The 47,718-nt window shown below is 70.3% G+C and carries 40 protein-coding genes, 1 pseudogene and 1 riboswitch (1 of these 42 only partly in view); of the genes and pseudogenes, 16 read left to right on the forward strand and 25 right to left on the reverse strand.

Annotation, left to right across the window (positions count from 1 at the left end):
- Positions 1-335 carry the 5' end (the start) of a putative protein N(5)-glutamine methyltransferase gene (locus H4281_RS17955; RefSeq protein ID WP_182892063.1) on the reverse strand. 418 nt of this gene lie to the left of the window's left edge, so the window shows 335 of its 753 coding nt (coding positions 1-335); the start codon lies at positions 333-335; the stop codon falls past the left edge of the window.
- Positions 336-404: 69 nt separating this feature from the next.
- The gene (locus H4281_RS17960; RefSeq protein ID WP_199841133.1) at positions 405-890 is read right to left on the reverse strand and encodes a universal stress protein; all 486 of its coding nucleotides are present in this window, start codon (positions 888-890) and stop codon (positions 405-407) included.
- Between the two features lie 210 nt (positions 891-1,100).
- Here H4281_RS17960 and H4281_RS17965 point away from each other — a divergent pair, with 210 nt between their 5' ends.
- On the forward strand, positions 1,101-3,173 hold the full coding sequence (locus H4281_RS17965; RefSeq protein WP_182892064.1) for an AMP-binding protein: 2,073 nt from the start codon (positions 1,101-1,103) through the stop codon (positions 3,171-3,173).
- A 41-nt stretch (positions 3,174-3,214) separates the two neighbouring features.
- On the opposite strand, the gene H4281_RS17970 is transcribed toward H4281_RS17965, so the two are convergent.
- Positions 3,215-4,099: a LysR family transcriptional regulator ArgP gene (locus H4281_RS17970; RefSeq protein ID WP_182892065.1), complete on the reverse strand. Its 885-nt coding sequence runs from the start codon at positions 4,097-4,099 to the stop codon at positions 3,215-3,217.
- 106 nt (positions 4,100-4,205) lie between these two features.
- Between H4281_RS17970 and H4281_RS17975 the strand changes: the two genes are divergently transcribed.
- The 5 genes from H4281_RS17975 (at position 4,206) to H4281_RS17995 (ending at position 9,051) form a co-directional block, all read left to right on the forward strand.
- A complete protein-coding gene (locus H4281_RS17975; protein ID WP_220507435.1) occupies positions 4,206-4,775 on the forward strand; it encodes a LysE/ArgO family amino acid transporter in 570 nt (189 codons plus the stop codon).
- 70 nt (positions 4,776-4,845) lie between these two features.
- Complete coding sequence (locus H4281_RS17980; protein WP_182892067.1) at positions 4,846-5,301, forward strand: MarR family winged helix-turn-helix transcriptional regulator; 456 nt, start codon at positions 4,846-4,848, stop codon at positions 5,299-5,301.
- Positions 5,298-6,095 carry an ABC transporter ATP-binding protein gene (locus H4281_RS17985; protein ID WP_182892068.1) on the forward strand — a complete coding sequence of 266 codons (798 nt, stop codon included), beginning with the start codon at positions 5,298-5,300 and terminating at the stop codon, positions 6,093-6,095. Before H4281_RS17980 ends, H4281_RS17985 begins: the two co-directional genes overlap by 4 nt.
- Positions 6,055-6,876 (forward strand): ABC transporter permease, encoded by an 822-nt coding sequence (locus tag H4281_RS17990; RefSeq protein WP_182892069.1) that lies wholly within the window; start codon positions 6,055-6,057, stop codon positions 6,874-6,876. The genes H4281_RS17985 and H4281_RS17990 overlap by 41 nt, the downstream gene beginning before the upstream one ends.
- A 45-nt stretch (positions 6,877-6,921) precedes the next feature.
- On the forward strand, positions 6,922-9,051 hold the full coding sequence (locus H4281_RS17995) for a transglycosylase domain-containing protein (RefSeq protein ID WP_182892070.1): 2,130 nt from the start codon (positions 6,922-6,924) through the stop codon (positions 9,049-9,051).
- A 66-nt stretch (positions 9,052-9,117) separates the two neighbouring features.
- Here H4281_RS17995 and H4281_RS18000 read toward each other — a convergent pair whose 3' ends face one another.
- Positions 9,118-9,693 carry a hypothetical protein gene (locus tag H4281_RS18000; protein ID WP_182892071.1) on the reverse strand — a complete coding sequence of 192 codons (576 nt, stop codon included), beginning with the start codon at positions 9,691-9,693 and terminating at the stop codon, positions 9,118-9,120.
- Entirely contained in the window at positions 9,690-10,025 is a 336-nt protein-coding gene (locus H4281_RS18005; protein WP_182892072.1) for a hypothetical protein, read from the reverse strand. Before H4281_RS18005 ends, H4281_RS18000 begins: the two co-directional genes overlap by 4 nt.
- Positions 10,026-10,299: 274 nt before the next feature.
- On the opposite strand from H4281_RS18005, the gene H4281_RS18010 reads away from it, so the two are divergent.
- Complete coding sequence (locus tag H4281_RS18010) at positions 10,300-11,913, forward strand: AMP-binding protein (protein WP_182892134.1); 1,614 nt, start codon at positions 10,300-10,302, stop codon at positions 11,911-11,913.
- A gap of 77 nt (positions 11,914-11,990) precedes the next feature.
- Here the strand turns inward: H4281_RS18010 and H4281_RS18015 are convergent, their stop codons facing one another.
- The 4 genes from H4281_RS18015 to H4281_RS18030 all read right to left on the reverse strand — a co-directional run bounded on the left by H4281_RS18015 (position 11,991) and on the right by H4281_RS18030 (position 15,185).
- Positions 11,991-12,398, reverse strand: a complete 408-nt coding sequence (locus H4281_RS18015) for an ATP-binding protein (protein WP_182892073.1) — start codon at positions 12,396-12,398, stop codon at positions 11,991-11,993.
- A 2-nt stretch (positions 12,399-12,400) separates the two neighbouring features.
- The gene (locus H4281_RS18020) at positions 12,401-12,775 is read right to left on the reverse strand and encodes an STAS domain-containing protein (RefSeq protein ID WP_067587041.1); all 375 of its coding nucleotides are present in this window, start codon (positions 12,773-12,775) and stop codon (positions 12,401-12,403) included.
- 254 nt (positions 12,776-13,029) lie between these two features.
- A complete protein-coding gene (locus tag H4281_RS18025) occupies positions 13,030-14,622 on the reverse strand; it encodes an FMN-binding glutamate synthase family protein (protein ID WP_304504548.1) in 1,593 nt (530 codons plus the stop codon).
- Between the two features lie 41 nt (positions 14,623-14,663).
- The gene (locus tag H4281_RS18030; protein WP_182892074.1) at positions 14,664-15,185 is read right to left on the reverse strand and encodes a DUF6790 family protein; all 522 of its coding nucleotides are present in this window, start codon (positions 15,183-15,185) and stop codon (positions 14,664-14,666) included.
- A gap of 59 nt (positions 15,186-15,244) precedes the next feature.
- Here H4281_RS18030 and H4281_RS18035 point away from each other — a divergent pair, with 59 nt between their 5' ends.
- Positions 15,245-15,658: a MarR family winged helix-turn-helix transcriptional regulator gene (locus H4281_RS18035; RefSeq protein WP_182892075.1), complete on the forward strand. Its 414-nt coding sequence runs from the start codon at positions 15,245-15,247 to the stop codon at positions 15,656-15,658.
- A 68-nt stretch (positions 15,659-15,726) separates the two neighbouring features.
- Here the strand turns inward: H4281_RS18035 and metH are convergent, their stop codons facing one another.
- The 10 genes and pseudogenes from metH to H4281_RS18085 all read right to left on the reverse strand — a co-directional run bounded on the left by metH (position 15,727) and on the right by H4281_RS18085 (position 28,229).
- Complete coding sequence (gene metH, locus H4281_RS18040; protein WP_182892076.1) at positions 15,727-19,332, reverse strand: methionine synthase; 3,606 nt, start codon at positions 19,330-19,332, stop codon at positions 15,727-15,729.
- Positions 19,333-19,349: 17 nt separating this feature from the next.
- A riboswitch (S-adenosyl-L-homocysteine riboswitch) is annotated at positions 19,350-19,426 on the reverse strand.
- A 44-nt stretch (positions 19,427-19,470) separates the two neighbouring features.
- Positions 19,471-20,073, reverse strand: coding sequence for a maleylpyruvate isomerase N-terminal domain-containing protein (locus tag H4281_RS18045; RefSeq protein WP_182892077.1), 603 nt, complete (start codon positions 20,071-20,073; stop codon positions 19,471-19,473).
- A gap of 4 nt (positions 20,074-20,077) precedes the next feature.
- A complete protein-coding gene (locus H4281_RS18050) occupies positions 20,078-21,448 on the reverse strand; it encodes a carboxylesterase/lipase family protein (RefSeq protein WP_237598931.1) in 1,371 nt (456 codons plus the stop codon).
- Positions 21,449-21,651: 203 nt separating this feature from the next.
- A pseudogene (locus H4281_RS18055) lies at positions 21,652-22,509 on the reverse strand (lysylphosphatidylglycerol synthase domain-containing protein); the annotation flags it as partial.
- Positions 22,461-23,477 carry a glycosyltransferase family 4 protein gene (locus H4281_RS18060; RefSeq protein WP_182892079.1) on the reverse strand — a complete coding sequence of 339 codons (1,017 nt, stop codon included), beginning with the start codon at positions 23,475-23,477 and terminating at the stop codon, positions 22,461-22,463. The pseudogene H4281_RS18055 and the gene H4281_RS18060, both read right to left, overlap by 49 nt.
- 47 nt (positions 23,478-23,524) lie before the next feature.
- Complete coding sequence (locus tag H4281_RS18065) at positions 23,525-24,364, reverse strand: aldo/keto reductase (RefSeq protein WP_182892080.1); 840 nt, start codon at positions 24,362-24,364, stop codon at positions 23,525-23,527.
- Between the two features lie 43 nt (positions 24,365-24,407).
- The gene (locus H4281_RS18070; protein WP_182892081.1) at positions 24,408-24,743 is read right to left on the reverse strand and encodes an STAS domain-containing protein; all 336 of its coding nucleotides are present in this window, start codon (positions 24,741-24,743) and stop codon (positions 24,408-24,410) included.
- 494 nt (positions 24,744-25,237) lie between these two features.
- Complete coding sequence (locus H4281_RS18075) at positions 25,238-25,651, reverse strand: SsgA family sporulation/cell division regulator (protein ID WP_037818751.1); 414 nt, start codon at positions 25,649-25,651, stop codon at positions 25,238-25,240.
- Positions 25,652-26,352: 701 nt separating this feature from the next.
- Positions 26,353-27,225, reverse strand: coding sequence for an alpha/beta fold hydrolase (locus H4281_RS18080; protein WP_182892082.1), 873 nt, complete (start codon positions 27,223-27,225; stop codon positions 26,353-26,355).
- 47 nt (positions 27,226-27,272) lie between these two features.
- Positions 27,273-28,229 (reverse strand): LysR family transcriptional regulator, encoded by a 957-nt coding sequence (locus H4281_RS18085; RefSeq protein ID WP_182892083.1) that lies wholly within the window; start codon positions 28,227-28,229, stop codon positions 27,273-27,275.
- Between the two features lie 118 nt (positions 28,230-28,347).
- On the opposite strand from H4281_RS18085, the gene H4281_RS18090 reads away from it, so the two are divergent.
- Together H4281_RS18090 and H4281_RS18095 are read left to right on the forward strand one after the other, a co-directional pair.
- Positions 28,348-29,217, forward strand: a complete 870-nt coding sequence (locus tag H4281_RS18090) for an alpha/beta fold hydrolase (RefSeq protein WP_182892084.1) — start codon at positions 28,348-28,350, stop codon at positions 29,215-29,217.
- The gene (locus tag H4281_RS18095) at positions 29,214-30,602 is read left to right on the forward strand and encodes an MFS transporter (protein ID WP_182892085.1); all 1,389 of its coding nucleotides are present in this window, start codon (positions 29,214-29,216) and stop codon (positions 30,600-30,602) included. Before H4281_RS18090 ends, H4281_RS18095 begins: the two co-directional genes overlap by 4 nt.
- Positions 30,603-30,615: 13 nt before the next feature.
- Here H4281_RS18095 and H4281_RS18100 read toward each other — a convergent pair whose 3' ends face one another.
- Positions 30,616-31,530: a LysR family transcriptional regulator gene (locus H4281_RS18100; protein WP_182892086.1), complete on the reverse strand. Its 915-nt coding sequence runs from the start codon at positions 31,528-31,530 to the stop codon at positions 30,616-30,618.
- A 109-nt stretch (positions 31,531-31,639) separates the two neighbouring features.
- Between H4281_RS18100 and H4281_RS18105 the strand changes: the two genes are divergently transcribed.
- From H4281_RS18105 to H4281_RS18125, 5 genes are read left to right on the forward strand one after another with little or no spacing between them, the layout of a single operon-like run.
- A complete protein-coding gene (locus tag H4281_RS18105) occupies positions 31,640-32,392 on the forward strand; it encodes an alpha/beta fold hydrolase (protein ID WP_182892087.1) in 753 nt (250 codons plus the stop codon).
- A 30-nt stretch (positions 32,393-32,422) separates the two neighbouring features.
- Positions 32,423-33,223, forward strand: a complete 801-nt coding sequence (locus H4281_RS18110; RefSeq protein WP_182892088.1) for an SDR family NAD(P)-dependent oxidoreductase — start codon at positions 32,423-32,425, stop codon at positions 33,221-33,223.
- Entirely contained in the window at positions 33,220-34,065 is an 846-nt protein-coding gene (locus tag H4281_RS18115) for a sugar phosphate isomerase/epimerase family protein (protein ID WP_182892089.1), read from the forward strand. Before H4281_RS18110 ends, H4281_RS18115 begins: the two co-directional genes overlap by 4 nt.
- Before the next feature lie 32 nt (positions 34,066-34,097).
- Positions 34,098-35,384 carry an MFS transporter gene (locus H4281_RS18120; RefSeq protein ID WP_182892090.1) on the forward strand — a complete coding sequence of 429 codons (1,287 nt, stop codon included), beginning with the start codon at positions 34,098-34,100 and terminating at the stop codon, positions 35,382-35,384.
- Entirely contained in the window at positions 35,365-35,985 is a 621-nt protein-coding gene (locus H4281_RS18125; protein ID WP_182892091.1) for a nuclear transport factor 2 family protein, read from the forward strand. The genes H4281_RS18120 and H4281_RS18125 overlap by 20 nt, the downstream gene beginning before the upstream one ends.
- A 150-nt stretch (positions 35,986-36,135) precedes the next feature.
- Here the strand turns inward: H4281_RS18125 and H4281_RS18130 are convergent, their stop codons facing one another.
- The 4 genes from H4281_RS18130 to H4281_RS18145 are packed head-to-tail and all read right to left on the reverse strand — an operon-like array spanning position 36,136 to position 41,079.
- Entirely contained in the window at positions 36,136-37,539 is a 1,404-nt protein-coding gene (locus tag H4281_RS18130) for an L-fucose/L-arabinose isomerase family protein (protein WP_182892092.1), read from the reverse strand.
- Positions 37,540-37,542: 3 nt separating this feature from the next.
- Positions 37,543-38,544, reverse strand: a complete 1,002-nt coding sequence (locus H4281_RS18135) for a substrate-binding domain-containing protein (RefSeq protein WP_182892093.1) — start codon at positions 38,542-38,544, stop codon at positions 37,543-37,545.
- A gap of 22 nt (positions 38,545-38,566) precedes the next feature.
- Complete coding sequence (locus H4281_RS18140; protein WP_182892094.1) at positions 38,567-39,556, reverse strand: ABC transporter permease; 990 nt, start codon at positions 39,554-39,556, stop codon at positions 38,567-38,569.
- The gene (locus H4281_RS18145; RefSeq protein ID WP_182892095.1) at positions 39,553-41,079 is read right to left on the reverse strand and encodes a sugar ABC transporter ATP-binding protein; all 1,527 of its coding nucleotides are present in this window, start codon (positions 41,077-41,079) and stop codon (positions 39,553-39,555) included. The genes H4281_RS18140 and H4281_RS18145 overlap by 4 nt, the downstream gene beginning before the upstream one ends.
- 442 nt (positions 41,080-41,521) lie before the next feature.
- On the opposite strand from H4281_RS18145, the gene H4281_RS18150 reads away from it, so the two are divergent.
- Positions 41,522-46,984, forward strand: coding sequence for an ATP-binding protein (locus H4281_RS18150; RefSeq protein WP_182892096.1), 5,463 nt, complete (start codon positions 41,522-41,524; stop codon positions 46,982-46,984).
- 43 nt (positions 46,985-47,027) lie between these two features.
- Here the strand turns inward: H4281_RS18150 and H4281_RS18155 are convergent.
- Positions 47,028-47,718: OB-fold nucleic acid binding domain-containing protein (locus H4281_RS18155; RefSeq protein ID WP_376771888.1), on the reverse strand; the 691-nt coding region annotated here is incomplete at its 5' end.

Genomic DNA, 47,718 nt, shown 5'->3' on the forward strand with positions numbered 1-47,718 from the left:
AGTTCGATTCCGGGCGCCTCGGCCGCGACCGCTGCGCCCAGCGCCCCGGATCCGCAGCACAGATCGAGCACCACTGACTGCTCGTGCGCGAACCCGATGGCCAGCCGCACGAGCAACTCCGTGCGGTGCCGGGGCACGAAGACGCCCGGCGCGACGGCGAACCGGCGGCCGGCGAACTCCGCCCAGCCGAGGATGTACTCCAGCGGTTCCCCGGCGACCCTCCGCTCGACCATCCCGGCCACGTCGCCCGATTGGCCCAGCAGAAGGCGGGCCTCGTCCTCAGCGAAGACACACCCCGCGCCCCGCAAGCGCGCGACGACCTCGACGAACTCCACTGCGCCTCCACCCCTGCCGAGCCTCGTGAGTGCTGCTGCCGGTTAACCGGCGTTGCCGCTCACGAGGCCCTACGGCACCACGACGACCGGCCAGGTCGCGGCGCGCACCAGCCGGTTGCCGACCGAGCCGACGAGCCGGTGCCCGCCCTGTTCGGAGGCGCCGACCACGACCATGTCCGCGTTGACCTCCTGCGCGGCCTGCCGCAGTTCGGGGAACGTCTCGCCGCGCCGGACCACGAACGTGACCGGCACCTGCAAGTCGGCCGCCCGGTCGCGCAGTTCCGCGCGCAGTTGCTCGATCTCTTCCTCGAAGGTCTGCTGCTGCACGTCGACGACCGCGGCCGCGGCGAGGCCGGTCCACACCGTCGGCGCTGCCACGTACACCACGACCAGCCGCGCGCGCTGCCTCCGGGCGAGGCCGCCGCCGTAGGCCGTCGCCCGCAGCCCGGTCGGCGAAGTGTCCGCGCCGACCAGGATCACGCGCGGTCCGTCGGTGCCCCGTTCGTACGGGCCCGGGTCCCAGCTGGGTCCGTATTCCTCGACCAGTTGCTCCACCCGGCCCATTATGTCCGGGACGCCGGGACCCGCCGGGTCGCGTCCGTCACCGGCGGGGAAGGCCTGGAAAGAAAATTCCCATCCAGTTGGATTGCCCTCCGTTCGGAGTACCCCGGGCGCGCTTCGGCTGGTAGCGTCCCCGCAACCTGAACACACGCGTCCGGGAAGGACCGGGGAGCCCACACGCGTGCGGCGGCGAGGCGGATCGCGATGCGAGACGATGTAGTCGAGGCGAGTGCGGTGGTCGGGCACTCGCCCGAACAGGTGTGGCAGATCGTCGGCAGTCCCGAGCTGTACCCGAGGTTCGTCCCGGCGATCAGCTGGTGCGAGGTGACCGTGCCCGCGGTGCGCGGCCGAGGGCCGCACTGCCTGATCCGGCTGGCCCCGGACCGGCACACCATGGTCGAGGGCACGATTCACGCGGCGGTGTACCGCCCTGGCGAGCACGTCGTCTGGTGCGGGCTGCCGGACGAGCGGACCTGGGTGTCGGTCGAGCTGCGGCCGGTCCCGCGCGGCGGCACCGAGATCGTGCTGCGGATGATGCTCCCCTCGCTGCCCCAGGAGCACACCGACCTCCTCGCCCGCGGCACGGTGAAAGGCCTGCTCAAGCAGCTGGCGAAGCGGATCGGGCAGCAGCTGTCCGGGCTTCCGGGCGACCCGCCGGAGCAGGAGCCCGCCACCGCCCTGCGCACGGCGAACACGCTGGTCCGCGCGGGAGTGCTGGCCGCGGGACGGCCGGACAGGATGGTCAAGCAGCTCAGCTCGTTCGCCCGCTGGGGCGCGACCCTGGCCGGCGGATACCTCGCCGCGACCGCGCGCGGGGCCGACGACGTCGCGGTCCACGACGAGCGCAACACACGCACGTTCGGCGAGATCGACGAGCGCAGCAACCAGCTGGCCAACGCGCTGGCCGCGCTCGACGTGGAGGCCGGTTCGCGGGTCGCGCTGATGTGCCGCAACCACGCAGCGATGATCGAGGCGTTCGTCGGCTGCAGCAAGCTCGGCGCCGACGTCGTCCTGCTCAACACCGGGCTCTCCCCCGCCGCCGTCGAGGAGGTGCTCACGCAGCACCCGCCCGCCGCGGTGCTGGCCGACGACGAGTTCGCGCCGATCATCGCGTCGGTGCCCGGCGAATTCCCGCGCGTGAGCACCTGGGACGACGCCGAACAGGGCTACCGCACGCTCGACGAACTGCTCCAGGACGCCCCGACGACCCGGCCGAAGCCGAGCGAACGCGAGGGCCGGATCGTCGTGCTGACGTCGGGCACCACCGGGGCCCCGAAGGGCGCGCGCCGTCCGACGCCGAAGGGCGTGAGCACGTCGGCGACCGTTTTGTCGCGAATCCCGTTGCGGGCCAGGGACAAGATCGCGGTGGCCGCCCCGCTGTTCCACAGCTGGGGGCTGGCCGCGATGCAGCTCGGCATGGCGCTGCGCGCGGAACTGTCGCTGATCCGCCGGTTCGACGCGGAGCAGACGCTGCGCACGATCGCCGAGCACCGCTGCGACGCGCTGTTCGCGGTCCCGATCATGCTGCAGCGGATCCTCGACCTGCCCGAACGCGTGCGCAACCGGTACGACCTGTCGTCGCTGCGGATCGTGGCGAGCAGCGGGTCGGCGATGCCGGGCGCGTTCGTGACGTCGTTCATGGACACCTTCGGCGACGTCCTCTACAACTTCTACGGCTCCACCGAGGTGTCCTGGGCGAGCATCGCCGACCCGGCCGACCTGCGCGCCGCGCCGACGTCCGCGGGCCGCTGCCCGCCCGGCACCCAGGTCGCGATCCTGGACGACGAGCGCCGCCCGGTCCCGCCCGGCGACGAAGGCCAGATCTTCGTCGGCAACGACATGCTGTTCGACGGCTACACCAACGGTTCCAGCGTCCCCCGCGCCCACGACCTGATGGCCACCGGCGACGTCGGCTACCAGGACGCGTCCGGACGCCTGTTCGTCACCGGCCGGGCCGACGAGATGATCGTCTCCGGCGGCGAGAACGTGTTCCCGCGCCCGGTCGAGGAAGCCTTGGCCGCACTGCCGGGCGTGTCGGACGCGGCCGTGGTCGGCGTCCCGGACGACGAGTTCGGCCAGCGGCTGGCCGCGTACGTCGTGCTCCGCCGCGGCGCCCGCATGCACGCCGAGGACGTCCGGCACTACATCCACCAGCGGCTCGCGCGGTTCGCTGTGCCGCGCGATGTGTACTTCGTGCCGGAGCTTCCGCGGAACGCGACCGGGAAGATCGTGAAGCGGCTTCTCAACGACGATCTTTGGCCGATCGCGCAAGGCTGAGCCTCGTGAGTGGCGATGCCGGTGCTAACCGGCATCGCCACTCACGAGCCCAACGCGCGCCCGGCCGCCCTCGCCACCGCCTCCGCCACCGCGGCCAGCGACGGCGAGTCCAGCTTCCACTGCTGCCAGTACAACGCGACGTCCACCGCCCGGTCCGGCACGAGATCCACCAGTTCTCTCCCGGACAGCTGCAGTTCCGGCACCATCCCCCAGCCCAGTCCGGCTTCCACCGCGTCCACGAAGGACACCGACGCCGGGATGTAGTGCCGGACCCGGCTCGGCTGCTCGCGCCGGGTCAGGCGGCGCAGGAACTGGTCCTGCAGATCGTCTTTCCGGTCGAACACCACCACCGGCGCGGCGGGCAGTCGCTCCGCGGGCGAGCCGCCGTCCAGCCAGCGGCGCACGAACTCCGCCGACGCCACCGCCCGGTACCGCATCGTGCCGAGGCGGCTGACGGTGCAGCCCTGCACCGGCTGCGGCGTCGCGGTGATCGCGGCCATCACCAATCCTTCGCGCAGCAGGGCGGCCGTGTGGTCCTGGTCGTCGCTGCGCAGGTCGAACGAGACCGGCGGTTCGGCGGGGACCTCCTCGAGCGCGGACAGGAACCAGGTGGCCAGCGAGTCCGCGTTGACCGCGATCGGCAGCGTCGTCGGCTGGCCGGGCCCGCCGAGGCCCAGTTCCGCGCGGGTGTCGGATTCGAGCCGGGTCAGCTGCCGCGCGAACCGCACCAGCACCTCGCCGGATTCGGTGAGCCGCACGGGTTTCGAGCGCAGCACGAGCACCCGGCCGATCCGCTGCTCAAGCGCCTTCACCCGCTGGCTCACCGCGGGCGGCGTCACGTGCAGGACCGCGGCGGCCCGGTCGAACGACTGCTCGTCCACCACCGCGAGCAAGGTGCGGACCTGGTCGAGCGGAAGATCGGACATCACGAACGCTTATCTTAGTTCAGAATCTTTACCTGGAATAATCCGTGCGCCCGCTTCTACCGTCGGCGGGGTGATCGCAGCACTCAGCGCCGGGTTCGGCACCGGCATGTCCCTCATCGTCGCCATCGGCGCGCAGAACGCTTTCGTGCTCCGCCAAGGATTGCGCGGCGGTCTCGTCGGGCCGGTGATCCTCGTCTGCACGCTGTCCGACGCGGTCCTCATCGCCGCCGGGGTGAGCGGGATCGGGGCGGTGCTGCAGCGATGGCCGTCGGCGGTCGAGGCGATCGCGATCGTCGGCGGGCTCTTCCTTGTGGGGTACGGGATCCTCGCCGCGCGCCGCGCTTTCCGGCCGGGCACGCTGACCGTCTCCCCCGCGGACCTGTCCTCGCCGAAGCGCGTCCTCCTCACCTGCCTCGCGCTGACCTGGCTCAACCCGCACGTCTATCTCGACACGGTTCTCCTCCTCGGCTCCGTCGCGGCCGGACACGGCGACAGCCGCTGGCTGTTCGGCATCGGCGCGGCAGTCGCGAGCGCGGTCTGGTTCAGCACGCTCGGGCTCGGCGCGCGAAGGCTGTCCGACGTGTTCGCGCGCCCCGCGGCCTGGCGGATCCTGGACGGCGTGATCGCCGCGACCATGATCGCGCTCGGCATCGCACTGCTTCTCCACCGGGGATAACTCAGCAGGCTTCCGGCGAACGCGACATTTAGCGTTGCTAATAGCTCTGAGTTAGAGCTAACTTCGAAGCATGCCGTCACCCCGGATCGATCTCGCCGAACGCGTTCTCGCCGCAGTGCTGGGCGTACGCCGCGTCGTGCGCCGCCGGGTGCGGGCCGAACTGCCCGGACCGCACCTGCCGGGTTCGCAGGTGGAACTGCTGCGCGTCGTGCACCGGAACCCGGGCATCGGCGTCGCGGCGGCGGCCCGGGAACTCAGCCTGGCCGGGAATTCGGTGAGCACGCTCGTGAACGTGCTCACCGAGGCGGGCCTGCTGCGGCGCGAGGTCGATCCGGCCGACCGCCGGGCCGCGCGGCTGCAGCTCACCGACGCGGCCCGGGACCGGATGGCGGCCTGGCGGCGCACCCGCATCGGGCTGGTTTCCGCCGCGCTCACTCAACTGTCCGATGAGGACACTTCGGCGATCGTCGCCGCGTTGCCCGCACTCGAACGGCTCACCGAAGCGCTCAAGGAGGACACGGCATGAGCGAACCGGCGATCCGCTGCACCAATGTGCGGCACTCCTTCGGCGACACCGTCGCGGTCGACGGCGTGGATCTCGCCATCGAGCCCGGCGAGGTCTTCGGTCTGCTCGGCCCGAACGGAGCCGGGAAAACCACCACGATCCGGATGATCACGACGCTTCTGCCGGTCGCGCCGGACCGCATCGCCGTCTTCGGGCTCGACGTCGCCCGCCGCCGGATGGCCGTCCGCAGGCTGATCGGCTATGTCCCCCAACAGCTTTCCGCCGACGGCGCGCTCACCGGCCGCGAGAACGTGTCGCTGTTCGCCCGGCTCTTCGACGTACCGCGAGCCCAGCGCGCCGCCCAGGTGCGCGAGGCGCTGGGACTGGTCGGACTGGAGAACGACGCGGACCGCCCGGCGGGCCGCTACTCCGGCGGCATGATCCGCCGGCTGGAACTGGCGCAGGCGCTGGTCAGCTCGCCGCGGCTGCTGATCCTCGACGAGCCGACCATCGGCCTCGACCCGGTGGCGCGTTCGGCGGTCTGGGAGCGGATTTCCGGGATCCGCGCCAAAACCGGGATGACCGTGCTCGTCACGACCCATTACATGGACGAGGCCGAGCAGTACTGCGACCGCGTCGCGCTGATGCACACCGGCAAGATCCGCGCGCTCGGCACCCCGGCCGACCTCGAAGCCGGGCTCGGCCCGGAGTCCACATTGGACGACGTGTTCCGGACCGTCACCGGGAACGCGCTCGACGCAGGAGGGATCCGCGATGTCCGTGCCGCTCGCCGCACCGCCCGCCGTCTCGGCTGACCCCGGCCCGCTGGGGCAGTTGCGCGTGCTGTTCTCCCGGATCGGCGCGATGTGCCTGGTGGAACTGCAGAAACTCCGCCGGGACCAGACCGAACTGCTCACCCGGGCGATCCAGCCCGCGCTGTGGCTGCTCATCTTCGGCGAAACGTTCACCCGGCTGCGCGCGATCCCCACCGGTTCGGTGCCCTACCTCGATTATCTCGCGCCCGGCATTCTGGCCCAGTCCGCGTTGTTCATCTCCATCTTCTACGGCATCCAGATCATCTGGGAGCGCGACGCGGGCGTCCTCGCGAAGCTGCTCGTCACGCCCACCCCGCGCGCCGCGCTGGTGGCGGGCAAGGCTTTCGCAGCCGGGGTACGCGCCCTCGTGCAGGCGTTCATCGTGGTGATCCTCGCCGCGCTGCTCGGCGTGGGCCTGACCGCGAACCCGTTGCGGCTGCTGGGCGCCGCGGTGGCCGTTGTGCTCGGTTCGGCCTTTTTCTGCTGTCTTTCCATCGTTATCGCCGGTTTGGTGCTTTCCCGCGAACGGCTGATGGGCATCGGCCAGGCGATCACCATGCCGCTGTTTTTCGGGTCCAACGCGCTCTATCCGGTGAATCTGATGCCGTCCTGGCTCAAGGCGCTGAGCCATGCGAACCCGCTCAGTTATCAAGTCGATGCCTTGCGGGGATTATTGATCGGCACCCCGGAGAACCTGTGGGCCGACTTCGGCGTCTTAGTGGGTGCGACCGCGCTGGCGATCGCGGTCGCTTCGGCTCTGCTGGGAAGGTTGGCTCGATGAAACACCCTCGTCCGCACACCGGTTTCTCACCGGCACAGGCATAGGTTGGGAACCGTGTCTCGTCGCAGGGGGATAGCCCCGTTCCTCGGATTGTGCGTGCTGGCCGGGATTCTCGTCGCGGGCACGCTCGCCCCGGTCGCGATCGGCGCGGGCGTGCTGTCCAACCAGGTCAGCGATTCGGTCGACGCCATCTCCGCCGATCTGGTGCACGCGGAGCCGCCGCTCGTCACCACGGTGACCGACCGGTTCGGCGGAACGATCGCGACTTTGTACTCGCAGTACCGCATTCCGGTCACCGCGGCGCAGATCTCCCCGGCGATGAAAGCCGCGATCGTCGACATCGAAGACCGCCGGTTCTACAGCGAGGGCGGCGTCGACCCGCAGGGCATGCTGCGCGCCGCGGTGCACAACAGTTCCGGCGGGAACCTGCAAGGCGCGTCCACGCTCACCCAGCAATACGTGAAGAACTACCTCGTGAACGTCGTGGACCGCAACGACAAGGCAGCGCAGCAACGGGATCAGGAGGATTCGCTGGCGCGCAAGCTGCGCGAGGCGAAGATGGCCGTGCAGCTGAGCCAGACCGTGTCCAAGGACGACATCCTCGCCGACTACCTGAACGTGGTCGAATACACCGGCACGGTGTACGGGGTCGGCGCCGCCGCACAGGCGTATTTCGGGACGACCGCGGACAAACTGACCGTGCCGCAGGCCGCACTGCTCGCCGGAATGGTGAACAACCCCAACATCTACAACCCGTACACGCATCCGGACAAGGCGCTCCAACGGCGCAATCTGGTGATCGATTCGATGGTGTCCGCGCGCTCGATCCCGGCGTCCTACGGGGCGACCGCGAAGGCGACCCCGCTGGGCCTCAGCGGACCGCGGCCGCAAGCACCGTCGAGCACGTGCCTCGGCGCGGCTCCCGACGCCGGGTTCTTCTGCGCGTACGCGGTGCGCTACCTGGTGCAGTCCGGCCTCACCGCCGACCAGATCGACACCGGCGGATACACCGTGAAGACCACCATGGACCCGCACGTGAGCCAGGTGACGAAGGACGCGGTGAACGCGAACGTGCCGACCACGCAGGACGGCGTCGCCAACACGTTCGCGGTCGTGCAGCCCGGCGGCGACGGGCACCAGGTGCTCGCGATGGTCTCGAACCGCAACTACGGCACCGATCCCGACCAGGGCGAGACGTCCACGAACATCGTGGCCGACGCGAGCAACAAGTTCGGCGCGGGCTCGTCGTTCAAGATCTTCACCTCGGCCGCGGCGATGGTCGCCGGGAAGGCCGGCCTGAACACGCCGCTGCCGAACCCGTTCAGCGATTGCTTCAACCCGCCCAACATGAACCGGTACACGCACTGCTATCCGGTGAGCAACGACGGCACGAGCTACCCGAACCCGATCTCGCTGGCCGCCGGGCTGGCGACGTCGCCGAACGTCGCGTTCGTCGGCCTTGAGGCGCAAGTGGGCATGCCCGCGGTGCTGGACATGGCGCGGAAACTGGGCCTGCGCAACACCATGGCGACCAACGACGCGGGCAGCAAGCCGATCACCGACCCGTCCGACCCGCGGTCGAAGAACCCGCAGTACAACGAACCGCAGTCGCAGTACTTCCAGAACCTGCTGTCCTTCACGCTGGGCAACAGCCCGGTGAGCCCGCTGGAGATGGCGAACGTCTCGGCCACCCTGATGAGCGGCGGGATGTGGTGCCCGCCCGACCCGATCCTGTCCGTCACCGACCGCCACGGCCAGCCGGTCGCACTGCACCAGCAGGCCTGCGAACAGGTGATCCCGCCCGGCGTCGCGAACACGCTGGAAGCGGGCTTGAGCCAGGACACCACGATCGGCACGTCCGCCCGCGCGGCCCAGTCGGCGGGCTGGACCCACCCGGACATCGGGAAGACCGGGACCACGCAGCAAAGCGAATCCGTCGCGTTCGTCGGCGGAGTCGACCACTACGCCGTGTCCTCCATGGTCTTCGCCGACGGCCCCCACCCGCAGGAAATCTGCCCCGGCACCCCCGTCCACCTGGGCGACTGCGGCCACGGAGCGTTCGGCGGAACGGTCGCCGCGCCGCCGTACTTCGCCGCGATGAACCAGTTGCTGGCGGGGCAGCCGGATGTGCCGATTCCTCCGCCGGACCCGGCATATCTGGACGCTCACGCCTGAGCGGCGTTGTGCGCGCGCTGCGAGGGAAACCTCGCCGCCGCGAACCGGCGAGTGATCGCGGGGCGACTAACTGACCTTTGGGTCTGCATTCCCAGGAATCTCTTCAGCGCGATGCGTTCCCCCAGCGGGGCGCACCTCGTCAGCACGAGCACGGAGCATTCTTGCCAGCGACGCGCGAGCCTGCAATGTCCTTGGGTCGTCAGGGCCTAGAACACGCACCATGTCGGCAAGCAACGCCTCCCAATCGGCGATCTTCTGCGCGACATTGCCTGAAGTCCCGGATTCCGACTGGATCCTTTGCTGGGCCAGCGCCAGTCTCGCCTCCTCCGAAGGTTGCAGTGCCTCCACAAGCAGCGACGCCAAGCGACCTGCCTGGTGGGTCTCCGACGAGATGACATCCAGAAGCCGCTGCGCCTCCGCAGCTACGGCCGGGTTGTCGGAACTGGGAATGCTGCTCGCGCTCTCGGGTGCCCGTATTGCGGTTCGGTCGTCCGCGCCGGGAAGCTCAAGGACGTCGCCAACAACCATCTGCGCTATAGCTGTCACGACAGCAGGCGAGGTCCGGCGGAGATTTCTGTCCGTGACGAGGCGCAGCTGGGCCGCCGCGATCTCTTCTTCGGTCACATGGTGCAGTCGGCTCATAGCTCCTCGCCTCCTTCCACATCACGAATCAGTCTATCGAGCGCGTGGTGGTGGAACACGTCAAGCAGCTGGTTGTCGTCGTGGGTGGCCAGGCCGGATCTCCCCAGCTTCGCCAGCAGCTTGAGACCGGCCGCTCGCTTCCGGACCGAGTCGTCCAGCGCGAGTTCCGCGGCCCAAGTGAAGCGCCGCCACCACTCCTCGCGCCGCGCCGCGTCTTCACGCTGCTTCGTGGCCCGGTCGTTCGCGCGGGCTCCCATCCGCGCACCGGCAAAGGCTCCGGTGACGGTGAGCAGCCCAAGGGCAATGGTCACCACCAGCTGCGACCCTGACATCGCCCTCCCTCGAGGCTGGGTCTACCGAGCGCCCGAGCCTACTCAGTGGTGAGCCGTTCCGTTCGCGTCGATTCGTCAAGACCAGACGAGCGAGTGATTCGCTTCGCGACTGCGGGAGCGGTATTCGGAGCCTCCAGGCTGCCCCGGCAACCCCTCCCCGGCTGCGCTCCGTGCCCCCGCGAGCGCCGTCCGATGTTGCGTCTTCCTGACGGTCGTAAAACGTATTACAGTAGCTGGACGCGTGAATGGCCGTCGTCTGAATTGGGGGCACGTGGTGCAGCTCCAGCCGAGTGCGCATGTCGACACGTTCTGCCGGGACCACCTCCCGCCGTTCGAGCAGTGGCCGCGGTTGTGGTTCGACCTCCCCGAACTGCGCTACCCCGACCGGCTCAACGCGGCCACTCGCCTGCTCGACGACACGATCGCGCGCTGGGGAACCGACCGTCCCGCGCTGCTCTCGCCGACCGAATCCTGGTCCTACGGCGACCTGCTGGCCCGCGCCAACCAGATCGCCCACGAGCTCACCGCGCAGGGCGTCGTGCCCGGGAACCGCGTGCTGCTTCGCGGGCCGAACACCCCGTGGCTCGCCGCGTGCTGGCTGGGCGTGCTGAAGGCGGGCGCGGTGGCCGTCGCCACCATGCCGATGCTGCGGGCGCACGAGCTGTCGAAGATCATCGAGGCGAGCACGCCCGTCATCGCACTCTGCGACCACCGGTATCCCGAGGAACTGCAGTCTTTCGACCTCCCCCTCGTGCCCTACGGCGGCGACAGTCCGGACGACCTCGCCGTCCGCTGCGCTGCCCGTCCCGAGACCTTCGAGGACGTCGACACCGCCGCGGACGACGTCGCTCTCCTCGCCTTCACCTCCGGCACCACCGGCCGCCCCAAGGCGACCATGCACTTCCACCGCGACCTCCTCGCCATCGCCGACACGTTCTCCCGGCACCTGGTCAAATCCCAGGAAACCGATCTGTTCTGCGGCACTCCCCCGCTGGCGTTCACGTTCGGCCTCGGCGGCCTGCTGGTCTTCCCGCTGCACGCCGGCGCCGCGACGCTGCTCATCGAACGCGCCACCCCGGCCGAACTCGCCGACCTCGTGGCCGAGCATCACGTGACCGTCCTGTTCACCGCGCCCACCGCGTACCGCGCGATCCTGGCGTCCGACCGCCGCCGGTTGCTGTCCGGCTTGCGCCGCGCGGTGTCCGCGGGCGAAGCGCTGCCCGCATCCGTCGCGACCGACTTCCACGAGGCCACCGGCCACTGGCTCATCGACGGCATCGGCAGCACCGAAATGCTGCACGTCTTCATCTCCGCCGCCGACGAGGACGCCCGCCCGGGCGCGACCGGACGCGTCGTCCCCGGCTACCGCGCACAGATCGTCGACGACGACGGCCACCCGGTCCCCGACGGCACCCCCGGCCGCCTGGCCGTCCAAGGCCCGACCGGCTGCCGCTACCTCGCCGACGACCGGCAGACCGTCTTCGTCGAGGACGGCTGGAACCTCACCGGCGACACCTACGTCCGCGACTCCGACGGCTACTTCCACTATCGCGCCCGCAGCGACGACATGATCGTCTCGTCCGGTTACAACATCGCCGGGCCCGAGGTGGAAGAGGTGCTGCTGCGCCACCCGGATGTGCTGGAATGCGCGGTCGTCGCCGCCCCGGACGACGCGCGCGGCTCGATCGTCGCCGCTTACGTCGTCCTCAACGAGGGCGTCCCCGGCGACGAGGCGAAGGTCAAGGAACTGCAGGACTTCGCGAAATCCCTTGCCGCGCCGTACAAATACCCGCGGCGGGTGGAGTTCATCCCGGACCTGCCGCGCAATCCGAACGGGAAGGTCCAGCGGTACCTGCTGCGCCGCCGCGCCGCCGAACCGGTGAGCTGACCCGAACTTCCCGGCAGCCAGCCGCTGCGTCGCCGGCGCCGACAGCACTCCAAACCGGACTGTCGCGCCTCAGCCCGTCAGAGCTTCCAGCCCAGCGTGACCACCGTGCCGTCCGCGCCGGTCCGCACGTCCGCCCGGTCCGCCGTGGCCTGCACCAGCAGCAATCCGCGTCCGCGCACCGAAACCGGGTCGTCCTCGGCCTCGTCCGGCGGACGCCACTCGCCGTGGTCGGCGATCACGACCTCGACGCTGTCCGGCCGGCACACCGCGTCGAGGTCCACCAGCCCCGGTTCCCCCGGGTACGCGTGATCCGCGACGTTCGCCAGCGCCTCGTACCCGGCCAGCACGATGTCGTGCGCGCGATCGTCCGGGATGCCGGACTCCAGCGCCCAAGCCAGCAGCCGGTGCCGCAGCGCGCGCAGCGCCCCCGGCTCCGCCACGATCCCGTGACAGCTCAGTGCGCGGGTGTCCTCCTGCACGTCCATCGTCAGCCGCCCGCTCCGGCGACCCCGGCCAGCGCCTGGTCGACCGAGGGGAACAGCGCGATCCACTCGTCGAGGCCGGTGGTCGTGAACGGCCGCGAGGTGATCGAGGAGGTGCTCACGACCCGCAGCGCGCCCGCGTCGAGCTTGCGATGCGCGCCCGCCAGCACCTGCAGCCCGGACGAGCTGAGGAAATCGACCGCGCGCAGGTCGACCACCAGCACGCCGGGCTCGCGTTCGAGCACCCCGCCCACGAACTCGCCCAGTTCCGGCGCGGTGACCAGATCGATCTCGCCGCCCACGGTCACCACCGCGGCCGGTCCCCGCCACCGGACGGACACCTCGAGGTCGCCCGCGTCCTGCCCGTCTCCCGAAGCCACGATCACCGATCGTGCCCGATCGGACGGCGAATCGCCAGTGGACCACCGGACGGCGGCACCGCGCGCCCTCCGCCCGGCCGCGCGCCCGCTCCGCCATCGGCGGGTCCAGCGAGGGCCAGTCGCGGAGAACGGCACGTCAGACCGCGGCGCTACGGAACTCGCCGCCCGATGCCGAGGTCCGTGAAGGACTCCTTGAGGGAATCAGATTCCGCCAAGGGGCCCTTCACGGACAGCCGCCGAAGCGAAGCACCCGTTCAAGCGAACCGATCCGGATCAGCCGCCGCCCATTCCTCCGCCCACTCGCGAGGCGGCTCCGCCAGCAACTGACCGGGCTCCAGCCAGTCGTACCACTCCGCGTACGACAGCACCGTCCGCGCGTCCACCCGGCGGCGCAGCAACCGCGGCGACAACTCCGCCGGGTCCGAGACCCCCATCGCCGCCATGATGCGCATCGCCGAAGCGATTGTCGCCTCCTGATACCGGCGCACCCGCTCGGTCTTGTCCCCCACGTCCAGCGCCCGGCCCCGGCGCGGATCCTGCGTCGCCACCCCGACCGGGCACTTGTTCGTGTGGCACCGCTGCGACTGGATGCATCCCACCGCGAACATCATCGCCCGCGCGGCGTTCGTGTAGTCCGCGCCCTGGATCAGCCGCTTCACCACGTCCGCGCCGGTCGCGACTTTCCCGCTCGCCCCGAGCCGGATCCGGTCCCGCAGCCCGGTCCCGACGAGTGCGTTGTGGACAGTGTGCAAACCCTCGGTGAGCGGCGTGCCAAGGTGATCCGCGAACTCCAGCGGGGCGGCGCCGGTGCCGCCTTCCGCGCCGTCGACCACGATGAAGTCCGGTGTGACCCCTTCGGCCAGCATCGCCTTGCACACCGCCAGCACCTGCACCCGCGAACCGACGCACAGTTTGAATCCGGTCGGCTTCCCGCCGGCCAGCTCGCGCATCCGGGCGATGAACCGAACCAGTTCGCGGGGAGTCGAGAACACTCGGTGATACGGCGGCGAAACCACCGTTTCTCCCCTGGGAACCTCGCGCACCCGGGCGATTTCCGCGTTCACCTTCGTGCCCGGCAGCACTCCGCCCATCCCGGGCTTGGCACCTTGCGAAAGTTTCAACGAAACGCATTTCACCGCGTCGTGCGCGGCTTTGCCGGCGAAGGTCGAAGGATCGAAATCCCCCTCCGGGGTTCGGCAGCCGAAGTAGCCGGTGCCGATTTCCCAGATCAGGTCGCCGCCGCCCCGTAAGTGGTATTCCGAGAGCCCGCCCTCGCCGGTGTCGTGCGCGAACCCGCCGCGAGCGGCACCGTGGTTCAGCGCGAGGATCGCGTTGCTGGACAAGGACCCAAAGCTCATCGCCGACACGTTCAGCAACGCCATCTCGTACGGCTTCGCACAGTCCGGCCCGCCGACCCGGACTCGCGGCGCGTGGTCCGGAACCGGCACCGGCGCGAGTGACGGGACGAGGAATTCGTATCCCTCGGCGTACACGTCGCGCTCGGTGCCGAATGGTTCTTCCGCGGCCGTGCCTTTGGCCCGCTGGTAGACAATGGACCTGATGTCCCGGTCGTACGGACGGCCGTCGAAGTTGCGTTCCACAAAGTACTGCTGCATTTCCGGCCGGAGGCTTTCGAGCAAGAACCGCAGATGTCCGAGCACCGGGTAGTTCCGCAGTACCGAATGCCGCCGCTGAGTCACGTCGTACACCCCAGTCGCCGCGAGCACCAGCAGCGGCGCCGCCAGGAACCACCACCACGGCGAAGCCGCGCTGAGCACTGCCGCCCCGGCCGCGAGCACGACCAGCCCGGCGACGAGTCCGAATCGGACCACACTGAGTCTCGCCACGGCGTCGAAACTAAACCCAGCGGCCAGGACGTGCAGGTCGGCTAGACAAGCGCGGGCTCCTCGACAGCCGCGGCCAGCCGCTTCGAACGAACAGCGAGGACGATCAGCACCGCCGGGAACAGCAGGTCGCAGACCAGGACGCCGCCGGTGTTGCCCGGCGCGTGGTCGCCGTTGGCGAACCACTGGCACACGTGGCCGATCAGCGCGCCCCACAGGAACATCCCGGCGCCGAGTCCGACAGTGATGCGCTCACGGGCGGTGGCCGACGCCGAGGCGGCGCGGAAGCCCATCACCGCGAGCCCGAGGTTGGCGAACGCGATCTCGAACTGGAACGGCGAGCGGGTGAAGCCGATCACGTCGGCCATCACGCCCGGCGCGCCGAGGAAGGCGAAGACCATCCACAGGCTGCCGCAGCCGAGCGCGGCGACCGCCCACCACCGCTGCCAGATTTCGAGCCTGGCCTGCGGCCAAGGGCTCTCCCGGGTGCGGATCAGCGCACCGGCGACCGCGATCAGCGGCCAGATGAGGGGGAACAGGGTCTGAGCGGCGTAAGGGATCTCCATGCCGATGAGTCTTGCATAGTTAATATTAACCCGTCAACACTCCTGGTAGGCTCGCTCCCGTGGACGACGGACTTGCCGAAGCGCTTCATCGAGTGGTGTTCCTGCTGGGCGAAGCCGCGCGGAAACGCGCGGACGATTCAGCCGGGCTGACCTACAGCCAGCTCCGCCTGCTGGGCACAGTGGAAGACATCGAACCCGCGACACAGCATCAGCTCGCGCAGGCGATGTCGGTGTCCGACCCGGCGATCAGCCGCGCGCTGCGCCCGCTGGAAACAGCCGGGTTCGTCCAGGTGCGCCAGGACCCCGACCACGCGCGACGACGGCTGGTCACGCTCACCGACGCGGGCCGGAGAGCCTTCCACGACACCGGGAAACCGCTCCGGGACGAACTGCGCGAGGCGTTGCTGAAGTCGGGTTTCCCGTACGAGCAGTACCTGCGCGACACCGAGCGGCTCGCCGAACTGCTGTCCTGAACCGGTTCCCCCAGCCGCCATCCAGCCGGCCGCCGCTTTCGTTGTCCCGGCGTCGCACGAGAACCGGCTCAGTAAGCCAGATTGGGCCGCAGCCAACGCTCCACTTCGGACAGTTCCTCGCCGCGCCGGGCCGCGTAGTCCTCCATCTGGTCGCGGCCGAGGCGGCCGACCGTGAAGTACCGCGATTCCGGATGCGCGAAGATCAGCCCGCTCACCGCGGCGGCCGGGGTCATCGCGTACGACTCGGTCAGCCCGATCCCCAGTTCCTCGGCGCCCAGCAGCGTGAACAGGTCCTTCTTCTCGCTGTGGTCCGGGCTCGCCGGGTAGCCGAGCGCCGGGCGGATGCCGCGGAAGCGTTCGGCGTGCAGGTCCGCCAGGTCCGGCTGGACGTCCGGCTCGAACCAGCGGCGGCGGGCCTCCAGGTGCAGGTACTCGGCGAACGCCTCGGCGAGCCGGTCGGCCAGCGCCTTCACCATGATCGCCCGGTAGTCGTCGTGTTCGGCCTCGTAGCGGGCGGCGAGGTCTTCCGCGCCGTGGATCCCGACGGCGAATCCGCCCAGGTGGTCGCCGAACCCGGCGGGGGCGATGTAGTCGGCGAGGCACCGGTTCGCGCGGCCGTCCGGCTTCTGCGTCTGCTGGCGCAGCATCGGGAACTTCCAGTCCGAGTACTCGCCGTCGAGCAGGATGTCGTCGCCCTCGGAGTGCGCGGGCCAGAACGCGTACGCGCCGCGCGCGGTGAACGAGCCGTTCTCGATGATCTCGTCCAGCAGCTGGTTCGCGTCGTCGAACAGCTCGCGCGCGACCGGCTGGTCGAGGATCGCCGGGTACTTGCCCTTGAGTTCCCAGGCCAGGAACAGGAACTGCCAGTCGATCATCTCGCGCAGTTCGGGAATCGACGGCTCGACCACCCGCACCCCGGTGAACTCCGGCGTCGGGATCTCGTCGAACGACACCTTCTCGGCGTTCGCCCGGGCCTGTTCGACGGTGAGCATCGGCGTCGCGTGCCGGTTCTCGTGCTGGACGCGCAGCCGCTGCTGCTCCGCGCGGTTGGCAGTGTCCAGCGCGTCCGCGCGGTCGGTGTCGAGCAGGTCGGACACCACGCCGACCACCCGCGACGCGTCGAGCACGTGCACCGTCGTGTGGTCGTACGCCGGGGCGATCTTGACCGCGGTGTGCTGCTTCGACGTGGTCGCGCCGCCGATCAGCAGCGGCAGCTTGAGCCCGCGCCGCTGCATTTCCTGCGCGACCGACACCATCTCGTCCAGCGACGGCGTGATCAGCCCGGACAGCCCGACGACGTCCGCGTGCTCGGCCACCGCGGTGTCGAGGATCTGCGCCGCGGGCACCATCACGCCGAGGTCGATCACCTCGTAGTTGTTGCAGCCCAGCACGACGCCGACGATGTTCTTGCCGATGTCGTGCACGTCGCCCTTCACCGTGGCGAGCACGACCTTGCCCTGGCCGCGGGTGGTCTCGAAGCGGCCCTCGGCCTGCATTTTGGCCTTCTCCGCCTCCATGTACGGCTCGAGGTAGGCCACCGAACGCTTCATCACCCGCGCGCTCTTCACGACCTGCGGCAGGAACATCTTCCCCGAGCCGAACAGGTCGCCGACGATCTTCATGCCGTCCATCAGCGGGCCCTCGATGACCTCGAGCGGCCGGTCGAACTCCTGCCGGGCCTCCTCGGTGTCGTCCTCGATGAAGTCCACGATGCCGTGCACCAGCGCGTGCGAAAGCCGTTCCGCCACCGGGTTTTCCCGCCAGGACAGGTCGACGACGCGCTTGGTGCCGCTGCCCTTGACCGTCTCGGCGAACTCCACGAGCCGGTCGGTGGCGTCCGCGCGGCGGTCGAACAGGACGTCCTCGACCAGCTCCAGCAGGTCCTTCGGGATGTCCTCGTAGACCGCGAGCTGGCCGGCGTTGACGATGCCCATGTCGAGCCCGGCGCGCACGGCGTGGAACAGGAACGCCGAGTGCATCGCCTCGCGCACGACGTTGTTGCCGCGGAAGGAGAACGACAGGTTCGAGATGCCGCCGGAGGTGTGCGCGCCCGGACAGCGCTCCTTGATCAGCGGCAGCGCCTCGATGAACGCCTTCGCGTAGCCGTTGTGCTCGCTGATGCCGGTGGCGACGGCGAGCACGTTCGGGTCGAAAATGATGTCCTCGCCCGCGAAACCGGCCTCGCGGGTGAGCAGATCGTAGGCGCGGGAACAGATTTCGACCTTGCGCTCGACCGTGTCGGCCTGGCCCTTCTCGTCGAAGGCCATCACCACGACGCCGGCGCCGTAGTCGTGGATGCGCCGGGCCTGCTCCAGGAACGGGCCCTCGCCCTCCTTGAGGCTGATCGAGTTGACCACGCCCTTGCCCTGCACGCAGCGGAGCCCGGCCTCCAGCACGCTCCAGCGCGAACTGTCGATCATCACCGGGATGCGCGCGACCTCGGGCTCGGTGGCGATCAGGTTGAGGAAGGTCGTCATCTCCTGCTCGGATTCGAGCAGGTCGGCGTCGAAGTTGACGTCGAGCAGGTTCGCGCCGCCGCGGACCTGCTCCAGCGCGACGTCCACCGCAGCCTGGTGGTCGCCCGCCTCGATGAGCCGGCGGAACTTCGCCGAGCCGGTGACGTTGGTGCGCTCGCCGATCATCACGAACCCGGTGTCCGCGCCGATCTTGAACGGTTCGAGGCCGGAGAACCGCGTGCTCGCCTCGGGTGCGGGCACCGGCCGCGGCGGGAGGCCCTTGACGGCCTCGGCGATCTTGGCGATGTGCGCGGGCGAGGTGCCGCAGCAGCCGCCCACGATGTTGACCATCCCGGCCCCGGCGAACTCGCCGAGCATGCCGCCGGTCTCCTCGGGCGTCTGGTCGTAGCCGCCGAACGCGTTGGGCAGGCCCGCGTTCGGGTGGCAGGCGGTGTAGGTGTCGGCGAGTTTCGCCAGTTCCTCCACGTGCGGGCGCATTTCGGCGGCGCCGAGCGAGCAGTTGACGCCGACGACCATCGGGCGCGCGTGCGCGACGGAGGTCCAGAACGCCTCGACGGTCTGGCCGGACAGGGTGCGCCCGGACAGGTCGACGATGGTCACCGAAATCCACAGCGGAAGGTGCGGCGCGACCTCGCGGGCCGCGGTGATCGCGGCCTTGCAGTTGAGGGTGTCGAAGATCGTCTCGATCAGCAGCAGGTCGACGCCGCCGTCGGCGAGCGCCTTGATCTGCTCGGCGTACGAGGCTTTGACCTCTTCGTAGGTGACCGCGCGGAACGCCGGGTCCTCGACGCGCGGCGACAGCGACAGCGTGACGTTGAGCGGGCCGATCGACCCGGCCACGTACCGGTCGCCGAACTCGTCCGCGGCCTGGCGCGCGAGTTCGGCGGCGCGCAGGTTCATCTCGCGCACGCGGTCCTGGAGGCCGTAGTCGGCCTGGCCGATGCTGGTGGCGGTGAACGTGTTGGTGGTGGTGATGTCCGCGCCCGCGGCGAGGTACTGGCGGTGCACGTCGAGCACGACGTCCGGCCGCGTGAGATTCAGCAGGTCCGGGTCGCCGGTGACGTCCTTCTCGTGGCCCTCGAGCCAGTCCGCCCGGTAGTCCTCGGGAGCGAGACCGGCCCCCTGCAGCATCGTGCCCCAGGCCCCGTCGAGCACGACGACGCGCTGGTCGAGCAGGTTCCGCAGGTTCTGGGTCATCGCCACCTCCGCATGAGTCCACGGAGGCGCCCTTGGATGGTGGTACCGGCCGAGCGTGGCGGACCACCGGTCCGTTGCAGCGCCTCTCGACCTGGTGGTCAAGACTACCGGATGTGACCACCCCGCGGGCAGGCGTGTTCACTCCTCGGGAATCGAGCCGTCCTCGAGCGGGCTGCCCCGCCACTTCCAGCCGGTCCGCCGGGACCGTCCGGGCAGGTCGATCCGCCCGGCGCACCAGCGCAGCGCGTCCCAAGCGTCGGGAATCGGCTCCTGCTCGGGGAAAAGCCGCGCGACGACGCGGGCGCAGGTGTCGCGCGGCGGGTCGATGGCGGTGCCCAGGCCCTGCGCGATGTCGTCGCCGTGCAGCAGCAGTTCCACGCAGCCCATCGCGGCGAAACCGGCGGGATCCGAACGGCCGGTCGGGTGGTAGGCGCGTTCGCCGGGGCGGCTGCTCCGGACCGCGGCGGCGAGCAAACGCCCGCCGGTGAGGGCGAATTCGAGCAGTTCGGCCGGGGACGCGTCGGCGTCGGTTTTGGCGAGGAAGCGCACGTAGCGGTCGGCCGGGCGGCTCACGACCTGCGCGGCGTAGGACAGGAGCGTGTCGCCGAGGTGTTCCGCGGTGTAACGGCAATCCCACTCGAGATCGCCCGCCGGACGCGTCCAGTCGCCGCCCGTGACGGGCTCGAGGGCGGCGGATACGCAGGCGATGGCTTCGTCAAGATCTTCGGCGCGCACGATCATCCGGTCAGCGTAGAGAAGCCCAGAACCCGCAGTGGTGATCTTGGGCGAATCCGGTCAACGGCTGCGCGCCGCCCGGCCGGTACGCGACCGCCTGCCCGGTGGGGCCGCCGCGGACGAACGCCGTCCAGTCGTCCGCCATCCGGTCGGCGAGCCGCTGCTGCGCCGGGGTGAATGTCGTTGGCTGCTCGGCGAAATCGAACAGGTAGGGCAGTTCCGCGGTGTGCGTGGCCCCGAGCGGGAACGGCGCCCGCAGCGCGGCCGCCGCCGGGGAGGTCGGGTCGTTGAACTCGTACCTCGACACGGACGGGAGCGAACTGCCCAGCTTCGCGGCCGGGCAGGCGAACGCCCAGTCCGTGACAGCCGCCGCGTAAGCAAGGGAAGCGTTGCCGCTGAACGCGTCCACCGGGTATTCGCGCGCGACCGCGTCGGCGTGGGGGAAGACGTTCGCAAGCGCTTGCGGGTAGCCGTGCCGCGTGACTTCGCGACCGGCCGCGGCCTGCTCGGCGAGGAAATACGTGAACTCGTCGTGCGTCGTGCCCAGCATGACCGGCACCGGGGTCGCGGGAACCTTGCCGGGCAGCACCGAACCGCCGGTGACCGGGCCCGGCATCTCGATGCCCGCGATCGAGCCGTACGCCGGGGCGGTCAGGAGTTTCTTGACCGGCAACGCCCGCAAGCATTCCGCGGCGGTCCGGCGATCGGTGCAGCCGCGCGCGGCGGCGTACTCGACGCTCTTGTGTTCGGCGGCCGACAGCGTCGCCTGCGCCTGGCACGGTCCACTTTGGATGATCGCGGCGCGGAACAGCCCGCGCGAGCCGGGGGCGACGAGGTGGTCGCACACCGACATCCCGCCCGCGGACTCCCCCGCGATCGTCACCTGGTCCGGGTCGCCGCCGAAGGACGCGATGTTGTCGCGCACCCACAGCAGCGCCTGCTGCTGGTCGAGGAAGCCGTAGTTGCCCGGTTCCGGGCCCAGCGACGGGTCGGCGAGGAAGCCGAGCGCGCCGAGCCGGTAGTTGAGCGTGACGACCACCGTGTCGCCGCGGTCGACCAGCCGGGCGGCGCCGTAGCGGTCGCCGCCGCCGCTCAGGAACGCGCCGCCGTGCAGCCACACCAGGACCGGCCGTCCGGTCTCGCCGACCGGCGGCGTCCAGACATTCAGGTAAAGACAGTCTTCGCTGGTCAGGGCTCCGTCGGCGGCCTGCGGACAGCGGGGCCCTGGTTTCGTGGCGTCGCGTTCCCCCGGCCAGGGCTCGACCGGGGCGGGCGGCTGCCAGCGCCGCTCGCCGACGGGTGCGGCCGCGTACGGGATGCCTTGGAATACCCGGTGATCGGGAGCGACGCTGCCGCGGACGGCGCCGGCCGCGGTGTGCACGACGTCGCCTGCCTTGCTGATCGCCGCGACCGAAGAAGCGCAGGCCGACGCGGCCAGAACGGGGACGACGGCCAGCGCCGCGAGCCACCGTCGCCGAATCCCCCGAAAAGCCGCCGCCACCGGCCGGACGATACCGGCCTGCCGTCCGGGCCCGGCCGCCGGATCATCCGGCGGAGCGCGAGAACCGCCCCGCCGGGCAGCGTCGAGACCAGACCGAGCACGCCGTAGCCGACCGCGACCGTCACGCCCTGCTCCGCGCCCAGTCCGGCAGCGGCGAACGAAACCGCCGCGGCGCCCTCGCGCGGGCCGAATCCGCCGACGTTCAGCGGCATCCCCATCGCCAGCAACGCGAGCACCAGCAGCGGCAGCAGGGCGCTCAACGGCGCGGTCGCGCCAGCCGCGCGGGCGGCGACCACGAACAACGTCAGATGCCCGGCCACCGCCAGCAGGGACCAGCCAGTGACGCCGGGCCACGCTTCGAGCACGCCGGTCCGGATGTCGGCCGCCCACACGTGCCTGAGCCGTTGCCGCATCGCCACCGCGACCACGGCCAGCGCCACGATCACGATCCCCAGGCAGATCAGCACCTGCCGCGGCAGCAGCTCCGGCCGGAAGACCACTACGGCCAGCCCGGCGACCACCACCACGGTCTGACCGGCGGCGCGTTCGAGCACGACCGCTCGAACGCCGCGGCCGACGTCGCCGGATCGTCGGCCGTGCTGGACTGCTCGGTGGACGTCGCCGAGCACGCCGGCGGGGAGGACGCCGTTGAGGAATTGCGCGCCGTAGTAGTCGCCGACAGCTTCACGGAACGGCAGGCGCAGGCCGAGCCGAGCGGCGACCAGCCGCCAGCGCGCGGCGCTCGCGAGCGTGGTCACGACGCCGATGACCAGGGCTGTCGCGATCGGTCCCGGGCCCAGCGCGCGCAGGCCGCCGGCGAACGCGCCGGTGCCGAGCCGCCACCACAGCGCGGCGATGAGCGCGGCCCCGGCCAGCAGTCGCAGCCACCGCATCAACCCACCGCCAAGATTCCGCTCAACCGGGCCGCCGCGTCGGCCCATCCCTCCAGTGTGCGCGCTCGCCCGACAGCCGCAGCACGGAGTCGTTTCCGCAGCTCAGGACTGTCACGCCAGCTTCGGAGCGCTGTTGCCAAGGCTGCTTCGTCGCCGGGCGGGACGAGGAGGCCGGGCCGCTCGCCGTCCGGCGCACGGCCGAGAGCGCCGGGCACGCCGCCGACGTCCGAGGCGAGCACCGGAATGCCGCGAGCGAGCGCCTCGGTGACGACCATGCCGTACGTCTCGGCGTGCGAGGGCAGGACCAGCAGGTCGGCTCGGTGGTAGGCGGCTTCCAGGTCTGCTCCGCCGAGCGGGCCGGTGAAGCGGGCACGCGGGTGGGTCAAGCTGCCGGCGTAGGCCGGGTTTCGAGTGCGAGAGCCGACCAGGTCCACCTTCAGTCCGTCCACTTCGGACAGTGCGTTCAGGAGGATGTCCTGTCCCTTGCGCGGCGTCACCGCGGCGACACAGATCAGCTGGGACACCCCGTCGGTCCCGGCGGCCCGCGGCGCCGGATCGGTCCCGGGCGGTGCGATGCGGACGGTGGCGAGGCCGTGCCGCTGCTCGACGGCGCGTGCGGCGGCCGGGCTGGTGACGACGACCTGGTCCGCCAGCTGGAGCGTCTTCCGTTCGCGGGCGTCGAGGTCAGCCGCGCGCTGCGGGTCGAGGCCGGTCTCGTCAGCCAGCGGGAGGTGCACGAGGACGACCAGGCCGAGCCGGTCCGCGTGCGGGGCCAGAACGTCTGGCACTCCGCAGGCGACCAGGCCGTCGAGCAGCACTTTCGCACCATCGGGGAGCTCGCCGAGAACCTGGTCGAGCCGGCTTTTCGCGCCCTCGTCCGGGTCCGGCCAGGTGCCGGCTGCCGGCCGCAGTGCGGCCGGCAGGTGCTCGGCCATGCGGCGGTCGTAAGTGTTGCCGCCGCTGGGCACGCTGCGGTCGTCGACGTCGCCGGGCACCACGAAACAGGACAGTCGCACGCTGCCTCCCTTCTCACCGGAGACAACGGGCGACTGGGCGATCTGGTTCAGCCTTCGAAGGTGTCCGGGTCGAAGCCGGTCCGGCGGCCCTCGTCGAGGCCGCTGAGGACGTCGAGGTCGCTGTCGCTGAGGGAGAAGTCGAAGATGTCGATGTTCTCCCGCATCCGCTTCGGAGACGACGACTTCGGGAACACGACGTTGCCGAGCTGCACGTGCCAGCGCAGCACGATCTGCGCCGGGGTCTTGCCGTGTTTCTCGGCGAGTTCGGCCAGCAGCGGGTCTTCGAGAACCTCGCCCTGGGCCAGCGGGCTCCACGCCTCGGTCACGATGCCGTGCGCCTCGTGGTAGGCGCGCAATTCCGGTTGCTGCAACGCGGGATGCAGCTCGATCTGGTTGACCGCGGGCACCGTCGCCGATTCGGCGGCCAGGCGTTCCAGATGCGGGATCTGGAAGTTGGACACCCCGATCGCGCGGGCCTTGCCCGCGCGCTGCAGTTCCTCGAAACCGTGCCAGGTGGCGACGTACTTGTCCTGCTTCGGCAGGGGCCAGTGGATCAGGTAGAGGTCGACGTAGTCCAATTCGAGCCGCTGCAGGCTGCCCTCCATCGCGTTGATCGCGTTGTCGTGGCCCTGCGCGTCGTTCGCCAGCTTGGTGGTGACGAAGATTTCTTCACGCGGTACGCCCGAATCGCGGATGCCCGCGCCGACGCCTTCTTCGTTGCGGTACATCTGCGCGGTGTCGAGGTGCCGGTATCCGGCCTCCAGCGCTTCGCGCACCGCCGCGGCCGTTTCCTCCGGCGGGATCTGGAAGACGCCCAGGCCGAACTGCGGGATCCGGACGCCGTTGTTGAGTTCGAGCTGCGGAACGCGGTTCGTCTCGATCGTCATGTCGGCGGCCTACCCGTGCGCGGCAGCCGTGAAACTCGCTCGATCAGGCAGCGACCGCCTCGCGGACACACAGAATCTCGTCCGCACCGGTCACCGAAAGACACCGCCGCACGGCGTGCCCCTGCCCGGCCACGACAGTGAACTGGGCGATCCGCTCATGCGCGTCGAGCAGGGCGCGAACGCCCGCACAGCTCAGAAACGCGACACCGGACAGGTCGACCACCACCGGCCCGGTCAACGGCGCGAGAGCCGATTCGAAAACGTGCGCGGTAGCCGCGTCGAGGTCCCCGACCGGGGCGAGGTGGATCGCGTCCGCCTGCCTCGCCGCGCGAACTGTCAATTCCACCGGCGCGGTGACGCCGGGAAGATGAAGAGTCATGGGCTTGCGCTCCTTCCGCAGAGACCTGCTTGGGGCGCTGACCGCAGTATGGTTCCGGACAACAGCCAACACTGGAGACCGTACGCGTTCTGCCGGTGCGGTCAACCCGGATGACCATGAGGTTCACTCACGCGGCGGCTGAGTCCGCCTGTTCGTGGGGCTTGTTCCGGCGGCGCGGTGACGGGTTGCGCTGCAGCGGAGTCTTGTTGGCGGGCTGCCGGTTTCTGGGCGACGGCGGGGATTCGTTCATCGGCCGTTCATGCTCGGGCACCTGGCCGGGGGATGCTCGAACCCGAGCCCCGGTTCGCCGTTCGCGCCGTGGGCGGCGGTTCCGGCGGTGCGACTTCGCCGGGCCGGAACTGGCCGACGAGGCGATCCGCGCGCGAGGCCGAATCCTCGACGCGCCAGGCGTTCGCGGTGCGACCGAACCCCGCCCGCTCCCGCAGCAGGTCGACTCTCCTGCCCGGGAGCCACCCGACGTCCACTATGGACGGTCAATCGCGCAGGGCGAGCTTCGCTAGTTCCTCGTCGAAGTCGAAGCAACGGTCTTCGGAGCCGACCGGGACCTCGTCGTAGGTGCGGTCGAGGAAGTCGGCGAGTTCGTTCGCCGCCGCCTCCAGCACCGCGGAACCGTCGGGCGCGTTCAGCTCCACCAGCACCCGGCTGTCGTCCGCGGCGGGGCGCACCTGGACGTCGCCGTCGCCCGCCGGGGCGAGCAGGCCGTCGGCGAGCAAATCCCGCCCGAACAGCCAGCGCACGACACCGCCGCCGGCGTGGTAGCCGACCGACACCGCGAACGGATCCGCCGGGTCGTATTCCAGATCGGCGCGCACCGGCAGCGGGACGGACCCGAACGTGCGCAGCCCGAAGATGATCGTCGCGCGGACGACCTGCGGTTCGGTTTCCACGACGGCGCCTCCTTCGTTACCCGGTCGCGAACCTGTCCGGACCGAAGTGAATGTTTCTCAATAAGTAACGCGCCGTAAGAGCCTAAGCTGCCCGACCGAGCAGATTTCACCCCAACGGTGGAGATCTACGTCTCAGTTGGCTACGCAAGGGCAGCATTGACAGCAGGAACGGGCAGCGCGAATACCGATGCCCGCGCAGCACGGGAGCGGCTTCGACCTGCGGAAACGGATCGCCACGATCGTGGAGCCGGAAGGCCCGGGACCGCCCGGAAAGGCCGCCGCCCGCCGCCCGGCAATGGCAGCGATCATCGGGAACGAAACGATTCAAGGCCGAGCGGCGGCTCGGTTGCCTCTCGCGGCGGAGGCGGCGGCAGGGACCAGCACCGGGCGGGAAGCGAATCCTCAATGGAGGCAGCCACTCCCACACTGAGGTTTTCTCAGCAGCTGTGGTGTGCGGCCTCGCTGCGGCAACGCTCGGCTCCGGCTCCGCCGACGTACGCGAGGGGAATCCTCAGTGACTCTGATTCCCGCAGGGTGGCCCTCACGTACGGGCTCACCGGCTGGACCGGCGGGCATCGGCCGGGAGCGGCTTCACCCGCGCCTGGCCAGGCACCCGCAAGGTGCCACTGGGAAAACCTCAGTGCGGCATCAACGGGTCGGCAGCGGCGGTTCTTCCGAGGCGAGGCCGGGCTTCCGGAAGGTCAGCGCGTCTGCTCCAGAAAGGCCTCGACCGCGTCAACGACCTCGCCGGGCGCTTCTTCCGGAACGTAATGGCCGCCGGGAACGGCATGACCGGTGACCGCGGCGGGATCGGCGTGCTGGTCCTGCCAGACGCGCACCACGTCGCGCCCGCCGAGGCCGCCCCCGGCGCCCCACAGGAGCAGCAGCGGGGCGCGCACCCGCAGCCCGCTCGCGTGATCCGCCTCGTCGCGTTCGAGATCGGCCGAGAAGCCGGTCCGGTAGTCCTCAAAGGACGCTCGCAGTCGTGCCGGGTCGCTGAACGCCTCGACGTAGTGCCGGAAGGTTTCCTCGTCGACGGCACCGGATTCGCGCACTCTGGCGAAGAAATGACCGAGATACGCCTCGACGTTCCCGCCGACCAGCTGCGCGGCCAGGTCCGTGTTCCGGTGGAAGAACCAGTGCCACATCGCGCTCGCCGACTCGCGGCCGAACGAGTTCATGACCACCCTCGTGGGCAGAATGTCCAGCAGCGCCAGCGCTTTGACCTCCGACGGGCGATCGAGCGCCCAGCGATGCGCGACCCTGGCTCCGCGGTCGTGCCCGATCACCGCCGCCGACTCGAATCCCAGATGGCGGATCAGGCCGCTCAGGTCCGCGGCGGCAGCCCGTTTGCCGTAGTCCCCGGACCGGGCGAGGCCTGAGGCGCCGTACCCGCGCAGGTCCGGGGCGACGACGGTGCGGCCCTTGCCGAGCGGTTCGATCACGTTGCGCCAGCACGCGTTCGTCTGCGGCCATCCGTGCACCAGGACGACCAGTTCCGGCCCGTCCCCTTCCACGCGGTAAGCCAGTTCGACGTCGTCGAGGCGCACCGACTCAAGCGTGTCCCGAGGCATGGTTCTCCCTTGCGGTCGTTGAATGTTCCCGTCGCCACAGCCGACGGTCAGGAGACGTCGAGCGCCGGCTGCCGCTCGGAGACTGCCGGGTGCCGGGCGAGCAGGTCGTCGAGCCGGGAGCCGACCTCCGCGCAGTTTTGCCGCACCACGGAAAGGAAAGCCGCGAGAACCGGCGAGGAATCGGCGGCCTGGAACGACATGTGCAGATCCGGCAGCCGGAAGCGGGGTTCGACGTCGCAGAACCGGATGTCGTCGCGAGCGATCAGGCGCATCCGGTCCGGGCCGAGCCCGACCCCCGCGCCGCACGCGGCGAGCCCGGCGATCGTGTGGACGTCGCGCGCCAGCGCGGCGCCGTCGAGCGCGGCGGGAGCGTCTTGGAACACCCGCCGCAGATATGAACCGGCGGCGTCCGCGCTGACCACGAGCGGCTCGCGGGCCAGCTGCCCGACCTCGACCGACCGCTGCCCGGCGAACGGGTGCGCCGTCGAGACCACAGCCACCAGGCGATCCGCACCGATGGGCACCGTCACCAAGTCTTCCGCCCCGGCGCCGCGAGGGCTGCCGCGCCCCACCGCGACGTCCAGTTCACCGGCGAGCAGGGCCGCGGACGCGGTCGGCGTGTCCAGTTCCTGGAGGACCATCCGGACGTCCGGCCGGGCCCGCCGGAACCGGCCGAGCACGCCCGGCAGCGGGTCGAGCAGCGCGGACCCGATGAACCCGATCCGCAGCCGCCCGGTCTCCCCGCGCGCGGCGCGGCCCGCGTCGACCGTCGCGAGGCTCATCTCGGCGAGCGCGCTGCTCGCCCTGGCGAGGAAGGCATTGCCCGCGGCGGTGGGGAAAACGCCGCGCGGGGTGCGGTCGAACAGCCGCTCGCCGACCTCGCGTTCGAGTGCGGCGATCTGGGTCGAGAGCGGCGGCTGGGCGATGCCGAGCGACGCCGCGGCGCGGCCGAAATGCTGGTGCTCGGCGAGCGCCAGAGCGTAGCGAAGATGACGGGCTTCCACGCGGTCACGATACGCGGAAAGTATGACGAAGGCGTTCGTCAGAGATGAGAGTGGATAACGGGGCGGAGCCGCGGTGACCTGGCGAGGTCCGTGATCAACGCTTTCGAAGGGCACTGGAATGACCCGTCCGTCCTCGTCCGAGACCGTCCTGCTGCTCGTGCACGGCGCCTGGCACGGCGCCGTGCACTGGAGTTCGACCCAGCGTGCGCTCGGCCGCAACGGCCTTGCGAGCATTGCCGTCGACCTGCCCGGCAGCGGGCTCGGCGCACCCGTCCCGAGCGGGTACTTCCAGCCAGGCCAGCCGGGGCTCGCCGCCGAGAAGTCGGCGCTGCGCGACCTCACCCTGCAAGACAGCACCGACGTCGTCCTCGACGCCCTGGCCGGCGTCCGCACCCGCTATCGGAATGTGGTGCTGGTCGCCCACAGCGCCGCGGGTTCCGCGGTCTCGGCCGCCGCGGAACAGGCGCCCGAACTGGTCGACCGCCTCGTGTACCTGTCCTCGTTCGTGCCCGCGGGCCGGCCGCGGTTCGCCGACTACATCGAAGCCGAGGAAAACGCCGGCGCCATTCAGATCCCGCCGATCGGCGACCCGGCCGAACTCGGCGCGATCCGGATCAACCCGCTTTCGCCCGACCCGGCGGTCACCGAGGTCATCCGCCGGGCGTTCCTGAACGACCTCCCCGCGGACGCCTCGGACTCGTGGCGGCAGTTCCTGCACCCGGACCACCCGTTCTCGCACTTCGTCACGCCGGTTCCGCTCTCGGCGCGGCGCTGGGGACGGCTCCCGCGCTCCTACATCCGGTTGACCGGCGACCTGGCCCTGCCGCCGGCGACCCAGGACCTGATCATCTCCGAGGCCGACCAGGCGACGCCGGACAACCCGTTCCAGGTGTTTTCCCTGCCGGGCGGCCATTCGCCGTTCGTGATCCGGCCCGCGGAGCTGGCGACGATGTTCGCCGCCATCGCCGTGCAGCGGTCCTCCCGATGACCGCGGTGCGTTCTCCGGCTCAGCGGCTTCTCCTGCCGATCATCCTGTCCGGCACGTTCGTCCAGCTGTTCAGCGTCACGGTCATGCAGGTGGGCGTAGTCGACGTCCAACGGGATCTCGGCGCGGGAGCAGGCGAGAGCCAGCTGGTTCTCGCCGCCTACACCCTCTCCTACGCCTGCTCGCTGATCGTTTCCGCGCGGCTGGGCGGCAAATACGGCTGCCGGAAGATGTTCGTCGCCGGGATGGCAGTATTCACCCTCGCCTCGATCGGGGCGGCGGCCGCGCCCGCGGCCTGGGTGCTGATTGCCGGGCGTCTGCTGCAGGGTTTCGGCAGCGGGATGATGGCGCCGCAGATTCTGTCGATCATCCAATCCGCGGTGCCCCCGGACCGCCGTGCCGCCGCGTTGAGTGCGTTCGGCGCGACCATGGCGGCCGCTTCGCTCGCGGGCCCGGTGCTCGGCGGGGTGCTCATCCAGCTCGACCCGCTCGGCCTTGGCTGGCGGGCGGCGATGCTGCTGACCGTTCCCGTCGGCATCGCCGCCCTCGCGCTCTCCCCCGCACTGCCGCCGGATCGCGGTGAACGCACGACGGAACGCGTCGACCGGACCGGGGCGGCGCTGAGCCTGCTCGGTTTGGCCCTGCTGGTCTTTCCCCTGACCACGGGGAGGGACGCCGGGTGGCCGTGGTGGACGTGGCTGAGCCTGGCGCTGGCCGCGGCGCTGCTGGCCGGCTTCGCGATTTCCCAGCGCAGGGCAGCGGATCCGCTCGTCCATCCGTCCGCGGTGGCCGAACCGGCGACGCGCTGGGGGCTGGGCATCGTCCTGGTGTTCAATGCCGGAGTCCCGTCCTTCACGCTGCTGCTGTCGATGCATCTGCAGGGCGTGCGAGGCTGGAGTCCGCTTCAGACCGGGCTCGGCATCACCCCGTACGCCATCGGGGCGCTGGCCGGGAGCGGGATCGCGAACAGACTGGGCCGGCGCTTCGGCCCATGGGCTCTGGCGGTCTCCTCCCTGGCCATGGGATCGGTGTCGCTTCTCGTCCCGGTGACCATCAGCGACCCCGGCCCGCGGTGGGTCTACTGGCTCGCGCTGTGCCTCGGCGGCATCGGGTTCGGCGTGTTCACCGCTTCGGCGTTCACCCAGATCATCGCCAGAGTCCGCCCCGAAGCCGCGACCTCGGTCTCGGGTCTGCTCCCGACGGCACAGCAACTGGGCGGGACACTCGGCGTCACGTTCGCGGGCATCGCCTACGCGACGTCCGCCGGGAACCCCGGCCAGGCGTTGTGGCACGCGATGACCTACGAGGCCGCGGTGTTCGCGCTGGCCGCTGGCTTCGCTGTCGGGCTGGCGGGCAGCTCGGCTCGAAAAGCACCGGCGATCTGCTGAACGAGCCTCTGCCTCATAGCTGCGACGGCGCAACGCTGTAGGTGGGATCGGCCTGGTATTCCCGTGCGGTTTCCCGCAGGCAGCGCAGGAGCAGGTCGCCGTATTTCAGGTCCGTGCCTGCCCAAGCGGCCCACGTGCGCATCCAGTGTTCGGGCCGGTGCTCGCTGAGCGGGACCCAGGTCCAGCCAGGGAACCATTTGCGCGCCGAGGCGTTGCCGATGAGGATCGCGTCCACCCGGGAGCTGGTGGCGATCAGTTCGCTGTGCTCGGAGAAGGCGCGAAAGAGCCAGTCGACTTCGGTTCGGGTGGTCGCGGCGGCGGTGCGGAGGCTGATTTCCTCGCCTTTCGAGGAATGCGCCATGACGCGCAGTCCGGCGAGGTCCGTGACGTCGATCTCGGCTTGGCCGGCCGGGAGCGCGTCTTCCCGGAAAACGCAGCCGAGCCGTTGCCGGAACAGCAATTCCGCGTGGAGTTCGGGCGGTTCGGTGTGCATCAGGCTCAGGTCGAGCAGGCCGTTGTTGAGCATCCGCCGCTGTTCCTCGCTGGTGGCCTCGACGATGGCGAACCGGATCTCCGGAGCCTCGGCGGCGACCGCCGCCAGGTAATCCTCGATCCAGCCGCGCGGAACGCCCGAGGGCACTCCGAGATGCACGAGATGCCCGCCCGCCGACGCGGTTTGGAGGACTTCCGGGACCCGGTCGACGAGTTCGAAGATCGACAGCAGATGCGCGCGCAGGGCTTCTCCGACCACGGTCAGTTTGGTGCCGCCGGGCGTGCGCCGCAGCAACTGGTACCCGAGGTTCTTCTCCAGCTGGGCGATCTGCCTGCTCAGCGTGGGCTGGGTGAGGTGCAGGGCGGCCGCGGCACGCGAGATCGATCCGTATTCGGCCACCGCGCGGAAGTAGTCGAGCTGACGCAACTCAAGCATGGGCACATGTTATGCCTCGCGAGCATGGGGTTGGCCGATAATAGGCATTTGATAAATAACCGCAGGCCGCTGACGATCTGAGGAGCCACCACACTCCCAGGAGGGCCCCGTGAGCACAGAGATCGTCGAACTGGCCTTCGATCGGTTTTCCGGTGGTGCCGCGCCGTTCTCCTTCGTGCTCGTGCACGGCTGGGCTCGCTCCCGTTCGGACTGGGCTCCGATCGTCGACGGTCTCCGCGGCCTCGCTCCGGTCGTGGCCGTGGACCTGCGCGGGCACGGCGAGTCCCGGGCGGGCGAGAGCATGCGGCTTCCCGATGTCGCGGCCGACGTCCACGCCGTGCTCAAGCGTCTCGGACTCGCTCGCGTCGTGCTGGTCGGACACTCCGCGGGCAGCGAGGCGGCCGCTTTCCTCGCTCGGCGGGAGCCGGAGCTCGTCGCCGGCCTGGTGGTCGTCGATCCGGCGTTCGGGCTTCCCGACGCCGACCGTGCCCGGATCGAGGCGCTGGCCGGGCGGCTCCGGCAGGAGGATCCGGTCGCCGTCGCGGCCGAGCACTTCCTGAAGTCCGGGCCCAGCCCGGTGCCGGATGCCGACGGGCCGGTCTCGGCCGCGCCGGAGGCGATCCGCGATCTCTTCGCCGACTTCGCCTTCGCGCCGGAGGCCCTGCATTTCCAGACCCAGACCGCGGAGTTCTTCGCCGGTTTCCCCGTGCCGGTGCTGGCGTTCTACCGGAACGAGGAACGTGCCGCTCTCGCGCGCGAAATCCTTCCCGCCGCCCGGATTCAGGTGCTGCCGGGCGGCCATTGGACCCACCACGAGCATCCCGCCGAGGTCGTGGCCGCGATCGCGGACTGGATCCGCTGACCGATTTCGTTTCCCGAAAGGAAGAAGAGAATGACCGAGCCCCGACGCGTCGCCATCGTCACCGGCGGCGCCGGAAAACTGGGGAGCGCCATCGCGGCGCGGCTCCTCGAGGACGGCGTCGCCGTCGTAGTGGCGGACGTGAACGAGGACGCGGCGGCCGCGGCCGTCGCGGGGTTCCGGGCGCGGTTCGCCGCTCCCTGCCTCGGCATCGCCACCGACCTCGGATCGCTCGAGGCGATCGAGTCGCTGGTGGACGAGACGGGCAGCCGGTTCGGCCGGATCGACGTCGTCGTCAACAACGCCGCGGTGAACCGCCGCTCGACCCTGTCCGAACTCGCCCCGGACGACTGGGACCTGATGAGCGACGTGAACCTGCGCGCGCCAGCGATCCTGGTGAGCCGCGCGCTCGGTTTCTTCAAGGCGCAAAACAGCGGCACCGTCGTCAACATCGCCTCGCGGAACTGGGTTTCCGGCGGTCCGGTGGCCTACACGACGATGAAGGCCGGCCTCGTCGGCATGACCCGCTCGTTCGCGACTGAACTGGCGAAGTACAACGTCACCGCCAACGCCGTGGCGCCCAGCTTCATCGAATCGGACTTCACCAGCTACGACCGCGACGAGGAGCAGATGCGGCGCCTGCTGGAGCAGTACCAGGCGATCACCCCGCTCCCGCGCATGGCCGAATCCCGCGACGTCGCGAACGCCGTCGCGTTCCTCGCCTCGCCCGCCGCGTCCTTCATCACCGGCGAAGTCCTGCACGTCTGCGGCGGCGCTCAGCTCGCCCCGCTGCCGCGGACGCCGCTCGCCGTCGAGCGTCCGGCACCGCGATGAGGTTCAGCGTCGCGACGATCTCGTTGCCCGCACTGGACATCAGCGAATCGATCGCGGACATCGCCGCGGCCGGATTCGGCGGCGTCGAATGGCGCGTCGAGCCCCGGCCCGGCAGCATCCCCGATCCCCAGCCGGCGCACCCGTTCCTCGTGGACCACCGGTCCACCCTTCCGCTCGACGTGGCGGCGGCCGAGAGCGTCGCGGAGAAAACTCGCGCGGCCGGGCTCGAAGTGGTCGGCCTGGCCCCCTACATCGAAGTCGGCGACACCTCGACGCTGCGCCTGGCCTGCGAGATGGCCGTCGCCGCCGGCACCGGACAGATCCGCTTGCAGGCGCCGCGGATCTCCCGCACGAACAAACCGTATTCCGTGCTCTACGAGGAAACGGTCGCGTTCTTCGCCGACGTCGCGGCCACGGCGAAGGAAACCGGAGTCCGGGCGTTGCTGGAGATCCACCACAACACCATCTGCTCCAGCGCGGCTCTGGCGCACCGGGTGGTCGCCCGGTTCGACCCGGCGCACGTCGGCGTCATCTACGACGTCGGAAATCTCGTCTTCGAAGGTTACGAGGCCCACGAAATCGCGCTCGACCTGCTCGGCGACCACCTCGGCCACGTGCACCTGAAGAACGCCGCGCACTTCCGGTCGCCGGGCGGCTCATGGCGACCGGGATGGACGCCGCTCGAAGACGGCGAGGTCGACGTGCCTCGCGTTCTCGGGCTCCTTCGCGAGCACGGCTACCGCGGCTGGGTGTCCGTGGAAGACATGAGCCTCGACCGCACGCCCCGCGCCGCCTTGCGCCACAACGCGGCACAGCTCCGCGAGTGGGGCTTGCTGCGCTGACACCTCACCGTCCAGGACAAGGAGGTCCTCACATGGACACCACGGAGGCATCCGCAGGCACAGCCCTGCCCGGACATCCGGCCGTTTCCCGCTACCGCTGGGTGATATTGGCCAGCTGCTGGCTTGCTTTCACCCTCATCTACATCAACCGCACCGCGTGGTCGGTGGTCGCCGTCGACGCTTCGCATTCCCTCGGGCTTTCCGTGGCCCAGCTCGGGATCTTCGCCACGGCGCTGTCCATCGGCTACGTCGTCACCAACATCCCCGGCGGGGTCGTCGCCGACCTGATCGGCGGCCGCATGGCGGCCGGAATCTCCTTGGTGGCGGCGGGAATCCTGACCTTCGCGTTCGGCTCAGTCAAGAACGTCGGCGTGGGAATCGCGATCCAGATCCTCATCGGGCTGGTCAGCGGCGCCGACGTCGCGTCCTTCACGAAGCTGATCAGCCGCTGGTTCCCGCCCCGCGAGCGCGGTACCGCGTTCGGCCTGTACATCACGTCGACCGCGCTGGGCGGGGTGATCGCGAACGCCTCCATCCCGGAGTTGCTGACGGTGCTGCACTGGAACGGCGTCTACTACCTGCTCGGCGCGCTGACCGTTGCTGTCGGCGTGGCGTGCTGGGCGTTCCTGCGAAACGATCCGCCGACCCCGGTCGAACCCGTCGGCGAACCCCCGGCACCAGGCGGCGGCCGTCTCGGCCTGCGCGCGATGTTCGGCAATCGCAACCTCGTCTCGCTCGCGGCGGCCGGTCTCGGCATGCAATGGGCCACCCTCGGTTTCCTGGCCTGGGGCAACTCGCTGATGGTCAAGGCACTCGGCCTGTCCGCCGGGAAGGCCGCGCTGGTGATGGTCATCGTCAGCACGACAGCCATCGTGGTCAAACCGCTGGTCGGCTTCCTGTCCGACCGTGTCCGCGGCACACGCAAGGCGCATCTGATGGTGCTCAGCGGATACTTCACGCTCATCCTGGCCGTGTTCGGGCTGGTCCGGAATTACTCGATGCTGCTCGTGCTCGCACCGCTCCTAGGACTCGGCGTCTACGGCTATACGGTGCTCACGAACTCGACCGTGCCCCAATATTCGGATCCGCGGTTCGTGGGCGGGGCCTTCGGATTCGCCAACACCGCCTGGCAGCTCGGCGGCGTTTTCGCACCGGTCGCGGTGGGCGCGGTGTTCAGCGCCACCGGTTCGCTGTTCCTCGCCCTCGCGGTGCTGGCGGCCGGTCCATTGCTGGGGGTATTCCTGCTCCTGCCGATCCGCGAACAAGCCAAGACCGCGGTCTCCGACGAAGGGAGTTCTCTTGTCCACAGCCGACGCTGACCGCCTCGAAATCCGCGCACTGGTGGAAAACTGGGCCCTGTGGCGAGACGCGGGCGACTGGGAGCGGTTCGCCACGGTCTGGCATCCCGGCGCGAACTGGATGAGCGCGACCTGGTTCCAGGGTCCGGCGACCGAGTTCATCGCCGCCAGCCGCACGGGATTCGAGAACGGGGTGAGCATCCTGCACTTCCTGGGCGGGCACACCGCCGATCTCGCCGGTGATCGCGCGGTCGCCCAGACGAAGATGACCATCAACCAGCGCGCCGACGTCGACGGCGTGACCGTGGACGTCGTGTGCACCGGCCGGTTCTACGACTTCCTCGCGGTGCACGAGCGGCAATGGAAGATCGTGCGCCGCCAGCCGATCTACGAAAAGGACCGGCTCGATGTCGTCGACCCGGCGGCTTCGCTGTCCCTCGATCCAGCGTTGCTCGGCCGCTTCCCGATCGGCTACCGGCACCTCGGCTACGTCCAGACGAAGGCCGGGTTCGCCGTGCGGAACGGCCTTCCCGGCCTGACCGGCGACGCCGTCGAGACGCTGTACCGGCAAGGAGCCGACTGGCTGGCGGGTGCGGACACACCCGGGATCCCGCTCCGCTGAAGTCACCCAGCGGATTGTCTGTGACGGCTCCTTGAGGTAATCAGAGTCAATGGGGGTTCCCCTCGCGTACGTCGGCGGAGCCGGAGCGTGCGCGAGGCGGAGCTGGACGTTGCCGCAGCGAGTAACCTCACCTGGCCGTCGAGCATCCGGTCAGCGACTCCACTCCTCCACCCGCACCCCCATCAACCGAGCCGCCGCGCGCAGTTCCCTCCGCCGGTCCCCCGGCACCGCATGCACGTGGTTCGCCCCGAAGCGCGACAGGAACGTCTCCGAAGCCACCTCCAGCCGCGCGAACGCGTGCGGCCACTCCCGCGTCGACCGCGACACCAGCTCCTCCGTAGTCCGCTCGTCGTAGTTCTCGAACTCCCCCAGCACCAGTTGCAGCCGATACTCCCCGTCCAACCGGCTCAATCGCGCCAGTGTCATCCGGCCCGGGGCGGCGATGTGCTGCACCGAAGCCCCGCCCGCGGGGAAGAAGAACACTTCCGGGTACAGGTGCACCTTCGACAGGTTCTCCGCCGGATCCTCGCTTCGCGCGGCGAACCACGTCGCGTGCTGGCCGGAGTTGCACAGATCCCAGACATCCCGGTCCGGGTGGTAGTGCCGGACGTCCGCGAAAAGCACTGGCGTACCGGTGATCCGGTGCATCAGCTGCATGGTCAGCGCGCCGTCCATGTCCGCTTCGGTGGCCGTGACATGCACCGCCTTGGGACCGTTCCAGTCGTAAGGATCGTTGAGCAAAGCCTCGGCGACATCAGCGGTCGCGAAGTGCTCGGTCAGCTCCGGTTGTGCTTTGATGCCGGAGAAATTCAGGTGCCGTTCAGCGGCGACATCGCGCACAGCAAGGTAAAGGCGCAGTTGGCGTTCCAATAATTCCGGCGTGAGCCGATCTCCGTCGTAGTGCACGGTGGCATGTTCTTCCAGCCATTTCCGCCCGCTGACGGCTTCCGCCGAAGGGCCTTCAGCGCGGCGGACCAGTTCGTACTGGTCGATTTCTTCGACGTCCACCCCGAATTGGCGCATCCACTGGTCGGTATTGGCGACCGCGGTGTTCATGCCCATCGGCCGTCCGCCGAAGCGGCCGAAGGTCGAACCGCGCAGGGAACCGACGGCAGCGGCGGCGCTCGCGTGTGCGCTGACTTCGGCGATCAGCTCCGGGTCGGCAGGCGCGCCCCACAAGCGGGTGTGCGCGCGGCCGATCTGGTCGAGCGCTCCCCCCGCGGCGAGCATCCCGACCAGGCCGGGCTCGGTCGGGTCGGTGCTCGCGACCAGCAGCAGCGGGCCGGGGGTCGCGTCCGCGGCCAGCATGGTGAAGTGCGGGAACGCCCACACCGCGTAGTACAGCACCGTCACGTCCACCGAACTCGCGGCGACCGAGCGCGCGGCCGCGGTCGCGGTGGTGTTCGTGGCGACCAGCCCTCCGGTGACGACGTCGTGGCCCGCCGCGGTCAGCGCGGCGGTGAACTCGTCCGCTTTGGACCGGATGAAGCCGGTGTTCCGCCGGTGCACGTGGTCGCGCCCGTCGGAGACGGCGAGGACACCGATTCGCGCCATAGGTCAGCTCCGGTTCAGTTCGGCGTACACCTGGGCCGCGTTGTCGCGCGTCACCAGGCGGGTGGGCAGGGTCTGCGTCTTGGGCACCGTCTGGCAGTCGACGAGCAGTTTCTTCGCCGCCGCGACGGCTTCCTTGCCGCCGGTGGGATAGATGAACGTGGCCGACAACCGGCCCGCCTCGACCGCTTTGATGCCGCCTTCGGGCACCGGCAGGCCGTCGATGCCGACGATCGGCAGGTCCGCGCGGCCCGCGTTCTGCGCGGCGATGCGCGCGCCCTCGGCCATCGGGTCGTTCTCGGAGAACATCGCCTGCGCGTCCGGATGCGCCTTCAGCAACGCGTCCGCCTGCTGCTGTCCCTTGTCCCGCAACCAATCCGCGTCCGCGCTGCCCACGACGGTGATATTGCGGTCGGTGATGCCCTGGGTGAATCCGTCGCTGCGCTCCTTGGCGGGCGTCGACCCGGCGAGGCCCTTCAGCTCGACGACTTTCCCGCCCCGCGGCAGCAATTTCTCGGCGAAGAACTTGCCCGCCTGACGGCCGATGTCCACATTGTCCGCACCGATGAAGGACGTGTACCCGTCGCCGTCGACCTTCCGGTCCAGCACCAGCACCGGTATCCCCTGGTCGTAAGCCTTCTTCACCACACCGGTCAACGGCGTCGCCTCGTTCGGGCTGATGATCAGCAGGTCGATCCCCTGAGTCAGGAAAGTATTGACCTGCTCGACTTGCTTGGCGTTGTCCTGCGCGGCATCCGCGTAGCTGACACTGAACTGCGGCACTCCGGCCGCCGCCTTGCGGATGTCGTCGTCCATCCGGACGCGATACGGTTCGGCGAGATTCGCCTGGCTCATCCCGATTTTGTATTTCCCGCTCGGGCCGTGGCATTGTTTCGCCGCGGGCGCGGTGCCGGACGACGCGCCCGGCGCGTTCTCGTGGGTGGTGCCGCAGGCGGCGACGAGGGCCAGCCCCGCCAGGACCGCACCGCCGCGGATGATGCCGGACATCTGCTCCCCTTTTCCCGAACGCCTACGCCGCGGCCGGGCGCAGCCGCTGCAGGCCCGCGGCCAGCACGATCACCACGCCGACCACGATCAGCTGGACGTTCGAATCGATGTCGTTGAGCTGGAGGATGTTGTCGAGCACGCCGACCAGCAGGGCGCCCGCGACGGTGCCGGACACCGACCCGCGCCCGCCGGACAGGCTGGTCCCGCCGATCACGACGGCCGCGATCGCGTTGAGCTCGTAGCCGGTGCCGTCGTTGGGCCCGCCGAAGTTGTACTGTCCCGCGTGGACGATCCCGGCCAGCGCGGCCAGCAGCCCGCACAGGCCGAAGACCAGCACTTTCACCCGGATCACCGGCACCCCGGACAGCACCGCGGCCTTCTCGTTGCCGCCGATCGCGTACACGTGCCGCGAGAACGCGCTCGCCCGCAGCACGAGCACCGCGAGCGCGGCGACGACCACGAAGAACAGCGCCGGGATCGGCACCACGCCGCCGAACGTCCGCTCGCCCAGCAGCGAGAACGGCACCGGGGCCTGGCCGGGACCGGACCCGTAGGCGATCGAAACTCCCTCGCCGCCGGACCACATCCGCGCGATCCCGCGGGCGATCTGCATCCCGGCGAGCGTCACGATGAACGACTGGATCCGGAACCGCGCGCTCGCGATCCCTTGCAGCAGACCGAAACCGAAGCCGAGCGCGAGAATCGTCAGCACGCCCGGCACGAGTCCCCAGCCGCCGCTGGTGAGCAGCAGCGCGACGCCGACGCTGGCCAGCCCCATCACCGAGCCCACCGACAGATCGATGCCGCCGACGAGGATCACCAGCGTCATGCCGACCGCGATGATGCCGATCTCGGAAATCGCGCGGACGACGTTGAACAAGTTGCCGCTGCCGAGAAACACCAGTTCCCCGTCCCGGTGCGGCGAGAAGACGATCGCGGCGGCGAACACCAGCACGAGCCCGAAGACGCTCTGGAAGCGGAACACCGCGGCCAGCACGGCGCGCCCGTTCACCGGACGTCTCCCATCGACGCGGCGAGCAGTTCCGCCTCGCCGGCCCGCGCCGTGTCCAGTTCGTGCACGCTCCGTCCGCCGCGCAGCACCACCACGCGGTCGCACACGCCGACCAGCTCCGCCGGTTCCGACGACGCCAGCAGCACCCCGACGCCGCTCCGCGCGGCCTCGCCGAGCAGCCGGTAGATCTCCGCCTTCGCCCCGACGTCCACGCCGCGCGTCGGCTCGTCCAGCAGCAGCAACGCCGGTTCGGTGAGCAAAGCCCGGCCCAGCACCACTTTCTGCTGATTCCCGCCGGACAGCGAACCCACCGGATCGGCGAGCGACCCCAGTTTCACCCCGAGCCGCCCCGCTTCCTCCCCGGCGACCGTCCGCTCGCGCCGGCCGGGAACGATCCCGAACCGCGCCAGCCGGTCCACAATGGACAGCACGGTGTTCGCCACGACGGAATGCTCCAGCGCCAGCCCCGCGATCCGCCGGTCCTCGGGCACGAACGCGATCCCCGACCGCAGCGACCGGCGCGGCGAACGCGGCCGGAACTCCTTGCCGCGCAGAAAGATCCGGCCGCTCGAAAGCTTTCCCCCGGAAGCGCCGTACAGCGCCTCCAGCAGCTCGGTCCGTCCCGCGCCGAGCAATCCGGCGATACCGACGATCTCGCCGGCCCGCACGGTGAGACTGATCCCGTCCGGCTCCCGCCGCCCGGCGCGCGGCCGCATCACGAGATCCTCGACGCCCAGCACGTCGTCCTGATGCGGCGAGGGCACGCTGTCCGCGCGGAACATCAAGTGCACCGGACGGCCCGCCATCGCCTCCGCGGCCCGTTCGGCGGTCAGCTCCGCCGCGCTGAACTCCGCGACGACCTCGCCGTTGCGCAACACCGTCGCCCGGTCCGCGACCCGCCCGATCTCGTCCATCCGGTGCGACACGTAGACGATCGCCGCCCCGTCCGCGCGCAACTGGTCGATGACCGTGAACAGGCGCTCCACCTCGCGCGGCGACAGCGCCGACGTCGGTTCGTCCATCAGCAGGATCCGGGCGTCCAGCGACAGCGCCTTCGCGATGGTGACGAGCTGCTGTTCGCCGGTGCGCAGCCGTTCTACCGGCGTGCGCGGGTCGAGGTCGACGCCGGAGCGCTCCAGCACCTCGCGCGTGGCCGCGACCATCCGCCGCCGGTCGACCGTGCCGCCGCGGGTGTGCGGTTCGCGGCCGAGAAAAACGTTCTCCGCCACGGAAAGCGCGGGGACGAGGTCCAGTTCCTGATGGATCATCGCGACCCCGGCGCGGCGCGCGTCGGCCGGGCGGGCGAACCGGACCGCCTCCCCCGCGATCCGGATCGCCCCCTCCCCCGCGGCGATCTCCCCCGACAAGATCTTCAGCAGCGTGGACTTGCCTGCCCCGTTCTCGCCGAGCAGCGCGTGCACCTCCCCCTTCGCCGCGGTGAAGTCCACCGCGCCCAGGGCACGCACCCCGCCGTAGGTCTTGCTGACGCCGGCCAGTTCGGCCAGCGCGCCGCCTTCGCCCATGCCCCGCCTCTCGGCCCGCCCCGTGTCGAGAAATCGATTACCCGCGACGGTAGGGGTGGCCCGCCGGAGTGTCAAGTGTCACATTTTCCCCGCTCAGGGGAGCCTCAGCTCCGATTTCGTCCGGCACGCTCCGCGCCGCCGCCTGAACTGCGGGTGACCCCTGTCCGACCCCCTGGAAACGCCTGGCCGTCCAGCTGCCTCCGCCCCTGGTCAGCCGGGCGTGATTTGTGGCATACCTCGCGATAAACGAGGCCGGAACGACGTGACACGAGCCGTTTTTGGCGGGTTTCTACAAACCGGCAGGCGCGGCATGCGTCATCCGCGACATTGGTGTACCCGGCGGTAAGGGAGCAATGTGTACGACGAAGACAGGCGACGTTCCGGCGGGTCCGGCGTCGCCTGCTGTGCGTGGTGCAGTCAGGTTCACTGGGAGGCTTTGTCCGTGTTCAATCGCGTCGCCATCGTCAACCGCGGAGAGGCCGCGATGCGGTTGATCCACGCCGTCCGGGACTTGTCCGCCGAGACCGGGCGACGGATCGAGACGGTCGCGCTCTACACGGACGCGGACGCCACCGCGACTTTCGTCCGCGAAGCCGACGTCGCCTATTCGCTCGGCCCCGCCTCCGCGCGGCCCTACCTCGACCTCGCCAAACTGGAGAAGGCGCTGGTCGAGACCAAGGCCGACGCCGCGTGGGTCGGCTGGGGCTTCGTCGCCGAGGACCCGGCGTTCGCCGAGCTGTGCGAGAAGATCGGGGTCGCCTTCGTCGGTCCCAGCGCGGACGCGATGCGCAAGCTCGGCGACAAGATCGGCGCGAAGCTGATCGCCGAGGAGGTCGGCGTCCCGGTCGCTCTGTGGAGCGGCGGCGAGGTCGCGACCCTCGAGGAAGCTCTCGCGGCGGGCGACAAGATCGGCTACCCGCTGATGCTCAAGGCCACCGCGGGCGGCGGCGGGCGCGGCATCCGCAAGGTCGAGTCGGCGGGCGACCTCACCGAGGCGTACGAGCGCACCAGCCAGGAAGCGCTGCGCGCGTTCGGCAGCGGCGTCGTGTTCCTGGAGCGCCTGGTCACCGGCGCGCGGCACGTCGAGGTCCAGGTGATCTCCGACGGCGAGACCGCGTGGGCGCTGGGCGTCCGCGACTGCTCGGTGCAGCGGCGCAACCAGAAGATCATCGAGGAGTCGGCGTCGCCGGTGCTCGGCGCGGAGCAGACCGCCGAGCTCAAGGCGTCGGCCGAGCGGCTCGCGGTCGCGGTCGGCTACCGCGGCGCGTGCACCGTCGAATTCCTTTACCACCCCGGCGACCGGATGTTCGCCTTCCTCGAGGTCAACACCCGCCTCCAGGTGGAACACCCGATCACCGAGATCACCACCGGCACCGACCTGGTGCGGCTGCAGCTGCACGTCGCGTCCGGCGGCAAACTCGAAGGCGCGCAGCCGGAGGAGTCCGGGCACGCCGTCGAGGCGCGGCTCAACGCCGAGGACCCGGACCGCGACTTCGCGCCGTCCCCCGGCCGCATCGCGCGGCTGCTGCTGCCCGCCGGCCCGGGCATCCGGGTCGACACCGGCGTCAGCGAGGGCGACACGATCCCCGCCGACTTCGACTCGATGATCGCCAAGATCATCGCCTACGGCCGCGACCGCGACCAGGCGCTCGCGCGGCTGCGCCGGGCGATGTCCGAGACGTCCGTGCTGATCGAGGGCGGCGCCACCAACAAGAGCTTCGTGCTCGACCTGCTCGACCAGCCCGAGGTGATCGACGCCAGCGCGGACACCGGCTGGATCGACCGCGTCCGCGCCGAAGGCCGTCTCGTCACCACGCGGCATTCCGCGGTCGCGCTCGCCGCGGCGGCGATCGAGGCCTACGAGGACGACGAGGAGGTCAGCCGCCAGCGCCTGCTGTCCACCGCGTTCGGCGGCCGTCCGCAGGTGCGCCACGAAATCCGTCCGCTGGACCTGAAACTGCGCGGCGCGTCCTACCGGGTCACCGTGGCGCGCACCGGGCCGAAGCGGTTCCGGGTCGGCGTCAGCGGCGGCGGCGAGGTGCATCCGGCCGATGTCGAACTCGAACGGTTCGACGAGTACAGCGGCCAGATCACCGTCAACGGCACCCGGTTCCGGCTCGTCACCGGCACGCACGGGCCGACCCACCTGGTCGAGGTCGACGGCATCACCCACCGGATCAGCCGCGACGAGGGCGGCGTCGTCCGCTCCCCCGCGCCCGCGCTGGTGGTCGCCACGCCGGTCGCGGTGGACGACGAGGTCGAGTCCGGTGCGCCGGTGCTCGTGCTGGAAAGCATGAAGATGGAGACGGTGCTGCGCGCGCCGTTCCGGGCCAGGGTCAAGGAACTCCCGGTGTCGATCGGCAGCCAGGTGGAGACCGGTGCTCCGCTGCTGCGCCTCGAACCGCTGGCCGACGAAGCCGAGGACGAGGCCGCCGCGCAGGCCGAGACCGCCGAGATCGACCTGCCCGCCGAGCAGGACGGCACGAGCGCGGCCGACCGGGTCGAGCGCGGCAGGCAGGACCTGCGCAGCCTGCTGCTCGGGTTCGACGTCGACCCGCACGACCAGGGCCGGGTGCTCAGCGGCTATCTGTCGGCGCGTGCCGACCTGCCTGCCCGGCCGCTGGAGGGCGAACTCGAACTGCTCGGCGTGTTCGCCGACCTGTCCGAGCTGAGCCGGAACAAGCCCGCCGCGGACGACCTCAGCGCGTCGAGCCCGGTGCACAGCGCCCGCGAGTACTTCCACACCTACCTGCAGAGCCTCGACGTCGAGCGCGCCGGGCTGCCGGAGAAATTCCAGGGCAGGCTGCGCCGCGTGCTCGGCCACTACGGCGTCGGCGACCTCGAGCGCACGCCGGAGCTGGAAGAGGCAGTATTCCGGATTTTCCTTGCCCAGCAACGGGCTTCGAGCGACAGCGCGATCGTGTCCGCGCTGCTGCGGCAATGGCTCACCGAGGCCCCGCCGTCGGCCGAGCTGCGGGAGACGGCCGGGCTCGCGCTGGAGCACCTGGTCGCCGCCACCCAGCTGCGGTTCCCGGCGGTCAGCGACCTCGCCCGCGGCGTGGTGTTCCGCTGGTTCGCGCAGCCGCTGCTGCGCCGGGCGCGCGCCGAGGTGTACGCGGAGATCCGCGGCCATTTGCGCTACCTCGACCGCAACCCGGACGCGGCCGACCGCGCCGAGCGGATCTCCGGCATGGTGTCGAGCAACGAGCCGCTGGTGCGGCTGCTCGGCCAGCGGATCGGGCGGCCGGGCGCGGACCCGGCCCCGATGCTGGAGGTGCTGACCCGGCGCTACTACGGCAACAAGGCGCTCACCGACGTGCGCGTGCGCGAGGTCGCGGGCTGCTCGTTCGTCACCGCTGAGCACCCCGAACCGGCGCGCGTGGTCACCACCGCGGTCGACTTCCCGCGACTGCCGGACGCGATGCGCGCGGTGGCCGAGCTGTCCGCCGACGCCGGGGTTCCGGTCGCCGCGGACGTCTATCTCAAGTGGACCGACCAGCCCGACAGCGACGCGATGGCCGGGAAGCTGGGCGAAATCGTCGCGGCGCAACCGCTTCCGGCCGACGTCGACCGGGTCGTCACCACGGTCGCCGGTGGCGGCGGCGCGGTGATGCACCACCACTTCACCTTCCGCCGCACCGAATCCGGCTTCGCCGAGGACCGGGTGATCCGCGGGCTGCACCCGCGCGTCGCCGAGCGGCTCCAGCTGGAGCGGCTGCAGGAATTCGACCTCACGCGGCTGCCGTCGGCGGACGAAGAGGTGTACCTGTTCACCGGCACCGCGAAGACCAACCCGGCCGACGAGCGGCTGATCGCGATGGCGCAGGTCCGCGACCTCACGCCGCTGCGCGAGGCGGACGGCAGGCTCGTGTCGCTGCCCTCGGCCGAGGACACGCTCGCCGCGTGCCTCGACGCGGTCCGCAACGCGCAGGCTCGGCGTCCGGCGAAGAACCGGTTCGACACCAACCGGATCGTCATCTACGTGTGGCCGCCGAGCGACCTGACGATGGACGAGCTGAACCTGCTCGCCCGCCGCGTCCTGCCGACGACCGCGGGCGCGGGCCTGGAGGAGATCCAGTTCCTCGCCCGGCAGCGGAACGCGGAAACCGGCGAGCTGACCGACATCGCGGTGACGGTCCGCAACGAGGTCGGCGCGGGCGTGCGGCTGTCGGTCGAGGCCCCGAGCACCGAACCGGTGCAGCCGCTGGACGACTACCGGCAGAAGGTGCTGCGCGCGGCTCGCCGCGACACGGTGTACCCGTACGAGCTCACCGAACTGCTGGCGGGCGGCGGGTCCTTCGAGGAGCACGATCTCGACGACACCGGCGCGCTGGTGCCGGTCGACCGGCCGCGCGGGCAGAACAAGGCGGGGCTCGTGGCAGGCGTGGTCAGCACGCCGACCGAGCGGGTGCCCGAGGGCGTCAAGCGCGTGGTGCTGCTGGGCGACCCGACGAAGTCGCTCGGCGCGCTGGCCGAACCGGAGTGCACGCGGGTGATCGCGGCGCTGAACCTGGCCCAGGAGCTGCGGGTTCCGGTCGAATGGTTCGCGCTGTCGTCCGGCGCGCGGATCTCGATGGAGTCCGGCACCGAGAACATGGACTGGGTCGCGGCCGCGTTGAAGCGGATCGTGGAGTTCACCCAGGACGGCGGCGAGATCAACATCGTGGTCGCCGGGATCACCGTGGGCGCGCAGCCGTACTGGAACGCCGAGGCCACGATGCTCATGCACACCAAGGGCATCCTGGTGATGACGCCGGATTCGGCGATGGTGCTCACCGGCAAGCAGTCGCTGGACTTCTCCGGCGGCGTGTCGGCCGAGGACAACTTCGGCATCGGCGGCTACGACCGCGTGATGGGCCCGAACGGGCAGGCGCAGTACTGGGCGCCGAACCTCGCCGGGGCGCGCGACGTGCTGATGGCGCACTACGCGCACACCTACGTGGTGCCGGGCGAAGCGGGCCCGCGCCAGGCGGTCACCACCGACCCGGCAGGCCGCGACGTGTCGGACTACCCGCACGCCGTCGTCGGCAGCGACTTCGCCACCGTGGGCCAGATCTTCTCCGCCGAGCACAACCCGGACCGCAAGAAGCCGTTCGACATCCGCACGGTGATGCGCGCGCTGTCCGACCAGGACCACCCGGTGCTGGAGCGCTGGGCGGGCATGGCGGACGCGGACACCGCCGCGGTGCAGGACGTGCACATCGGCGGCCACCCGGTGTGCCTGCTGGGCATCGAATCGCGTTCGGTGCCCCGTCGCGGTTTCCCGCCCACCGACGGCCCGGACACGTTCACCGCGGGCACGCTGTTCCCGAAGTCGTCGAAGAAGGCGGCCCGCGCGATCAACGCGGCGAGCGGCAACCGTCCGCTGGTGGTGCTGGCGAACCTGTCCGGCTTCGACGGCTCGCCGGAGTCGATGAAGAAGCTCCAGCTGGAGTACGGGGCCGAGATCGGCCGCGCGATCGTGAACTTCGAAGGCCCGATCGTGTTCACGGTGATCTCGCGCTACCACGGCGGGGCGTTCGTGGTGTTCTCGAAGGCGCTGAACCCGAACATGACGGTGCTGGCGCTGGAGGGCTCGTTCGCCTCGGTGCTCGGCGGCGCTCCGGCGGCCGCGGTGGTGTTCGCCGGCGAGGTGAAGACCCGGACGGCGAACGACCCTCGGGTCGCTGAGCTGCAGAAGCGGCTGGGCGAGCTGAGCGGGGCCGAGCGGGCTGCCTGCGCGGCCGAGCTGGCCGAGGTCACGTCGTCGGTGCGGGCTGAGAAGCTCGGCGAGGTGGCGTCGGAGTTCGACCGGGTGCACAGCATCCAGCGCGCGGTCGAGGTCGGGTCGGTGGACGCGATCGTGAGCACGGCGCAGCTGCGGCCGCGGATCATCGAGGCGATCGAGCACGGGCTCAAGCGCTGAGGCGGTCGTGAGTGGCAATCCCGGTTAGAACCGGGATTGCCACTCACGAGGCCACGGTGATCCCCCGGATGGTTTTCACCTCGCCCAGCAGCGCCGGGGTCACCTTGACCGAGTACCCGTCCAGGGCGTACCGCTGCTCCCCCACGTGCAGGTGCACCGGCGTATTCCCCTGGTGCGCCAGCAAAGTCTGCTTGAGTTCCAGCACCACCGGCAGCGTCACCTTCTCCGCCCGCGTGTGCAGCACCAGCGGCGTTTCCCCGAGTTCCGTGAGGTCCAGCGGCGCCAGGTCCGCCCCGAAGACCGACATTCTGTCCTCCCGCCAGTTCACTCGGCCCTTCACCAGCACCGCGTTGTCCTCCACCAGATCCGCCGCGCACAACGCGTACGACTTGGCGAAGAACAACACCTCAAGAGACGCGTCCAAATCCTCGACCGTGCAGATCGCCCAGGGTTCGCCCTTTTTGTTCACCCGGCGCTCCAGCGAAGTGATCAACCCGGCGACGACGAGTTCCCCCTCCTTGGGTGGATTGTCGATGATCGCCGCGATCGGGCGGGGTGCGTGTTTGCGGAGGACGCCCTCGGCGCCGTCCAAGGGGTGGGCTGAAACGTAGAGGCCGAGCATGTCCCGTTCATGTGCCAGCAACTGTTTGCGCGGCCACTCTTCGGCAGTGAATTTCACGTGCGACAACGGAGAAGACGCCGGTTCCTTGTTTTCTCCGCCGAAGAGGTCGAAT

The sequence above is a fragment of the Amycolatopsis dendrobii genome, assembly GCF_014145675.1.
GTDB lineage: Bacteria > Actinomycetota > Actinomycetes > Mycobacteriales > Pseudonocardiaceae > Amycolatopsis > Amycolatopsis dendrobii.

Coding starts and splice junctions, on each gene's coding strand:
- H4281_RS18110 (WP_182892088.1), top strand. CDS start 32,423: ATGACCGAGCCCCGACGCGTCGCCATCGTCACCGGCGGCGCCGGAAAA.
- H4281_RS17990 (WP_182892069.1), top strand. CDS start 6,055: ATGTCCGTGCCGCTCGCCGCACCGCCCGCCGTCTCGGCTGACCCCGGC.
- H4281_RS18145 (WP_182892095.1), bottom strand. CDS start 41,079: ATGGGCGAAGGCGGCGCGCTGGCCGAACTGGCCGGCGTCAGCAAGACC.
- H4281_RS18090 (WP_182892084.1), top strand. CDS start 28,348: ATGACCCGTCCGTCCTCGTCCGAGACCGTCCTGCTGCTCGTGCACGGC.
- H4281_RS18130 (WP_182892092.1), bottom strand. CDS start 37,539: ATGGCGCGAATCGGTGTCCTCGCCGTCTCCGACGGGCGCGACCACGTG.
- H4281_RS18030 (WP_182892074.1), bottom strand. CDS start 15,185: ATGGAGATCCCTTACGCCGCTCAGACCCTGTTCCCCCTCATCTGGCCG.
- H4281_RS17965 (WP_182892064.1), top strand. CDS start 1,101: ATGCGAGACGATGTAGTCGAGGCGAGTGCGGTGGTCGGGCACTCGCCC.
- H4281_RS18095 (WP_182892085.1), top strand. CDS start 29,214: ATGACCGCGGTGCGTTCTCCGGCTCAGCGGCTTCTCCTGCCGATCATC.
- H4281_RS18000 (WP_182892071.1), bottom strand. CDS start 9,693: ATGAGCCGACTGCACCATGTGACCGAAGAAGAGATCGCGGCGGCCCAG.
- H4281_RS18045 (WP_182892077.1), bottom strand. CDS start 20,073: ATGATCGTGCGCGCCGAAGATCTTGACGAAGCCATCGCCTGCGTATCC.
- H4281_RS18115 (WP_182892089.1), top strand. CDS start 33,220: ATGAGGTTCAGCGTCGCGACGATCTCGTTGCCCGCACTGGACATCAGC.
- H4281_RS18065 (WP_182892080.1), bottom strand. CDS start 24,364: ATGACGATCGAGACGAACCGCGTTCCGCAGCTCGAACTCAACAACGGC.
- H4281_RS17970 (WP_182892065.1), bottom strand. CDS start 4,099: ATGTCCGATCTTCCGCTCGACCAGGTCCGCACCTTGCTCGCGGTGGTG.
- H4281_RS17975 (WP_220507435.1), top strand. CDS start 4,206: ATGTCCCTCATCGTCGCCATCGGCGCGCAGAACGCTTTCGTGCTCCGC.
- H4281_RS17980 (WP_182892067.1), top strand. CDS start 4,846: ATGCCGTCACCCCGGATCGATCTCGCCGAACGCGTTCTCGCCGCAGTG.
- H4281_RS18120 (WP_182892090.1), top strand. CDS start 34,098: ATGGACACCACGGAGGCATCCGCAGGCACAGCCCTGCCCGGACATCCG.
- H4281_RS18135 (WP_182892093.1), bottom strand. CDS start 38,544: ATGTCCGGCATCATCCGCGGCGGTGCGGTCCTGGCGGGGCTGGCCCTC.
- metH (WP_182892076.1), bottom strand. CDS start 19,332: ATGACCCAGAACCTGCGGAACCTGCTCGACCAGCGCGTCGTCGTGCTC.
- H4281_RS17985 (WP_182892068.1), top strand. CDS start 5,298: ATGAGCGAACCGGCGATCCGCTGCACCAATGTGCGGCACTCCTTCGGC.
- H4281_RS18100 (WP_182892086.1), bottom strand. CDS start 31,530: ATGCTTGAGTTGCGTCAGCTCGACTACTTCCGCGCGGTGGCCGAATAC.
- H4281_RS18015 (WP_182892073.1), bottom strand. CDS start 12,398: ATGGACGTGCAGGAGGACACCCGCGCACTGAGCTGTCACGGGATCGTG.
- H4281_RS18080 (WP_182892082.1), bottom strand. CDS start 27,225: ATGCCTCGGGACACGCTTGAGTCGGTGCGCCTCGACGACGTCGAACTG.
- H4281_RS18070 (WP_182892081.1), bottom strand. CDS start 24,743: ATGACTCTTCATCTTCCCGGCGTCACCGCGCCGGTGGAATTGACAGTT.
- H4281_RS18005 (WP_182892072.1), bottom strand. CDS start 10,025: ATGTCAGGGTCGCAGCTGGTGGTGACCATTGCCCTTGGGCTGCTCACC.